Consider the following 57,307-nt stretch of genomic DNA (forward strand, 5'->3'; position numbering starts at 1 on the left):
CGACGGCCGCAGCGACCGAGGCAACTTCCCGGTATTTCGCAAACGGCTGCGGCAATGGATGATGCGGATCACCGCCTACGCCGACAGGCTGCTCGACGACCTCGAGGTGCTGGATTGGCCCGATCGGGTAAAGACCATGCAGCGCAACTGGATTGGTCGCTCCACGGGCGCGCAGGCGCTGTTCTCGGCGGCTATCTCCAATGGCGAACGACGTGGCTCAAAGGTCGATATCGAGGTATTCACCACTCGGCCCGACACGCTGTTTGGTGCGACGTACCTGGTGCTGGCCCCCGAGCACGACCTGGTCGACGAACTGGTCGGCACCGCCTGGCCCGACGGCACCGACCCGCGCTGGACGTACGGTGCCGCCACGCCGGCCGAGGCCGTGGCCGCCTACCGCCGTGCGATCGGCGCGAAGTCAGACCTCGAACGCCAGGAAAGCCGGGAGAAGACGGGCGTCTTCCTCGGCGGCTACGCCACCAACCCGGCCAACGGAAAACCGGTGCCCGTCTTCATCGCCGATTATGTACTGGCCGGCTACGGCACCGGGGCGATCATGGCGGTCCCCGGCCATGACCAGCGTGACTGGGACTTCGCCCGGGAGCTGGGCCTGCCGATCGTGGAAGTCATTGCCGGCGGCGATATTACGCAGGCCGCGCACGCGGGCGACGGTGTGCTGGTCAACTCCGGCTACCTCGACGGAATGGACGTGGCGGCCGCCAAGCAAGCGATCACCCGCCACCTTCACGCCGACGGACGCGGTCGCGCGCGCATCGAATTCAAACTGCGCGACTGGCTTTTCGCGAGACAAAGGTACTGGGGCGAGCCATTTCCGATCGTCTACGACGGCGATGGGCGCCCGCATGCGCTCGACGAGGCCGCGCTGCCCGTCGAACTCCCCGATGTCCGCGACTACTCGCCGGTGCTGTTCGACCCGGACGATGCCGGGAGCGTTCCCGAGCCACCGCTGGCCAAGGCGACCGAGTGGGTACACGTCGAGCTGGATCTGGGTGACGGTCTGAAGCCTTACACCCGCGACACCAACGTGATGCCCCAGTGGGCCGGCAGCTCATGGTACGAACTGCGCTACACCGATCCGCACAATTCAGAGCGGTTCTGCGCCAAGGAAAACGAGGCGTACTGGATGGGCCCGCGGCCGGCCGAGTACGGCCCGCAGGACCCTGGCGGGGTCGACCTGTATGTCGGAGGCGCCGAACACGCGGTGCTGCACCTGCTGTATGCGCGGTTTTGGCACAAGGTGCTCTACGACCTGGGCCACGTCAGTTCGCGCGAGCCGTATCGCCGGCTCATCAACCAGGGCTACATCCAGGCCTTCGCCTACACCGACCCGCGGGGGTCATATGTGCCGGCGGACGAGGTGATCGAACGCGGCGGCAGGTTCTTCTACCCGGGCCCCGACGGCGAGATCGAAGTGTCCCAGGAGTTCGGGAAAATCGGTAAGAGCCTGAAGAACTCGATATCGCCCGACGAGATCTGCGACGAGTACGGCGCGGACACGCTGCGGGTCTACGAGATGTCGATGGGTCCCCTCGAGGCGTCGCGCCCGTGGGCCACCAAGGACGTCGTCGGCGCGCACCGCTTCCTGCAGCGGGTGTGGCGGCTGGTGATCGACGAGCAGACCGGCGAAACGCGGGTGGCCGACGGCGCAAGCCATCAACCGCTGGACACGGGCACGCTGCGCGCGCTGCACCGCACTATCGCCGGGGTCTCCGAAGACTATGCGGCACTGCGTAATAACACCGCCGTGGCCAAGCTGATCGAGTACACGAACCACCTCACCAAAGAGCACCGCGACGCGGCGCCCCGCGCGGCGGTCGAGCCGCTGGTGCTCATGCTGGCACCGCTCGCCCCGCACATGGCCGAGGAACTGTGGTCACGGCTGGGCCATAGCGCCCCGCTGGCGCACGGGCCATTCCCGGAGGCGGACCCCGCTTACCTCGTCGAAGACACCGTGGAATACCCGGTGCAGGTGAACGGGAAGGTGCGTGGCCGAGTGGTGGTGGCCGCCAACGCCGATGACGATGCGCTCAAAGCCGCGGCCTTGGCCGACGACAAGGTTCAGGCTTTCCTGTCCGGCGCCACTCCGCGCAAGGTGATCGTGGTGCCCGGCCGGCTCGTCAACCTGGTCGTTTAGGTCATCGCTTGCCCGGCCGGAGCACCACCTCGTGGACATGGCCGTCGGGCGGCGTGGCGATCGCGTTGGCGACCGCCGCCGCGACCGTCTCCGGGCGCAGGAAGTCGGCCGGGTCGTATCGTCCACCTTCGAACGCGACGAGCTCGCGTTGCATCCCGGTGTCGGTACGGCCGGGGTAGATCGTGGTCACGCGCAAGTCAGGCTCGTCTTCGCGCAACGAGTCGGCGAAGGCCCGCATCGCGAACTTGCTCGCCGAATAGGAGGCCATACTCGGCGAGACCGACTGCCCCGCACCGGAATTGATGAATACTACCTGGCCCTTGGCCCGTCGCAGCGCCGGCAGCAACGCCAGCGTCAGTTCCACAACCCCGAAGACGTTCACCGCGAAGGTGGCGCGCCACTCGTCCACATGGGATTCGGCGACGTGCCCAGGGATGGATACCCCCGCGTTGTGCACCAATACGTCTAGTTCGTCGACGATTTCGCAGCTGGCCTCGATCTCGTCGGTGTTGGTCAAGTCCAGCGGAAAAGTGGTAGCGCCGAGCCGTTCCGCGACGGCGTCGAGCCGATCTGAGGGCCTGCCCGCCAGCAGCAGGGTGTGTGTTTCCGACAGCGCTGTGGCGATAGCGGATCCGATACCGCCGCTCGCGCCCGTAATGAGTGCGGTGGGCATGCCACCTAGCGTACGGGAAGCCTACCGAGCCTTACCAATTGCGTTGCAGACCAGTCGCTTTCACGCCTGCTTGCGCGCAGGTGGCTCTCCGGCCGGGCCCGATTCGCCGGAGGCCAGGCGTTCCAGCGGCGCCAGCGCCTTCGTCAGCGTGTTCAGGTCGGACTCGGGAAGCTGACTGAGCATCGCGGCCAGCGCGGCATGCCGGTTGGCCAGGGATTCGGCGTGCACGGCCCGTCCTCGGGGCGTGATGTCGACCAGCACCGCACGCAGGTCCGACGGGTCGCGCGAGCGTTTTACCAGCCCGATCTTTTCCAGTCGGCGGATCGCCACAGTCGTGGTGGGCGTCCGTACCCGTTCGTGCGCGGCCAGGTCGGTCATCCGGATGGGGCCCTGATCGAGCAGGGTGATCAAGATGGACAGCTGCGCCAGGGTCAGCTCGCCGGCCACGACGCCGCTCGGGTCCCCGCGGCGAAGGATCGAAAACAATTTGGACAGCGCACGGTGCAACCCTTCCGCAAGCTCTTTTACCTCGGGCGCGGTGGATTCGCTGTCCGCCATAAGTCGGCAGTCTAACCCGATATGGGTGGCGGACAAGGTAGCTATACCGGACTAACCCCGACTAGTTGGGAACTGTCATAGCACTTGGGAAAGGAATCGCTGTAGCCGCTCGGTTTTTGCGGCTCCGAATATCTGCTCGGGAGGCCCGGATTCCACGTCCTTGCCGCGATCCATGAATACGACGGTGTCGGATGCCGACCGGGCGAAACCCATTTCGTGCGTCACGACCACCATGGTCATGCCGTCGGCGCCGAGGTCGGCGATCAGTTGCAGAATCCCCTTGACCATTTCGGGATCCAGCGCCGAGGTCGCCTCGTCGAAGAACATCACCTGGGGGGCCATCGCAAGCGCGCGTGCGATGGCGACCCGCTGTTGTTGACCGCCCGACAGGGTGCCGGGGCGGGCATCGGCCTTATGCTTCAGGCCAACTCGGTCCAGCTGGGCCAGCGCCAGCTCGCGGGCCGTATCGGCGGGCAGCCGGTGCAGCTTGGACGGCGCCAACGCAACGTTTTTCAGCACGGACAGATGCGGAAAGAGATTGAATTGCTGGAACACCATGCCGATGCGCTGACGCAGCTTGTTGGGATCGTCGCGTAACACCGACCGGCCGTCCAACAGGATGTCGCCGCTGTCCGGCTCGTGCAGTCGGTTCAGGGTGCGCAGCAGCGTCGATTTGCCCGAGCCGGACGGCCCGATGATGGCGATCGTGCTGCCTGCGGGAGCCTCGACATTCACCCCGCGTAGCACCGGGTTGCCGCCGAGGGTTTGATGAATATCCTTGGCCACCAGCGATACCGACGCGCGCCTCAGGGCCCCGGCGGTCACGTGATCTCGTGGCCGAACTTGGTCGCCAGCATGGCGGCGTGGTCGTCGGGCTCGGCGGCGCCACGGCCGCGGCGAAGCCGGGTGTCGATGTAGTTGACCAAGTGGGTGAGGGGAATGGTCAGAATCAGGTAGAACAGGCCGGCGGCCACCAACGGCGACAGGCTGCCGGTCTGCGCGTTGAGGTCACGACCGACCTGGAACAGCTCGCGCTGTTGGGCAACCAGGCCCAGGAAGTACACCAGCGCGGAGGCCTTCAACAGCCCGATGGCCTGATTGACGAGTGCCGGCAGCACCCGCCGGATTCCCTGCGGCACCACCACCAGACGCATCGCGGCCGGGTAGCTGAAGCCGAGGGCGCGGGAGGCTTCGAGTTGGCCGGGATCGACGCTCTGGATGCCCGAGCGCAGGATCTCGCCGATGTAGGCGGCGGCCATCAATCCCAGCGCGGCGATACCCAATGGATAGGGATTCTTGTTGGTCAGCCCGCCCACCAACGGCCCGACGCCCATGCCGATGAGCAGGATGATCACCACTTCGGGGAGCCCGCGGAAGATGTCGGTGTACATCCGCGCCGGCCAGCGCAGCCAGCGCGACCGCGAAAGCCCGGCCATCGCGAGCACCATCCCCAGTGCCAGGCCGATGACGAGGGCGCTGTTCGTCAGGATCAACGTATTGGGCAACCCGACGGTCAATAGCGCGGGAATGGCTTGTCGATACAGCTCCCAGTCGAAGAAGGACTCGCGCAACTGCGCCAGCGTCGACATCGGCGCGCCCGGGCCGGCCGACTCCCGGTGGTGGCGCGCGGCGATCGCGGCGAAGTCCGGTAGGTGGGGGGCGGGTGCGGCCTTCGAGCCGGGTTTCCAGCCGGGCGGCAGGGGCCGCGGCACCCACTGGCAGTAGAGGTTGGCCCAGGTGCCGTCGGCGATGACGGCGTCGAGCCCGGAATTCAACGCAGCGACCAGCGGCGGGTTGTCTTTGGCGACCGCGAAGGCCACGAAATTGCCTGGGCTGAAAGTGTTCGCGACCACCACCGCCGGATCGCCGGGCCGTATCACGGTCGACGCCAGCGTCCCGGGCGCCACCCACGCGTCGATCTGGCGCGTCTTGACGGCGGCGTACAACGTGGCGAAGCCGGGATACTTCACCGGTTGCAGGTGCAACGTGTCGACGACGTACGACTCCTCCACGGTGCCCTGGACCACGCCGATGCGCTGGCCGGCGGCGAGATCGCTGAACTTGTGGATCGCCGAGCCGGGGGGCACCACCAGCGAGTAGAAGCCGAAGTCGTAGCCGTTGGTAAACGACACCGTGCGGCGACGCGCCTCGGTGGCTTTCACCGACGCGGAGCCGACGTCGAAGCGCCGGGACGCCACCTGGGCGAGCAGCGCGGAGAAGTCCGTGCTGGCGAAGCGGACTTGCAGCCCGAGCTTGCCGGCGATGGCGCGCAACAGCTGGTTGTCGAAGCCGCTGAATTCCCCTGTCGGGTTGATGCAGATGTTCGGCGGGGCGTCGGACAGGGTGCCGACCGTGAGGACGCCCGGCGTCCCGAGGCCCAGCGCGTCGACGTTGATCGAGCCGAGCGGTTCGACGGATGCCGTGGTGTCAACGTCATCGTGACCCGCGCCGGGTGTCTCGGTCAGATCGCTGGGCAAGGTCCGCGCGCTCTCCAGGCCCCCGGGCGCGCATTGGTTCCAGTCGGCCGCGGCGGGGACAGCCGGCGTCAGGCCGCAGACCATCAGCATCGTCGTGGCCAGTGCGAAGAGCTTTCGGCGCTTGGTACGCCGGTCCAGGCGCGAACTCATCACGGCTACCGTATCGGCAGTCCGGCGACGCGGCGCGTCAAAGCGGCTTTAGAAAGCGATCGACGGCTCGCCGAGGGCGGCTTCGGCGCCGGCGAAGACCTGGGGCACAACCTGGCCGATGTCGTCGGGTGCGGCGAACACCCTGCGCCGAAACAGCTCCGCCAGCATGGTTTGGGCCATCAGGTTGGACCGCCCGACGCACGCGGCCCGCGCGGCCTCGGGGTCACGCCGGTGTATCGCGGACGTCTCGTCCTCGTAGAACGGCAACATGTCGTCGCGGCTGCACTGGTATGTCATCCAGAACACCCGGGGGATGAGGTTTTGCGACGCGCGGATTGTGGCGTGCAGCCGCGGTCCCGCGTACTCCTCGTTGATCGTGCGCCGATATTCGCCGGCGATCTCCGAGAAGGCCCGGGATTCCTTCGCGGAGCGCAGCGATCGCATGAGCGCATCGAGTTCTCCCAGAATCCGCGGCGTGGGGTTGGTGGCCGCGCGCGCCGAGGCGATCCCGTTGAGCACGCCATCGAGTTCGTGGTGCTCGAGGACGGTGGCCTCGTCGAAGCGCTCGACGAACGCGCCCCGGTGATAACGGGTGGACACGATGCCGTCGTGTTCGAGTTGGACCAGCGCCTCTTGGATCGGGACGCGGCTGACCCCGAGCCCGACGGCGATCTCGTTACGGTCGACGCGGTCGCCGCTGCGCAGTTTCCCCGTCAGCACCAGGTTGAGGATGTGCGAAACAACCTGATCTTTTTCTTTGACCCCGTATTTCTTTGGCATCCGTTTCTTGAGTGCCTTTCAATACCGTCAAACCGCTTCGGCCATCTAGCGCAGAGAGTTTCTCATGTCTTGGCGCGCAACTACAGATGTTTGGCGGATGAATCGGAGACAAACGCGGCTCGACCCGTTGTCAGCGACAATCGCGCCACTTGCACAACTCCTGCGCGGCGGTCAGGTCATAGTCGGGGCCATCGCAACCGACGGTCAGCAGCGTGACGCCCAGGCCCACCAGCTTTTCGGCGTTGGCGACCAGACCGCCGCCCGCTATTGCCCCGTTGACCGCGGCCGAGCGTTCGATGCCGGCCGGGTCGCGGCCGACGTCGGCGCAGTGCCGTTCCAGAACGGCCGACTTCGCCGGAAACTCGTCGGCGGAGGTGAAGCTGTGCCATAGGTCGGCGTGCTCCGCCACCAGCCGCAGGGTCTTGCGTTCGCCCCCGCCGCCGATGAGGACCGGGATGTCTCGGGTCGGCCCCGGGTTCAGCCTGGCCAGTCGCGCCTTGATCCGTGGCATCGCGGCCGCCAGGTCGTCCAGCCGGCTACCGGCGGTCCCGAATTCGTAGCCGTATTCGTCGTAATCCTTTTGCTTCCAGCCGGAACCGATGCCCAGGACGAGCCGGCCGTCCGAGATGTGCTCGACGGTGCGCGCCATGTCGGCGAGCAGTTCCGGGTTGCGGTAGGAGTTGCACGTCACCAGCGCACCGATCTGGATGCGAGACGTTTGTTCGGCCCAGGCCCCGAGCATGGTCCAGCATTCGAAATGAGGACCGTCGGGATCGCCGTAGAGCGGAAAGAAGTGGTCCCAGTTGAAAACGATGTCGACGCCGATGTCTTCGCAGCGGCGAACGGCGCCGCGTATCTGGGGGTAGTGCGGGGCGTGCTGCGGCTGCAATTGCACGCCGATGCGAATGGGGCGGTCAGGATGCATAGCACCACCGTAGGCTCAGTGCGAGTCGAGCACCCCGCGCAGGAGGTCGATCAGGGCGCGCGGTTGGTCGCTTTGCACGGAATGACCCGAATTCTCGACGACGTGCGCCGTGCGGAAATTGGTTGCGCGCCTGCCGAGTTCGGCCGCGTCGTCGTCGGTGACGAAGCCCGACGAGCCGCCGCGGATCAGGGTGATGGGCGCGGACAGGCTGTCGACGTCGTCCCACAGGCCGTCGAAGTCGGGAAATTTGCGGATGGCGTCGTAGCGCCACGTCCACTTGCCGTTGTCGAGCCGGCGGGAATTGTGGAAGACGCCGCGCCGCAGGGCTTTCACCTCGCGGTGTGGTGCGGCGGCGGTGGTCAGGTCGAGCATGGCCTGGAAGCTGTCAAACTCCCGCTCGCCGTGCATCAACGCCACCGTGCCTTGCTGCTCCTTGGTCATCTCGGAGTGTCGTTGCAGCGCCGACGGGGTGACGTCGATCAGGACGAGGTCATTGACCAGCTCCGGGGCGATCGCCCCCAGCCGAATCGCGGTCAACCCGCCCAGCGACATGCCCACCACGAGATCGGCGCTTGACGCGTGCTCGCGCAGCGCGGGCAGCAGGGCATCGGCGTTGAGCTGCGGCGAGTAGTCGCCGTCCTCGCGCCATGCCGAATGCCCGTGCCCGGGCAGGTCCACGGCCAGTGCCGGCGCCCCGAGGCCGACGATGACGGTGTCCCAGGTGTGCGCGTTTTGCCCGCCGCCATGCAGGAAGACGACGCGCGGGGGAGTGACGCCCCAGCGCAGCGCGCTGATCCTGGTGGCCGCCGGGCCCGACTCGACCCGCTCCACGTCGGGCGGTGGCCCCGCAACACCGGCCTGTTCGGCGTTTTCGGACAGCAGCGAGAACTCGGATAATCCGGCCAGGTCGTGTTCGGGGATCGCACTCACGGATCCACCATAGGACTAGAGCGAATAACGCCGGCGGACGCCGTGGAACCGGTCCCACATCGCGGCGGTGCGCTCGGCCGCGGTGATCATGACGGTGTCCGCGGGAAGCGCGCTCATCAGGTCGTCGAATGTGACCGTTCGGGTCTCCAGCGGGACGGGCTCGCCTTCGAGCATGTGTCGGTAGGTGAGGTTGCCGCGTTCGAACCCCTGGGTGTCCAGCCAGTTGTGCACTTTCGGGTCGCGGTGCGCCATGACCAGTCGAATCCTGCCGTCCCGGTCGACCTTGGTGCGGCTGGGCGTGTAGCTGACCGGGCGGTACAGGTAGTCCATGCTGTTGAAGAACACGCCCATGTTGGTGAGCATCCACAGGCCATCGTGGGCGTCGAATTCGACGATCAGCGCCTCGTCGGGTGCAAGCTCCCAGTACATGTTGGCGGCGGCGCGACCGCGTTTGCGGTCGGCGTCGGTCGCGCCGACGTCGGGGAAGGCGTTCGGGGCGCCGGCGTCGACGCCGCCGTAGGTGAAGGGAAAGTCGGGCCAGTCCGCCATGAGGCCGCTGACGAAGTCACCCGCCCAGCCCATCGCCTCGATCATCTCGTCGGGTGTGGGCAGCGGCTTGGGGGACGCCATGTCGATCCGCTCGATCCGCATTTGCGCCGGCCGTTCATCCCAACGGTCAAATCCCTGGCGGATGAACAGTTTTCGTGAGCCCGGTGTGGTGGGCAGCCAGTTGGGCCGACGCTCGGGCCCGCCGATGTAGAGCTCGAATTGTCCGTCGTCGGTGACGCTGAGTTGATGGCCGAACAGGTTGGCCTCCGGTGTGTCGCCGAAGGGCTCGTGCAGCACGCCCGGCCCGGGTACGCGCGGGCCCTGGACGGTGACGTTGAAGAACCGCGAGGTGCCACGATTGCCGGTCAGCCGGTAGGCGGACCGCCCGTCGATCCAGGCTTGCTGGTAGGTGAAGTCGGCGCAGTCGCCGCCGAGTTTGCGGGTCGGCCCGCAGAAGGTGTGCAGCACCGGGTAGCGGGTGTCGCGCGTCTCGAGGGCCAGATCGAAAGCCTGACCCAGGTTCTGGGTCAGGAAGCGGAATGCGTCGACGCGGTGGGCGCCCGAGGCGGGGTTGGCGTCCTTGAAGACCTGCTCGCCCGCGCGCCGCAGCCGCGCGCAGAATTCGTTCCACGCCGATTGCAGCGCGGCGTCGTCGGGCCCATCGCCGAAAGCCATCCTCACGCACCCAATCCGTCGAGCATCGCGCCGACGACATCGCATGCGCGCCGGGCGGATTCCAGGCGGCCCTCCCGGTCAATGCGGGGGCCGATCAGTTCCAGGTCGAAACCGTGGGCGTAGCCGCCGGCGAGCGCTCGGGCGACGAATCTTGCGAGGGGAATCGCGCCGTCACCCGGAACCGCCCGGCCCGGCAACGCCCGGTCGCCGAGCACGTAGTCGCTCAACTGGATGAGCGCCGTCCGCGGCAGCGCCCGCTGCACCATCGCTTCGAAATCGCCTTCGGCCCAACAGTGAAACACATCGATGCACACGCTCAGGCCGGCCATCTCGGCCAGTGCGACGGTGTCCCGCAGGGTGTGGGCGAGATGGATGTCGGCGTACAGGCTGGAGGCGTTCTCGATGGCCAGCGCCACGCCGGCGGCCTTCGCGTGCGCCGCGCAGGGGGCGACCATGGCGCAAAACCGTTCGGCGGCCTGTCCCCAGGAAAGGTCGCCGCGGCCTCCGGTGAGCAGGTAGACGGTGCGCGCCCGCACGCCGGCCGCGGCGTCGATCACGCGGCACAACCCATCCTGCGCGGCCTGCGGGTCGCTGCAAAGACTGCCCCCCGCGAACAGGTGATACACCGCCTCGACGGCATAGCGCTTGCGCTGCAGCAGCGTTGGAAACCTCGAATCGAACAGCTCGGTATCCAGGACGCTCAGGCGGGACACCCCGAGGGTCGCCCAACACGTCTGCAGGTCGGCCAGCGGCGCGCCGTAGAAGGTGACGTCGTGCACGGACAGACGGGGGTGGGCTGGTGTGACGGGTTCTGCCATGTCACGCCCGATTTTCGATCGCGACGCCGAATCGCTCGCGGAACGGCCGGAATTCGGCGTGCAGCGCGTCGAGGTCTTCGCCGATGTCGACCAGCAGCTGGGTGGAGTAGGTGAATTTGCCGTAGCGGTCGCCGCGGTTGTCGGCCAGATACGCGCGCATCCTCGACGCGGCTTCGGCCGTCAGCTCGCGACCGCAGAACGCGTAGTAGCGCCCCACCGTCGCGACGGGTTCGGCGATGAAGTCCGTGTAGCGGATATGCAGGATGCGGGGATCGTCGATCAGCGGGTTGCTCAACGTGTTGGCGATGCCGGCCCGGGTCATCTGGAGGTGCTTTTTCGCCTCCGCGTGCAGGTCGACCGGGCCGACGATGCCTTCGGCGATGTCGGCCATCATCATGGTGCGCGACGCGGCCACCTGTACGGGATCGCGATGCAGCCAGACCATTCTCGCGTCGGGGTAGGTGTCGAAGAGTTCCTTGAGCCGGAACCCGTGAAACCCCTTGAGCACCCAGTACTTACGCGGTCGGCGGTATTGCAGTTGTTGCAGCATGGCTTTGTGCAGCCGATATTGCGCCGCCGCGTCGGTCGCCAGGCCGCCGACCAACGACTGCATCGGCACCCGCCACCACGCTGTCGGTGTCATCACCCGGAAATCGAACGCCCAGGTGCGTTCGTCCTCGGGCAGGCCGTCACCGAGCATGTCGTTGTAGGGGTGGCTGTGCAGCCACTTGGGCAGCTTGGCGTTGATCTCGCGCCAGTCGGCGTCGGCCCGCTGGCGTCTGGCGTCGTCGGGACCGGCGAGGCCCGGCGGTGGCGAGGGGTACATGACTTCCCAGAAGCGCAGCGCCCGGGCCCCGGGATCGACGGACATCAGCGCGTGCATCAGCGTGGTGCCGGAACGCGGTTCGCCGGTGACGAACATCGGCGCCTTGACCACTTCGTCCCCGATCGGGTAGCGGTTGCGGTCTTCGATGAATTCCAGGCGCGAGGTCAGCAGCCAGCGACACACCTGCGCCGCTTCCCATTTGCCGTCGGCGTTCATGCCGAGGCTGTTCAGATGGTCGACGGCGAGGGCGAAGCGCTCCGGCAACGTGGGGTCACCGTAGTCGTGCAATCCGGTCTCCGCCTCCGCGGAGGCCAGCATCTCGTGGGCACTCAACGTTGCGGTCACGACACGTCCCCGCACAGCCGGAGGAGTTCGTCCTCGGCGGCCCGAACGTTCGACGCCGAATTCGCCGCATACTTCTGGCCGGCCATGGCCCCGTAGTCGAGGATCTTTGGCACGCGCAAACCCGCGTCCACATACGACTTGATGATTTTCGCGACCTCTTTCGGCGTTCCGTGGGGTACCACGGCCAGGACCATCTCGGGCTGCACGCCGTCCAGGAAGTCGATGATCCGTTCGCGGGTGAGCACGCCCGGGTCGATGTCCTGAAATCCGCGCCAGGTTTCTCCCATGGGGTGCTCGAAGCCGAAGCCGCGCAACGTCTTTGCCGACACCTGCAGCAGAAACGCTTTGACCAGGGGCGCCCGCAAGATCTCGGCAAGGGCGTCCTCGTCCCGTCCGATCAGACACACCTGGATGAAGCACGGCGTGATCGCCAGCGGGTCTCGGCCCGCGCGGTCGGCGGAGGCCCTTACCGCGCAGAGCATCTCGGCGTAGTGCTCCGGCGTCCAGGCGCCGGCCGGCCACCACCCGTCGGCGTGCCGGCCCGCGATACCCAGCATCCGCGGGCCGCTGCCGCCGATCCAGATCGGTGGTAGCCGGCCCTCGTAGGGCTCGGTGTCCAGCCGCGCGTGCCGCAGTGAGTAGAACCGTCCGTGAAAATCGATGGGGCCGTCGCTTTCCCAGAGCAGGCGGATCACGGCCAGCGCCTCCTCGAAGCGGCTGACCGGCCGTGCGAAGTCGAAGCCGTAGGGCAACGCGTTCTCGCTCTCGCCGCTGCCCAGACCGAGGACGAAGCGCCCCTTGGCGAGGTGATCGATGGTCAGCGCGGTCTGGGCCAGCAGGGCAGGATGCCGGCGCACGGTATCCACCACGGCGCTGACGAGCGGAACCGTCTCGGTCAGCACCGCGGCAGCGGCGGCCACGGCCAGGCCATCGAGGTGGCGGTGCGGCGATGGCGAGGCGTCGGCCAGGTCGGTGAATTCCGGAGTCCAGATCGAGTCGGGCCAGAAGCTGACCATGTGGTCCGGAAGCCAGATCGAGTGGTACCGCCCGCCGTCCAGCTCGGCGAGGCGCGACAGATCGAGCGGCAGCGTCGTGCGCAGGAACGCGGCGGGTTGAACTCTCATCGAGAACTGATGCTAAGCACCCGCACAGCGTCGTGTCGACGAATTGGGCCCCGAAGACGACCGTGGGGTGAGGTCGCCTGATGCGTCCCTCACCCCACGGTCGATGAAACCGGAGAGTTACCCCTCGATGATGAACTCTTCGAGCTGCGTGCGCGCGACGTCGTCGGGCAGCTGCTGCGGCGGGCTCTTCATCAGATAGGCCGACGCCGGAACCACCGGCCCGCCGATCCCGCGGTCCTTGGCGATCTTGGCCGCCCGCACCGCGTCGATGATGACGCCGGCCGAGTTCGGCGAGTCCCACACCTCGAGCTTGTACTCCAGGTTCAGCGGCACGTCGCCGAACGCGCGGCCCTCCAGCCGCACGTAGGCCCACTTGCGGTCGTCGAGCCAGCCCACGTGGTCGGACGGCCCGATGTGCACGTCCTTGGTCTTGAACTCGCGCTGCAGGTTGCTCGTGACGGCCTGCGTCTTGGAGATCTTCTTGGACTCCAGCCGCTCGCGCTCGAGCATGTTGAGGAAGTCCATGTTGCCGCCCACGTTGAGCTGCATGGTGCGGTCCAGCTGCACGCCGCGGTCCTCGAACAGCTTGGCCATCACGCGGTGGGTGATGGTGGCGCCGACCTGGCTCTTGATGTCGTCACCGACGATCGGGACGCCGGCGTCGGCGAACTTCTTGGCCCACACCGGGTCCGAGGCGATGAACACCGGCAGCGCGTTGACGAACGCCACGCCGGCGTCGATCGCGCACTGGGCGTAGAACTTGTCCGCCTCCTCCGATCCCACCGGCAGGTAGGACACCAGCACGTCGACGTCGTTCTCCCGGAGGACCTTGACCACGTCCACGGGCTCGGCGTCGGACAGCTCGATCGTGTCGGCGTAGTACTTGCCGATGCCGTCCAGCGTCGGGCCGCGCTGCACCGTCACGTTGGTGGGCGGCACGTCGGCGATCTTGATGGTGTTGTTCTCCGACGCGAAGATGGCCTCCGACAGGTCGAACCCGACCTTCTTGGCGTCCACGTCGAACGCGGCGACGAACTTGACGTCACGCACGTGGTACTGACCGAACTTCACGTGCATCAGACCGGGCACGGTGCTGTTCTCGTCCGCGTCGAGGTAGTACTGCACGCCCTGAACCAGCGAAGACGCACAGTTCCCGACGCCGACGATGGCGACTCGTACGTCCGTCTGCGCCTCCGGCGCGCCCAACGGCTTGTGGTCACTCATAGGGCGTTCTCCTCACTCCATAACCTTGTGTCTCAGCTGATCGGATTCGTGCAGGGGGTTTTATGTCTGCTCGGAGAGGCCGGGCATGGCCCGCTCCGCGGCGATGAGCTCGTTTAGCCATTTCACTTCGCGCTCGCTGGACTCGAGGCCCAGTTGGTGAAGCTGGCGGGTGTAGCGGTCGAACGAGCTGCTGGCCNGGTGGAGCGGCCGAACGAGCTGCTGGCCCGCCCCCCCGCGTCGCGCAGGCCTTCCCGCCGCTCTTCAACCTGGCGACGGCGACCTTCCAGTATGCGCATGCGCGCCTCGGCCGGCGTCCGGTTGAAGAACGCCAGGTGCACCCCGAAGCCGTCGTCGGTGTAGTTGTGCGGGCCGGTGTCGGCCACCAACTCTCCGAAGCGCCGGCGGCCCTCCTCGGTGAGCTGGTAGACGCGCCGCGCCCGGCGCACCGGGGTGCCCGCCGGCGCGGCGTTCTCGGCGATCAGCCCTTCGGCCTGCATGCGCCGCAGGGCCGGGTAGAGCGACCCGTACGAGAACGCCCGGAACGCGCCGAGCAGGCCGGTCAGCCGCTTCCGCAGTTCATAGCCGTGCATGGGCGATTCGATCAGGAGGCCCAGGATGGCGAGCTCAAGCATCGATTCACCCCCTTTTGTGATGGCTAGTGACTTGAGGACTTAACGGTCCGACGCCTCGCGTCATCGTATCGCCTCGATATATTCGCCACAACACTACCTGGTGTTAGTGCGCTATTCGGCACAATGCTGCGCCGGGGATACGCCCTTGACCAGGCGCTATGAGGGCGGGGTGACCCGCTTGATGGTGCCGTCACCGCCGAACACGATGTAACCGCCGCCGTAGTCGCTCGAGACATACACCGACAGCGACAGCGCCCCCGGGGGCGTCGGGTCCGTAGCGGGCTCGATCACCAGATACGCCGTTTTGACGTCGGACTGCTTCATGTGTCCCGAACCTTTTGCGTGTTTGCTCGAGCAACCGGTCAGGCCGCCGACGGAATCCAGCTGCGTGGGCGGGGGTCACGACCACCGGGCCGACTGCGTCGGGCTTGGCTCCCGGATCGGTGGTGAAATCCAGCGGCGTCCGGGTGTTGCCGTAGAGCCCCCAGCCGATGAGGACACCGAGCAATACCGACTCGACGAAGGCGGTGACCAGGACGCCCCGACCGCCGAACTTGGCTTCGGGCGCGACCTGGCGGCCAATGCCGGCGGCGCGGTGCCGCCGCCCTGCAGGTCGTCCACCAAGCCCTGCAGGTCGCCGAGGGTGACCGCTTGGGTCGGCGCGCTCACTCGCTTCCGGTGCTCTTGCTCGGAAAGCCCGCCGTCGCCCAGGGCGATGTCGAGAATCGCGCAGGCGTCCTGCCGGTCGCTGTCCTTGGCGCGGGTCGTCGTCGTCGCTCGACCCGCGAGCGCGGTCCCCGGCAATTTCGCCACGCCGATGATCGTAGAAGTGCGGCCCCGGTTCGGCACAGGATGTGACGGCCGATCGTCACGGCTCGGGCCGGCAACAGCCTCGGTTGCGTGTCGGCGGGGCGGGCGGCCACGTACTCTGGTCAGCGTGCGACTGCAGCGACAAGTGGTGGACTACGCACTTCGGCGGCGCTCCCTGCTCGCCGAGGTGTACTCGGGCCGCACCGGTGTGTCCGACGTCTGTGACGCCAACCCATATTTGCTGCGCGCCGCAAAGTTTCACGGCAAACAGAGCCAGGTCGTGTGCCCGATCTGCCGGAAGGAACAGCTGACCCTGGTCTCGTGGGTGTTCGGCGATCACCTGGGTGCGGTGTCGGGCTCGGCTCGCACCGCCGAAGAGTTGGTGATGTTGGCGACCCGCTTCGAGGAGTTCTCCGTGCACGTGGTGGAGGTGTGCCGGACCTGCAGCTGGAACCATCTCGTCAAGTCGTTTGTGATGGGTGCGGTCCGCCCACCCAAGGGCACCGGCACGCGGACGGCGCGCAACGGCGCCCGAACGGCCATTGAGTAACGAAGGGCGCCACGACCAGTCGCCCAGTGACCTGAACGAATCAGCGACTGAGCGCGTGGGCAAGCACGCGAGCACCGACCGACCCGGCGATCCTGAGCGTCCGGAGCCGGCCGGGCGCGACGCGGCACAAGAGCCCGGCCGCCGCCGCCCGGTTCCCCCCGACGACCGGTTGACCACGATCCTGCCGCCCGTCGTCGACGACCGCTCGCCGCGCCGGCCCGACCCCATCCAGGAGGTCAAGGCGGCACTGGACAGTTCCGCGTCGGTGCCGCCGCAGCGAGACCCGCTCGACGAGGTCAAGGCCGCACTCGACGGGCGGGCGACTTCAGCGTCCGCGCGGCGGGACGAGCCGATGCACGGGCGGCGCCCACCCGAGGGGCCGCCACCGCCGCCACCGCGAGGGCCCACCGGGTCCGGGGGTGGCGGTGACCGAGCGCCGTTCGACTGGAGCTGGGTCGACCAGATCAACTGGCTGTGGGTGCGCCGCGCGGCTTACCTCTCCCTGGCGGCGCTGGTGCTGTTGCCGATCGTCACCTTCGCGATGGCGTACTTCATCGTCGACGTCCCGAAGCCGGGCAACATCCGTACCAACCAGGTGTCGACGATCCTGGCCAGCGACGGCTCCCAGATCGCCAAGATCGTTCCGCCCGAAGGCAATCGGGTTGACGTCAACATCAGTCAGGTGCCCGTGCATGTGCGCCAGGCGGTGATCGCCGCGGAGGACCGCAACTTCTATTCGAACCCCGGTATCTCGTTCAGCGGTTTCGCGCGGGCGGTGGACAACGACCTGTTCGGCGGCGGCGAACTGCAGGGCGGGTCGACGATCACCCAGCAGTATGTGAAGAACGCGCTCGTCGGTTCGGCGCAGCACGGGTTCAGCGGACTGATGCGCAAGGCCAAGGAATTGGTCATCGCCACCAAGATGGCGGGGGAGTGGTCCAAAGACGATGTCTTGCAGGCCTATCTGAACATCATCTACTTCGGCCGGGGCGCCTACGGCATCTCGGCCGCCGCCAAGGCCTACTTCGACAAGCCGGTCGAGCAGCTCACCGTCTCCGAGGGGGCGCTGCTCGCGGCGCTGATCCGGCGGCCGTCCTCGCTGGACCCGGCCGTCGATCCGAAGGGGGCCGCGGAGCGGTGGAACTGGGTGCTCGACGGCATGGTGGAAACCAAGGCGCTGTCCCCGAGCGACCGTGCGGCGCAGGTGTTCCCGGCGACCCTGCCACCCGACCAGGCCCGCGCGCAGAACCAGACCACCGGCCCCGACGGGCTGATCGAGCGCCAGGTGACCAAAGAGCTGATGGAGCTCTTCAACATCGATGAGCAGACGCTGAACACCCAGGGCCTACAGGTCACCACGACGATCGACCCGAAGGCCCAGCAGGCCGCCGAGAAGTCGGTAACGAAATACCTCGACGGGCAGGATCCCGACATGCGGTCCGCCGTGGTCTCGATCGATCCGCACAACGGCGCGATACGCGCCTACTACGGCGGCTCCGACGCCAACGGTTTCGACTTCGCTCAGGCCGGGCTGCAGACCGGGTCGTCGTTCAAGGTGTTCGCTTTGGTCGCTGCGCTGCAACAGGGCATCGGCCTGGGCTATCAGGTCGACAGCTCACCGCTCACTGTCGACGGCATCAAGATCACCAATGTCGACGGCGAGAGCTGTGGCACCTGCAATATCGCCGAGGCGCTGAAGCTTTCACTCAACACCGCCTACTACCGGCTGATGCTCAAGCTGAAGGGCGGACCGCAGGCCGTCGCGGATGCCGCGCACCAGGCCGGGGTCGCGAAGAGCTTCCCCGGCGTCGCGCACACGCTGTCCGAGGACGGTAAGGGCGGCCCACCGAACAACGGAATTGTGCTGGGGCAGTATCAAACCCGGCCGATAGACATGGCCTCGGCGTACGCCACGCTGGCCGCGTCCGGCGTCTATCACCGGCCGCATTTGGTGCAAAAGGTCGTCAATGCGGAGGGCCAGGTGCTTTTCGACGCCGGCAACTCCGACAACAGCGGCGAGAACCGCATCGACAAGGGCGTTGCGGACAACGTCACCGCCGCGATGCAGCCGATCGCCGCGTACTCGCGCGGACACAGTTTAGCCGGCGGGCGTCCGTCGGCGGCCAAAACGGGCACCGTGCAGTTGGGCGACACCCAGGCCAACAAGGATGCCTGGATGGTCGGATACACGCCGTCGCTGTCGACCGCGGTGTGGGTGGGCACCGTCCAAGACAACGTGCCACTGGTAACCGCCTCTGGCGCAGAGGTTTACGGTTCCGGGCTGCCATCGGACATTTGGAAGTCGACCATGGATGGCGCCCTGAAGGGCAGCCCCAACGAGAGCTTCCCCAAGCCGAGCGAGATCGGTGGCTACGCGGGGGTGCCGGCGCCGCCGCCCCCGCCGGCCGCGCCGCCGGAGGTGACCGTCATACAGCCCACCATCGAGGTGGCGCCGGGGATCACCATCCCGGTCGGCCCGCCCACGACGATCACCAACGCGCCGCCGCCGCCCGGTGGCAACCAGGCGGGCTCCCCGGGGCCGGGCGGGCCGCAACCCCCCGGCGTCCCGCCGGGCGGCCCGCAAGCGCCCCCGCCGCCACCGTGACCGGCGGGGGGCAGCAGAGCGCCACCATCTCACCGCAGCCGTTGGCGGGCGATCTGCGCAGCGTCGACAACCGCGATTGCCCAAGCCGCACCGACTTTCTGGGCGCCGCGCTGGCGGAGGCGGGCGGCGGCCCGGTGGGCCGGCACGCGCTGATCGGCCGAACCCGGGTAATGACCCCGGTGCGGGTGATGTTCCTGATCGCGTTGGTGTTCCTGGCGCTGGGCTGGTCGACCAAGGCGGCATGCCTGCAGAGCACCGGCACCGGGACGGGCGATCAGCGGGTCGCCAACTGGGAGAACCAACGCGCTTACTACGAGTTGTGCTACTCCGACACCGTGCCACTCTACGGCGCGGAGTTGTTGAGCCAGGGCAAGTTTCCGTACAAGTCGAGTTGGATCGAAACCGACGCCAGCGGCGCTCCCCAGACCCGCTACGACGGTCAGCCCGCGGTGCGATACATGGAATATCCGGTGCTGACCGGTGTCTACCAGTACGCGTCGATGGCGCTGGCCAAGACCTACACCGCGCTGAGCAAGCTCGCCCCGCTGCCGGTGGTCGCCGAGGTGGTGATGTTTTTCAACGTCGCGGCATTCGGGTTGGCCTTGGCCTGGCTGGGCACCGTGTGGGCGACCGCGGGTCTGTCGGGCCGGCGCATCTGGGACGCGGCCCTGGTGGCCGCCTCGCCGCTGGTGATCTTTCAGATCTTCACCAATTTCGATGCCCTGGCAACGGCTTTCGCGATGGGCGGTCTGCTGGCCTGGGCCCGGCGTAAACCGGTGCTCGCCGGTGTGCTGATCGGATTGGGGGCCGCCGCCAAGCTGTATCCGCTGCTGTTTTTGGGGCCGATGTTGGTCCTGGGTGTGCGGACCGGGCGGCTCCGCGCGCTCGCGCGCACCGCGGGGACGGCCGCGGGGACCTGGCTGTTGGTGAATCTTCCCGTTTTGGTGCTCTTTCCGCGCGGTTGGTCCGAGTTCTTCCGGCTCAACACCCGGCGCGGCGACGACATCGACTCGGTGTACAACGTGGTGAAGTCGTTCACCGGCTGGCGTGGTTTCGATCCCAAGCTTGGCTTCTGGCAGCCGCCGACCGTGTTGAACACGGTGGTCGCGGTGACGTTCATCGGGTGCTGCGCGGCGATCGCGTACGTCGCACTCACCGCTCCTCGGCGCCCGCGCCTGATGCAGCTGGCGTTCCTGGTGGTGGCCGCCTTCCTGTTGACGAACAAGGTGTGGAGCCCCCAGTTCTCGCTGTGGCTGGTGCCGCTCGCGGTTCTGGCATTGCCGCACCGCCGAATCCTGCTGGCCTGGATGACGATTGACGCGCTGGTGTGGGTGCCGCGGATGTATTACTTGTACGGCAACCCGAACCGCGGTCTGCCCGAGCAGTTCTTCACCACGACGGTGTTGCTGCGCGACGTCGCGGTCGTGGTGCTGTGTGCGCTGGTGCTCCGGCAGATCTATCGCCCCGAGGAGGACCTGGTGCGGTGGGGCGGCCGCGTGGACGATCCGGTGGGCGGCCCGTTCGACCGCGCCTTTGACGCACCGCCCGGTTGGCTGCCGGGGTGGCTGCGGCCGCCCGCGCTGCTGCGCGCGGACGCGCCGGCGCCCGAAACCGACAGCCAAGCGGCGGCCGTGGGGCAACCATGACGCTCGTCGCGATCCCGCTGTTCGATCGTTTCACCGCGCTTGACGCCGTGGGTCCCTACGAAGTGCTGCAACGGATTCCGTCGATCGATGTCGTGTTCGTGGGGCACCGCCGAGGCGAGATGCGCACCGAGAACGGGATGCTCGGGCTCGCCTGCGACGCCACCTTCGACGAAGTCGGGGCGCCCGACGTGGTGGTGGCCCCCGGCGGCATCGCAACCCGCCGGCTGATCCACGACGCGAGAGGTGAGGCCATCCGCGGGTGGCTGCAATCGGTGCACCCCACCACGACGTTCACCACGTCGGTGTGCACCGGTGCGCTGTTGCTGGCGGCCTCCGGCCTGCTCGACGGGCTCACCGCGACGACCCACTGGCGGGCCGCGGACCTGCTCAACGAATTGGGCGCGCGCTATGTCCCGACGCGCGTCGTCGAGCACTTACCCCTGCGCCTCATCACCGCCGCCGGTGTGTCCAGTGGCATCGACATGGCCCTGCGGCTGGTCGAGCTCCTGGTCGACCGCGAGGCCGCGCGGGCGGCGCAGTTGCTCATCGAATACGACCCGCAGCCGCCGTTCGACTCCGGCGCGCTGGCCAAGGCCGATCGGGCCACCGTGGTCAGGGCGAACGAGTACCTCCAAGCCCGGCAGTAAGCGGATTTCCTGGGCCGGCGCCGCGTCCGGTACCCTGGTGCGGTTGCCGACGCAGGCGACCCTCCTGCCACGGACCGACCGTGGCCGTTTGAGACCAGAGGAGGTGGTGAGGTTTCCATGCGTCCATACGAAATCATGGTCATTCTCGACCCCACGCTCGACGAACGCACCGTTGCCCCGTCCTTGGAGACGTTCCTCAACGTCATCCGCAAGGACGGCGGAAGCGTCGACAAGGTCGACATCTGGGGTAAGCGCCGGTTGGCCTACGAGATCGCCAAACACGCCGAGGGCATCTACGTCGTCGTCGACCTCAAGGCCGAACCGGCGACGGTATCCGAGCTCGACCGGCAGCTGAGCCTCAACGAGTCGGTGCTGCGCACCAAGGTGATGCGCACCGACAAGCACTGAGTGCCGATTGTCGTCGACGCTGCGTAGGCTCGGCGAGACTACGCTCATGACGATCGCGCGTGCTCTGCACCCCGAGAGGGCGGACCGAGGAGGAAATTGTGGCTGGTGACACCACTATCACCGTTGTCGGCAACCTGACTGCGGATCCCGAACTGCGGTTCACTCCCTCGGGTGCTGCCGTGGCGAACTTCACCGTGGCGTCGACGCCGCGGATCTACGACCGGCAGAGCGGGGAATGGAAGGACGGCGAGGCGCTGTTCCTGCGGTGCAACATCTGGCGGGAAGCCGCCGAGAACGTCGCGGAAAGCCTCACTCGCGGCGCTCGGGTGATCGTCACCGGGCGGCTCAAGCAGCGTTCCTTCGAGACGCGTGAGGGCGAGAAGCGCACCGTCGTCGAGGTCGAGGTCGACGAGATCGGCCCGTCGCTTCGGTACGCCACCGCCAAGGTNGGCGGGGGCTCTCGCCCGGCGCCGGCCCCGGCGCAACCGGCCGCGGCACCCGGCGACGACCCGTGGGGCAGCGCCCCGGCATCGGGGTCATTCGGTGGCGGCGACGACGAGCCCCCGTTCTAACAGCAAAACTTCAGAACAGTAGTAACGGAAAGAAAGACAGACATGGCCAAGTCCAACAAGCGGCGACCGGCTCCCGAAAAGCCGGTCAAGGCGCGCAAGTGCATCTTCTGCGCGAAGAAAGAGCAAGCCATCGACTACAAGGACACCGCGCTGCTGCGCACTTACATCAGTGAGCGCGGCAAGATCCGGGCACGTCGCGTCACCGGCAACTGCGTGCAGCACCAGCGCGACATCGCGACCGCGGTGAAGAACGCCCGCGAGGTGGCACTGCTGCCCTTCACCTCTTCGGCGCGTTAGTCGCCGAACGACCAACGGAAAGTACCAACGATGAAGCTGATTCTGACGGCCGACGTCGACCACCTCGGGACCGTCGGCGACGCGGTGGAAGTGAAGGACGGGTACGGCCGCAACTTCCTGTTGCCGCGCGGCCTCGCGATCGTCGCCTCGCGCGGCGCGCAGAAGCAGGCCGACGAGATCCGACGGGCCCGCGAGACCAAGATGGTGCGCGACCTCGAGCACGCCAACGAGATCAAGTCGGCGATCGACGCGCTGGGTCCGGTCGCCCTGCCCGTGAAGGCCGCCGGCGACTCCGGCAAGCTGTTCGGCTCGGTGACCGCCGGCGACATCGTGGCGGCCATCAAGAAGGCCGGGGGGCCCAACCTCGACAAGCGGACGGTCCGGTTGCCCAAGTCTCACATCAAGGCCCTCGGCCAGCATCGGGTGTCGGTGCAGCTGCACCCGGAGGTCGGCGTCGAGGTTTCCGTCGACGTGGTGGCGGACAGCTAACTAGGGAGCTTTTGCTCTCCCCGGGCGGCGGCCGCCGATGGGCCGCCGCCCGGTTTTGCGCGCGTGACGCGCGCTTCCTCCTGACTTCGAAGTCAGTCCGGGCCGGCCGGCTGGCGAACTATTTCCACGCCCTGGCCCAGGGTGGCCATTAACCACCTCGTAACGCGGCGAAAATGTGGCCGAAAGCCAACACGCCCGACGCGGTAACCTGCGCCGACACGCCGTAGAGATTGTTGTCCACACGAAACGGGGCGAGTTGTACGACCCTTATCAGCAGAGATGTCGCAGCTCCTCGAATTAATCCACAGGTTCTCCACACCCCGCTCAACACAGGTGTCGAAGGATATGCACACACGATGCACAGTGTTATGAACAACGGCCCCTTTAAGTACTGGCCAGCAACGTTTACCGTCGTCCGGGCGCGGTCCGATAACGGTGTATGCGGTCGTTGGGTGTCGGCGCCTTGACTTAAGCTCAGAATGTCGGCTATCGAATGTATGTTCGGGTACTCGTGCTAGGGGAGGTGGGAGTCCATGGCGGTCGTCGATGACGTGACGTCTGGCATGGATTCGTCGCCGCCGAGCGAGGAGTTCGGTCGGCAGCCCCCGCAGGATCTCGCCGCGGAGCAGTCGGTACTGGGCGGGATGCTGTTGAGCAAGGATGCCATCGCCGATGTGCTGGAACGGCTGCGGCCGGGCGACTTCTACCGCCCGGCGCACCAGAACATCTACGACGCGATCCTCGACCTCTACGGGCGTGGCGAGCCGGCCGACGCCGTGACGGTAGCCGCCGAACTGGACCGCCGCAGCCTGCTGCGTCGCATCGGCGGGGCGCCGTACCTGCACACCCTGATCTCGACGGTGCCGACGGCCGCGAACGCGGGCTACTACGCGGGCATCGTGGCCGAGAAGGCGCTGCTGCGCCGGCTGGTGGAGGCCGGGACGCGGGTGGTGCAGTACGGCTATGCGGGCGCCGAGGGCGCCGACGTGGCCGAGATCGTCGACCGCGCGCAGGCCGAGATCTACGACGTCGCCGACCGCCGGCTCTCCGAGGACTTCGTCCCGCTCGAGGACCTGCTGCAGCCGACGATGGACGAGATCGACGCGATCGCCTCCAGCGGCGGTGTCTCACGCGGCGTGCCGACCGGCTTCACCGAACTCGACGAGGTGACCAACGGCCTGCATCCGGGGCAGATGATCATCGTGGCGGCCCGACCCGGAGTGGGGAAGTCGACACTGGGACTCGATTTCATGCGCTCGTGTTCGATCAAGAACCGCCTGGCCAGCGTCATCTTCTCGCTCGAGATGAGCAAGTCAGAGATCGTGATGCGGCTGCTGTCTGCCGAGGCGAAGATCAAGCTCTCCGACATGCGCTCGGGCCGGATGAACGACGACGACTGGACCCGGCTGGCGCGGCGAATGAGCGAAATCAGCGAGGCGCCACTGTATATCGACGACTCGCCCAACCTGACCATGATGGAAATCCGCGCCAAGGCGCGTCGGCTGCGGCAGAAGGCCGACCTGCGGCTCATCGTGATCGACTACATGCAGCTGATGACGTCGGGCAAGAAGCACGAGTCGCGCCAGGTGGAAGTATCCGAATTCTCAAGGCACCTCAAGCTTTTGGCGAAAGAGCTCGAGGTTCCGGTGGTCGCGATCAGCCAGCTCAACCGTGGCCCCGAGCAACGCACCGACAAAAAGCCAATGTTAGCTGACCTAAGGGAATCGGGCTCCCTGGAGCAAGATGCCGACGTTGTCATCCTGTTGCACCGGCCGGACGCGTTCGAACGTGACGATCCGCGAGGCGGAGAGGCGGATTTCATTCTCGCCAAACACCGCAACGGCCCGACCAAGACGGTCACCGTGGCGCACCAGCTGCACCTGTCGCGCTTCGCCAACATGGCGAGGTGACTGTAGGTTCTCAAACAAATTGGCCACACAGTGGCCAATTGGCCATTCATGTGAGACAAGGCCAGCGGCTGCATGCTAACAGTCGATGATCGCCAGGTTCGAATCCAGCCAAGGCAGTCCCATCTGTGACTATTAATCTCTTTGCTACGCGTGCTATGAATCTTCGCCAGTGGTGTCAACACGATGTCCCAGGCAAGGGTCCAGCGATCCGCAAGCTGTAAGCTGTGGCGACCATTGTGATTGCAGGCTGACGCTGCGACGCTAAAGCCGCTCGCGGATGTCGCCGAGATTCGGCGACTTTGGGTCACACGGCCATGTAGGAAGTCGAGCTGTGCCGCAACGATGTTCGACACGATTGACGGCAGGCGGGCGTCATGTCCGAGCCCAGTCCTACGTTCGCAGAGATAGCGGCGTTCACTCCGCGAACTTCGCAGGACCTTAGTTGAGTTGAAGGAACTCATTCAAAAGCGGCGCCAAAGAACTCGACTGGCACGAGATCGCCGCGGAGATTCAACATACGCTTGGTATCGAGGTTCGGTACGAGCCGATCGAACTGTCGACGATGGTTGCGGCGCTTACTGTTGCTGGCGGAGACCCGAACCGCGCGCACCATCTCGGCATGGTGACCCAGGACTACCGAGTCGGCTTCTACTCCGGCTTCAACAACCTTGTCGAAGAGATTACCGGGTCCAAGCCGACGACTGTCGAAGACCATGTGAGGGCAACCCGCGCCAGCTTCGAGGCGGATGGTGAGCTTGCGATAACCGACGCAAGGTTGTCCGCGCTATAGCGCGTCGTAGAACGCGACCGCCGCCACGTCGACTGTCAAGCAACAATTGTCGCCGGCAGCACCGGCACCGCGCGCGACTGTTCACTGCGGCGGAAGCAACGACCGGCAACGTAGACCTTCGCGCTTTCAGCATTCGTGAAGGAAGGGCCGTCATCTCCGATCAGCGCACCTTGTGGGTCGGTGATCGATTTCTTGAATGCCGAGGGTGTCTGTCCGAACATCTTCTTGAAAGCCGAGCTGAAGTGGCTGTGGCTATTGAAACCCAGTTCGATAGCGAGCGTGGTCAGATCGTCACAGTTTGTCAGCATGGTAAGAGCAAACGCTAGTCGCAACCGCAGGTGGTAGCGGTAGAACGGGGTGCCCTCGACGCGGCGAAATATGTCGGTGAGGTACTCCGCTGTGACACAGACTTGTTCGGCCATTTCCGCCAGTCTCCATCGACGCCGGGGATCGACGGAGAGGTGCATCTTCACCTGGCCGGCCAGTTCGGCGGGACGCCCCTTGGACGCAGGCCCGACACCGGTGATGCTCTGTTTCAGCGCGCGCCGAACGAGATGCAATGTCGCAATTTCGCCTTCCAGCCTGCCAATCGACCGCCGGATCAGACGCTGACGCAGTTGCGCCGCCATCAACTGAGTGTGCGGATCAGTCCGCAGACCCCATCGACCACCCCCCAGCTGCGCAAGTGAATCCGAGCATTCACTTGGTAGGACGGAAGATAACGCCTCCGGGTTGATCGTGATCGTCAACATTGCGTGTTCGCCGAGGGTCGGGTAGCTCAACCTATACGGCTCGTTTTTCTCGATTATCACCATGTGATTTGGATCAGCAACATATTGTTTCGCGCCGATCTGCTGCACGTGGGCCCCGCGGTAAGGAAACGAGATCTGGGTCGTGCGAGAGCATTTTTCATCTCCACGGCTCCGGGACTCGACCGACCACGACACATCCCAGGCGGTAAACGTTCCTGTGTGGAGCAACAACCGAGCTCCACCGTCGGAGGTCTGCGAAGCGTTGCCGGCCGGACGGTGTCTCTGCGGGAGAATAGCCGGGTTGGCTTGTATCTGATGCTGCGGCGCATTGGTCCTGGTTCGCTCGCCGATGCGAGCCTGTTCCGCGAACCTTCGGGAATGGCGGGCATTCGGCTCGGTCAATGTGGTAGTCGGCATCGCTGTCTCCGGTCCTAAGCCTGGACAAAACACCCGATCTCCGGTGTGCGGCGACGTATTGGCCGATTACTGAAGTGTCATACGGGTATATGGAGTTTCGCGCTGAGTCACTAGTGTTCGCGTCTGTCGACTGCTAGTCAGGCGGCTAGTGATCTGGCTAGCGCAGGTTCCACGCCTGCCAGCATCGGCTTAGCAAGGCTGCGTACTCCGCTGCTGCGTCTTCCCAAACGAAGTGACCGGTGTCGATGCCGAACAACTGACTACTCGGAAGGCACCGGTGCAGGGATTCTGCGTTCGGCCAGGGGATTAGCCGATCCCCTCGGCCGGCGATGATCTGAATCGGCGCTTCGATTGTTGGCAGGATTTGCTGCAACGCCGGTAGCTCATCACGCACGCGTTGCCAATACGTTCGCGATCCGGCAAGTCGATCGCCGTCGTAGCTGCGTAGGTAATCGTCCCGCACTTCGTCATCTAACTCGTGCCGTTCGATGTGGCTGAGCAGTTCGATGACGCGCCTGCGTGGACCGCCACGATCGTCACTGACGACATCGGTTGTTGCGTTTACCCATTGGTGCAGATCAGGCCCAACCACCAGCGGCGTCAACGCGGGACCAGGCCCGACGGTCACCGTGGCAACCCGCTCGGGGTGACGCGCTGCGGTGAACAGGCTTGCCGGCGTCGCGATACTCGGTGCCACGAGGTGTGGCCGATCCATGGTGAAAGCGTCGGCAATAGCGATGATGAATTCGCCCAGTGCGGCCGGCGATAGCAGGTCCTCACGCCGTTCGGAGGCACCAAATCCGGGGAGATCGATCGCAACGAGATGCGCGTGGTCGGCTAGCTGCGACCATGCTTGTTCATAGGCCAGCACGCTCTCAGGCCACGGACTGAACAGTAGTGCCTGCCGTTCATGCGGCTCGCTTTGCGCAAAGCGAACGGTGACTCCGTCGATCGTGCCGAACCGGGGCCGCATAGTCAAAGATGACCATCGGGTCACGGACCATCCTCTTCATTGACGCAGGTGCCGCGCAATGTGTGCGCAAAGGCAGTTTGCATTGCGGCAGAGAACCTTCGCGTCCGCCATTGGCTAGTCCTTCGCTAGTAATGCAAGCCACACAATGTGGCACCTCGCTAAGCGCCTGGCGTCAGTTGAGGACCCGCTGGGTCGAGAACATGGCTGAGCTCACCGCGCGAGTGGATTCCCAGCTTGGCGAAGACTTTTCCGAGGTGATACTGGGCCGTGCGAGGGCTGATGAAAAGTCGTGTGCCGATTTCAATGTTGGACAGCCCGTCGCGTGCGAGCAGCGCAACGTGCAGTTCTTGACTAGTGAGCGCGCCGGCGGCGGTCTCCACCGAGCGCTTACGTGCTTTTTCGCCAGTTGCCAACAGCTCCCGACGCGCACGATCAGCAAAGCCGGCTACTCCCATCGAGCCGAGGATCTCGTGGGCGGTGCGGAGCTGAAGCCGGGCGTCGACCCGGCGCCCGGCTCGTCGCAGCCACTCTCCGTACAACAAATGGGCGCGTCCCGCCTCGATGCGCAACCCGGCGCGAGACAAGTGCTCGATGCTCCGCCGATGCCAGTCGTCGGCATCTTCGCTCAGCAGGGCGTGTAGGCGGGCTTCGATGCCCAGCGCCCAGTTGGTGGGGCAGGACGAGGCACGGTCAGTCATCCAACCCAGAGCGGCGCGCAGCGTCGCTGTGTCGCCGGTGTGTGCGGCCGCCTCTATAAGTTCGGTGACGGCGAAGGCCCCCAAACCGATGTGGTCGGCATCGAAGACCCGGCGGGCGTAGATCAACGCATCCTCATGCTGCCCAAGGCCATTCGACAGCACGGATTTTGCGTAACAAACGAAAGCGGCGACCCTGCCCAGTTTGGCTGTCGTCAGTGATTCGATCTCGCGTTCACAAAGATCACTGATCTCGGTCTCTTGGCCACGCCAGGCGGCTAACAGAAGTGACATGTAGAACAGCGGCGCGTTACCAGTCGCTTCAGCGAGCAGCCGGTCTTCGTTGCAGAGCATCTCGGCGGTGCTGATGTCACCGCGCTGCATGAAGGTCCAGGCTAGATAGGTTGCCGCAAACTGTAGATAGAGCAGGGCGCCGATCTCTCGAGCGGATTGAGCTTGACGCAGCGCTAACGCGTGCCAAGAGTCGAAATCCCACACTTCCGGTGCGAGCATTGCGCTCATCTTCGAACGCATGAGCCAAAGCCAGTCCATGTCGGTTCGTGGGTCGCCGTCTGACTCAAGGACGCGCGCGATCACCGTCCTGAATTTGGGGGCTGAGGTCATGTGACCTTCGATCACCCGCGCCGCGACCGCGTCCAGCAGCATGTCCTCTGTCCGGGGTGAACCTTCCGCCGACGGGGCTTCCAGCGCAGCCGACGCCACGGAACGTAGCCCATTGGGGCCCTCGAGTTCCCCAACCCATACCGCGGCATCCAAGGCCTCCAGTTGGGTCACGCGTGCCATGGGTGCCCTCAGCGAACTAAATTGCCTGGCGGAGGTCTGCAGTAGCTGCACTGCGTCCACAGCGCGTAGTTGGTCCTGCGCGATCTGGCCGCGCAGGCGCGTCAACGATGCCGCTTGCTCCTCGTCATGAGGCAAGGCGACAGCGGCCACGAGAAGGCCCAGCGCTGCGTCAAGGGCTCCAGCGTCACGTTTAGCTCCCGCGGCGGCCATCAATCGCTGTGCCCGCTGCGGTGGCGACGGCGTCAATGCCGCTGCACTCTCCAAAAACGCTGCAGCTGCGGCGAAACCGCCACGCCTATAAGCACGCCAGGCCGAGCGCTCCAGTTCCGCAGCGACGTCTTCGTCGGGTAACGCGCACGCCTGAGCGCGATGCCATGCATGACGGTCGGGATCGCGACTTGAGTCAGTCGCACGCGCCAATGCGTCATGAATGATGTGGCGTTGCGATTGTGGCGCTGACCGATACGCGGCTGATCGCGCCAGTGGATGACGGAACTGGATGCGGGCTCCGAACTCGATCAGCCCGGACTCAGTAGCGATTCGTACTGCGTCGACGCCTAAATCGAGCAACGTTGCAGCCCGCCAGATCAAGGCCGGATCACCGACGGGGTCGGCCGCGGCCAATTGCAATATGCGCCGGCTTGGCTTCGGCAGAGCCTCGAGACGCTGCGCAAAGCTTTCTTCGATGCGCCCCGAAAGGGCGATCGCCCTAGGGAAGCCATATCCACCGGCAAGCTCACTCGGGTCGACGGCGCGCGGCAACTCAAGCAGTGCAAGGGGATTCCCATCGGCCTCATGAACAATCTGAGCCCTGACTTGCGGATCGATCGGGCCGCTGAGCGCCGTGTCAAGCACTGCGTCGGCGTGTGGCGCGGTAAGTCTTTCCACGAGCATTTCCGGGATGCCGCTTAGGTCATCACTTTTCGTGCGACTCGCAAAAATCAGCGCGACCGGGTCCGCCTCGAGGCGGCGGGCCACAAACGAGAGAATTTTGGCCGAGGTTCGATCGAGCCATTGCTCGTCATCGATCAAGCACAGCACGGGTGCGTGGCCGCTGGCCGACGCGAGCATGTTCAGCACGGCGAGGGCGATGAAGAAGCGGTCCGGAGTCGGGCCACCGCTGATCCCGAACGCAACTGATAAGGCTTCGCGTTGTGGAGCGGGCAGATCGTCTAGGGCGTGTCTCCCATATGGGGGTTAGTTTTGACGAGATGCTGTGGGGGTGACGACGGTTTCGCGGTTTCGGTTGTTCAATGACGCTCAGTGGGGACTGATTTCGGGGTTGCTGCCCTCGAACGAGGGACGGCGGGGGCATCCCTTCGGCGATGACCGCCGGGTCGTAGAAGGCATCATCTACCGGTATCGGACCGGTGTTCCGTGGCGGGATCTGCCGCGATCGGAGTTCGGGCCGTGGCAGACGGTGTGGAAACGCCATCGCCGTTACGCCGCGGACGGCACCTGGGACCGGGTACTGGTGAACCTGTTGGCGATGGCTGATGCCGACGGTCAACTCGACTGGACGGTGTCGGTGGACGCCACGATCAACCGGGCTCATCAGCACGCGACGAACACGACACGACCCGATCAGGACACAGGGGGCTGGGTCGAATTACACGAATCTGCCGCTGGCCGGGTGTGAACCCGCAGGTCACGGCATCGGACGGTCTCGAGGCGGGTTGACCACCAAGATCCACACTGCCGTCGACGGCAATGGCCGTCCGCTGGCCGTCGTGGTTACCGGCGGGCAACGCAACGATCAGGCGATGCTGGCCAGCGTGCTTGATGAGATCGTCGTGCCCCGCCTCGACGGGGGCCGCGCGCGCTCACGACCGGATGCGCTCATCGCTGACCGGGCCTACTCCAGCGGTGCAGCCCGACGGATGCTGCGTGGCCGCAAGATCACCGCGGTCATCCCGCAGAAACGCGACGAGATTGCCGCACGGCAGCGACGCGGACAAGCCGGTGGCCGACCACCGGGGTTCGATGAAACCCGCTACAAGCAACGCAATCTCGTCGAACGATCATTCGCGCTGCTCAAACAATGGCGCGCGCTAGCCACCCGCTATGACAAACTCGCCATCGTTTACCGCGCCGCAGTCGTCCTCAGCGCATGCATCACCTGGACCCGCCATATGGGAGACACGTCCTAGCTGGCCCAGGATCGGGGTCAGAAGCTGATGTAGTCCGGCGAACGCGAGTTCCATCTCAGCCTGCACGCCTGCAGCCCGCAAAGTCGTGCAACCGTTCGCGAGCAAGGCAACTTCGTCCAGCAATGCTGTCTTCCCGATACCTGCTTCGCCGCGCAATACCAGCGTCCGACTCTGGCCCGCGCGGAATCCGTCGACGAGCTCGGCCAGCTGTCGTGCTTCGCGGTCCCGCCCGATCAGACCGGCGCTATTCACCGGAATCAGCTCCGCTGAGCATGCCCCGACCGTACACCTCCACCACGCGATCTGCTCGTGGTGGCGCCAAGGCCTAACGTCAACGGACTTGGGCGCCGCTGTTGCAAATATGCAGGTAGGGAGCGACCTAGGGGAGTGTCGGCACTTGGTTCGGGCTCGAGCGCTGCTCTCGTGGTGGCAGGATTTGCTGGATTTATGTCATCGGCGCTGCGGCCGGTGTCTCTGCGCCCAGAACATCGCGGTGGACTCTGGGCGCGTGTTCACCATGTATCGACGTGGATGATTTCGTCGAGCGGAATTCGTTTGGCGAGCTTGAATGTGCTGCCGGTGTAGTAAGCGGTTGGCAGCAGGGCCGCGTGGTAGACGTTGTGGGGATAGCCAACAATGGCTCGGATTTCGTCGTTGACCCTTGTTGTCAGCGACGTCCACGCAACACCTAATCCCCGAGTATGCGCTGCTAGCATGTAGTTCCAAGCCGCGGGCATGATCGAACCCCAGACGTCAGCCTGGCTCTCATTGTCTATTTCTCCGTCGCCTTCGACTGCGATGCAGGGGAGAACGAGCGCCGGTACTTCGGCGAGATGGCGGGCAAGGTAGGCGCCGCTGTCGGAGGTTCTGAGCTGCTGGGCAGAGCGCACCTCGTCGTCGGCGAACTGGCTTGCCACCGAATATGGAGAGGAGGCAAGCCAATCCCATTGCCGCGAATAGATTTCGCCGATCTTGCGACGCTGCTCGGGGTCTTGAACGATGACGAAGCTCCAGTGCTGTCGATTCGCCGACGTAGGCGCCTGCACCGCGATATTGATGCACTCCCGCAGCAGGTTCAGAGGAACCGACCGGCTGAAATCGAGCCGCTTTCGTACGGAGCGGGTGGTGGTCAGCAGTGCGTCATTGTCCATCTCGACGATCGGGAAGTCATCCACGGCGGCCGTCCTTTCGAGTCTTCGGATTCCAGTGCGCCACGCGCATGCCAAGACCGGGGTGCAGGGTGCTGCGCAGCCCCAGTGATCTAGCCGGCGAGAATTGCCGCGTAGCGAGCCGGGTCCGACGTCAAGGTGCTCTTGATGACGCGGCTGATGTCGTCGGCAAGGACTTCGGTCTGGCCGGCCTCGAGCCCATCGAGCGCGGCAGTCACGACCTGGCTTGGATCGACCTTATCGATCGGAAAGTTCTCGCCCATAGGGGTATTGACAGCGCCCGAGTGCAGACCGATCACGAGTGTGCCCTGATCCTGGAGTTCGAGCCTGAGCGCATCAGTCAAATTCCACGCGGCCGCCTTGGTTGCGCTGTATCCGGCCATACCCGGGAACGAGAACCAGGACACAGCGGAGAGTGCGTTCACGATCGCGCCTCCGCCGTTGGCCTTCAGAACCGGAGCGAAGGCTTCGGCTACATAGATGGGGCCGAACACATTAGTTTCGAATTCCTCGTGAATCTTCGCGAGGTCGCCACCCACGAGCGGTTGGCGGAACGAGACCGCAGCGTTGTTGATGACGATTTCGACATCGGTGGCTTGCTCAGCCGCAGCGGAGACCTGGGCCTGGTTTGTTACATCGAGCGCGATTGGCACGACGCCATCAGCGGGCGACACAGAATGCGGGTCGCGGGCGCCAGCGTAGATTTTGGCAGCCCCGCGCTCGAGTAACTGGCGGACCCACTCCGCCCCAATTCCACGATTGGCTCCGCTGACGAGGACGATTGATCCCTGGATTTGCATGAAAGTGCCTCTTCCTATGTGTATTTCGGCGCCCCGGGGAGATCTGTAAGAGTGCAGATGTGTTCGTCCGATTGGTGCCTACGCCACCAGCCGAAGCTAATAGCGCCTGGCCACCGGTCGCTATCACAAAATTAATGTTCGACGCGTGTCCGGCCGGTCGTGCCAAAGATGTTGACAGCGCGGCCGCCCATGCGCCTCCTACCGTATGAAGCAGCTCATAGTCCGATCTGCCAGACGGTCGGTCACCTGACGCGGGAATGGCGGCACCGCAACGTTGTTGGGTAGCCAAGATGTCGAACACCGAGACGATTGTTCAGTTTGAGGAGAAACCATGAGTCAGAAGGCTAAAGCCACCCGCTTTGCCGAGCTTCACACCAAGGGCGCCCCACTGATGCTCTACAACGTGTGGGACGCCGGCAGCGCCGCCGTGCTGGCCAAAGTTGGAGCGCCGGCCGTGGCTACCAGCAGTTGGTCCGTCTCGGAGGCGCAGGGTTATCGGGACGGGGAGGGCATTCCCATCGAGTTCCTGAATCAGATCGTCGAACGGATCGTCGCCTCGGTCGACGTTCCCGTTTCGACAGACTTCGAAGGCGGCTTCACTGAGGACGACGGACAGCTGGCCGAAAACATCTCGCGCCTGCTGGACACCGGTGCGATCGGTGTCAACTTCGAGGATCGTGTCGTCAAGGGGTCGGGCTTGTATCCCATCGACCGACAAGCAGATCGAATTGCCGCGATTCGGAAAGCGGCCGATGACAGGGGAATTCCGCTGTTCATTAACGCCCGCACGGATCTGTTTTTGGGACAAGGCAACGACGCCGCGTCGGTGACCGGTGAAGCCATCGATCGCGCAAAGGCGTACGCCGCGGCTGGCGCCTCGGGATTTTTCATCCCCGGCCTCCCCGATAAGGACCTCATCACTCGCATTTGCGAAGGCGTACCGCTGGCGGTCAACGTGATGGTCTTCGACGGGGTTCCAACGAATGCCGAACTCACCGAAATCGGTGTTGCGCGAATCAGTTACGGTAACGCACCCTACGTCGAGGTCTTGCACTCCTTGGAGAGCGATTTCCTGAAACAGCGATGAGCAATGATCGAACGCGCGCAAAGCGATTCGATATACGCCAGCGTCCGGCCGAGATGCATAGTCATTCGGGCAAGCTGCTGTCGAGATGTAGCGCCGAAAAGTTGATGTCATGCAACACGTTCCAGAACCCCTGGCGGCGATGGGGTCCGATGCCAGCGAAAGCCGTTGGGGCGCTTGACGGCGGATGCCGTTCAATAGCTGTGATCCTTATAAGACGAGTTGGGTGCAGCGAAATAGTGCGATGGGGCGGGCATCGTTGTTGACGGTGACGATCGCGTCCCAGATTTGTGTCCTGCGGCCGACATGCGCAGGCTGGGCCACGCACACAAGCTGGGCGCCGGGGCTCGCGGCTTTGAGGTGGTTGGTCTTGAGTTCAAGGGTGATGAACCCGTCGGCATCGCTGGGAAGCGCAGCCCGACATCCATAACCGCATGCGGTGTCGGCCAAAGCCACGACTGCGGCCGCGTGAACATGACCGGCGTCGGGCACCAGGTGCGATTTCGTCGGCGTCAGAGTGGCCTCTACACGGGTGTCGTCGAGATGGGTGATCTCGATACCGAGTAGGCCGGGTAGTCCTGGAAGTCGGCGGCCTACCGAGGCGTCGCTCGACGCGCTTGACGTCGCCGCTGGATCGGCACTATTCACCAGAGCCTCCTTGGCTTCGTCGGTTCACTAGCGGAGTGGTGCGCGGTCAAAGCGCCAACTGTGTGGTTCACGGCGAATAAGGTGTTCAGGAGGTGCCGGCGGCTGGAATGCGGCTACATTTCCGGTGGCGATCAGTACGACTCGGCCGGTGTTGTTGTGATAGAGGTTCACCTCGGCGCTGGGGTCGACATCGCGAAGCTGCCCAAGCAGCTCGGTCCGCGCCCATTTCTGCAGCTCGGCGGAAGCGTTGTCGCTCAGAGCTTCCCACATCAACGTGGCGTCAGATGATGGCTGTTCGCATTTATGGTTGCCTTCGTCCTCACTGCGCCCATTGTTATGGCTGAGCCCGGCCCAGCGTTTCGGGTAGTCGATGTTTAGACCGAGTTGGTCGAGCACGCGCACGGTGATGTGGTCAACGAGGTCGTCGAGAGTTGTTGGCCTGTTGTAGAAGGCGGGCATTGGCGGACAGATGCCGACGCCGATTTGGGCGAGCGCGAGCATATTGTCAAGATGGATCGCATTGAGCGGAGTTTCGCGGGGCACGAGGCACAGATTGCGTCTTTCTTTGAGCACCACATCGGCCGCCCGTGCAACGAGGTTATCTGCTAGGCCGTGCCGGATTGCCGCCAACGTGCGCATCGAGCACGGAACGACCACCATCGCGTCGACGCGAAACGACCCAGACGATATAGCGGCACCCTGGTCGCCCTCGTTGTAGGTGACATGAGCCAATGACTGCACTTGCGCTGGCGTGTAGTCGGTCTCGGCAGAGATGTTCAGGCGCGCCCAGCGCGACATGATCAGGTGGGTTTCAACATCGGCGATGCCACGAAGCCGCTCGAGCAGGCGGATCCCGAAGATGGCCCCCGTGGCGCCGGTCATGGCGACAACTATTCGCACGGACGCACTCCACTCCGGCTCGATCGTCCACAAGAGCTAGTGCGCCCGTCGGGCACAATCGTGTGGAGTGATGACCAATTGTTCACTGTTTTACGACGTCTCGGGAAAGCCGTAGGTGTTCCACTTGTCGAGGACCTTCTGTTGGAGGTCGGGCGGGAAGTTGTTGGCGAAGTCCGCCTTGATGGGACGATCAACGTCGGTCCACTCATCGCGGTGAAGTCCGATAAGGATTGCTTTGGACGCTGACATCGCGCTCTTTTCGTGCTTGTTGAGATACACGATCAACGGAACCGCGGTCAGCTCGTCCACCAAGATGACATCCTCTCCGGGGTGTACTCGTGTCACGATTGCCCATAGCACCTCGCCTTCAGAGGTGGGGTCGACGTCATCTTCGACGACGAGCACACGCGGTGCGATTTGACCGGCCTTGGTACCCATGACGTGAGTAGCCATCTTGCGGGCGAACTCGTGGCGGGACGTCACTCCGGACAACGATCGCCAGTGGGCTGGGACAGTGATCACTAGGAGATGGTTGGCTGCCATGAATGGCATGTAGACGCCGCTGACGGGGAAGCCGTGATTGCGCAGGTCCGCCAAGACGACAGCCGAATTGCTGATGCCCCAGACGGTGTGGTCTTCCTCGGGCGGGAAGCCGGCCGAGGCGACCGGCAGAATCGCGTGATCTCGATAACTCAGGGCGGTCACGTGGTACACCGGTTTGGCCGAACGGGCGGCCGGCAGCAAGTAGCCCGGATACTCCGACATCGGGCCTTCTTCGTCGACTTCCTCGATGCTGACATACCCCTCGATGACGATCTCCGACGAGGCCGGTACGTACAGATCGACCGTGTGTGCCTTCACGACGTCAAGAGGCTCCTTGAGGTAGCCGCCGATCGCCGAGGCCTCAGAGACATGATCGGGCAACGGTCCCCCTGAAAAGTAGGCCACGACGGGGTCCTGGCCCAACGACAAGGCGAAAGGCATGTTCTCGCCGCGCTCTTTCCACACCCGATAAATCTGGCCGAGGTGTTGCATTGGCTGGAAGAGCCCGACCATTGTGTTTTTGTCGCGCAGCGCAATCCGGGAGATCGACCAGTTGGTCCATTGTCCGTCGGGATGGGGCGCGACGACCGTGCCGTAGGTATTGATGAACCGGCTTCCATCACCATCGTGAATGAGTGGGGTCGGTAGCGCAAAGAGGTCGATGTCGTCGCCGGTGCGCACGTTGGCCTGGAAAGGCGCGCTGTCAACCACGCGCGGCTCGATTGGCTCGACTTCCAAGGCGTGGGAGAGCGCTTCGACGATATCGGCGCCCGACGCATCGGCGGGTAGTCCTACCGATGTGGCTGCCCGGATGAGTTCACGACCGGGTAAGGCGCTGACCCCGGCGGGCGCTCCCAAGACTCGAAAGCCAGGCTCGGAATCGTTGACCTTGGTAAATAACGGGGCCGGGGAGCCAGTCTCGTTGACCCTGCGAATGATGGCGCCGACTTCGAGGTTCCAGTCCACCGGCTCGTCGATTTCGACCAGGTCGCCGTGCTCAGCCAAAATCGCAACATACTCGCGCATGTCTTTGACATGACGAGGCTTGAAGTTGGGATCCGAGTAGCGGCTTGCCGCAGACGTATTAAGCTGGTTCACAGCGCATTCCTTTCGTTACTTCGATCGAGTCATATGGATTTGTGTGCGGTTGCAGCCGACGGCGTGCGCCAAACTGACCGTGGCTCAACGCCGGGAAAGGACGAAAGCCTCGATGTCCCTGCTCCTGGTTCGACCTTTGTAGTCGTCGTACGCCGGGTAGATCGCGACGCCTTTGGCCCAGATCTCATCTCGTTCGCGCGGTGTGGCCGGTCGCGCGACCGCTTCCCAGGTAGCTCCACCGATAGCCACGGTCGCCTCGGGCTTTGCCTTCAGATTGTGGTACCAGCCTGGGTGCCTGGCGCCCCCGAAATTGGATGCGATAAATGCCAATCCGTCGTCGTAGGGAATTCCGATGACTGGCACGGTGCGTGGCGCGTTCGACCTGGCGCCAGTGGTAGTCAACAGGACTACGGGCAAACCGGCAGCCAGACCGACAAAGCTGAGCCTGCCACCGCTGAGACTGTCCACCAGTTTGTCGAGGTGGTGCGACGTCGGGCGAAACACAGCCGCACCAATTTTGGTTGACGCGAACTTTCGCATCGCTCGGTGGAACGCGCCGGCATCCTGAAAAGACTTTAAGCCGTTAAGCTCAAGCGTGGCTGTCACTTTCTTGCTACTCACCGAAATCTCCTCAGATCAAACACCGATGTAACAGCGTTGCCAGAGAGACTGCTAAGCAACGACTTTCGTAGACAGCCGTGGAGTCTGTTTCGCTTTGCGGCAACCGCTGCTGACGCTACGCGACATGTATGCCACCGCACTGTCAAGATCTTTGGGCATCGAGCCACGTTCGGCAGTCACCCGACCGCGGGAGTAGGCGATCGATCGTTTGAACTCCGAGGGTGTGCGTCCGAATGTCTTCTTAAAGGCCGAGCTGAAGTGGCTGTGGCTGTGGAAGCCGAGTTCAATGGCGAGAGTTGTCAGGTCGCCGCACTCCGGTAGCACGGTTAGCGCCAACGCGAGCCGCAGCCTTAGGTGGTAGCGGTACAGCGGGATGCCTTCGACCCGACGGAACGCGTCGGTGAGATAGACCGGTGTAACGCTTACCTCGCGAGCGATTTCGGCGAGCGTCCACCGACGCCACGGATCTGCAGATAGCAGTAATTTCACGTGGTTGACCATCTTTGCGGGCCGACCTCCGTTTGGCTGCCGAGCGCGAGAAGTGTCATCGCCTAGCGCATGGCGAACAAGTCGTAGTGCAAGGGCTTCAGATTCCAATGACCCGACAGATCCACGTGAGAGTTGCTGTCGCAATTGTGCCGCTAGGACTTGGGTGTCTGCGTCGACCTGCAGCACAGGTCGATTGAGTGCGGGTCGGTCGTAGGGCGAGCGGTACTCGGACGGCAAGACCTCCAATAAAGTTGCGGGCTCGACGCCTACGGTCAGGGTCGCATCTCCGCCGGCGATCGGGTGACTGACCCGATACGGCTCGTTCTCATTGAGAATCACCATCTGATTAGGTTCGGCGACGTGCCCTCTTGTGCCTACCCAGTGGACGTAGACACCGTGATAGGGGAAGACGAGCCGGGTTCCCTCGACCAGTTCCTCATCCGCCTTAACCCGGCACAGACCTCGGCACTGCACGTCCCAGGCCGTGACGGTTCCCGTTTGGATTAGCAGCCGCGGGTCGTATTCCGGCATGCACACGCAACGCTGTGCATCAGCCAGTTCAGGCCGAAGGACTGGCACCGCGCGGCGGGGCGCGCGTTCGTCTGCGGGGATCAGTGATGCTCCTAAGTACGGCTGGCGGTCCAAGCTCGGTACTGACCACGGTATGAATAAATGGCGTTGTCTGCTATGACATAAATGCGACAGTTTCTGCCACGTACAGATGCCGGCCGACAGTGGAGAAGAGGGCCATGCCAACGAGACGTGTGATCATCGTCGGCTTCCCCGGTGTGCAATCCCTGGATCTGTCCGGCCCCTACGAGGTATTCGCCGAGGCCGACGCTTACCGGGTTCAGGTTGCAGCGCCGCAGGCAGGGCACTTCAGTGCCGAGTCCGGGGTCGGGCTGTGGGCCGATGTTGCGCTCGCCGACCTACGGGGCCCGATCGACACCTTGATCGTGGCCGGCGGCTACGGCGTCTTCGACATGATCGAAGACGAGGCATTCGTGCGTAATCTGCAGCGCGTGGCCAAGAAGTCACGCAGGGTGGGGTCCATCTGCACCGGTGCATTTGCTCTGGCCGCCGCCGGATTACTAGAAGGCCGTCAGGCAACGACCCACTGGCGTTTCAGTGACCAGTTGCAGAGCTGCTATCCAGCGGTCATGGTCGACTCCGAACCTATATTCGTCCGATCGGACAACATCTACACCTCGGCCGGCGTCACCGCCGGCATGGACCTCTCGCTTGCGCTGGTAGAAGAGGATCTCGGTCACCAAGCCGCAATGACGATCGCGCGCGAGTTCGTGTTGTTCATGCGCCGCCCAGGCGGACAATCCCAATTCAGCACCGCATTAGCGGCTCAGACCGCCGACCGCGAACCACTGCGCGAACTGCAAGCATGGATCGTCGACAACGTCAAAGCCGATCTATCTGTCGAAGCGCTCGCTGAACGCGCGCACATGAGCCCACGCAACTTCGCCCGCGTTTTCACCCGCGAAGTAGGTCAAACTCCCGCTCGTTACGTGGAACAGGTCCGCGTCGAGTCCGCCCAACGTCGACTCGAAGAATCCGCCGGCTCAATCGATGAGATCGCTAACCAATGCGGATTCGGCAGCGCGAATTCGATGCGTCGATCTTTCTTGCGGGTGCGCGGCGTTTCTCCGTCCGACTACCGCCAACGATTCAGCACCCACGCCCTGATGACCGAAATCCGCTAGTGGGCAGCGCCTAACGCATCACGCGGTGATGATATGCGGGTGGTCGCCAAAGTTGGGCGCAGTCCCGGTTGCTTGACGGTGATCCATCGGAGTGCCAAGGATCTTGACAGCGCTCAAGGTTGCGCAACAACTACATTTCGCCATAGCTCTGACTGACTGGCACTCGCCCAGATCACAAGAGCGAATGGAGGGCGGTGTGCGATGGTTGCCATGGTTCTGCGCACAGAGTGCGAACGCTGTCGCCGACCGTTACCAAACGGATCACCTGATGCGCGGATCTGCACGTTCGAATGCACTTTTTGTGCGATCTGTGCTGATGGCGAGCTCGCGGGAGTATGTCCAAACTGCAAGGGCAACTTGGTTCGCCGACCTACCCGGCCGTCACGCCTGTTGAAGCAGTACCCGCCTTCGGCGGGCGACGTTGGACGCGAACGACTAGCCCAGGGCTCCAGTTCAGATACTGCGGAGCGGGCATCGGAGCCGGATGCGGGCGACGAATGAATGGGTTAGGGAACCTCAAATCCTCTGCGCGGCAGAGGGGTACTTCAGTGAATCGGAGAGATGCCGTCGCGCCAGCCGTCTCGACCACACCTGAATGAGCAAGCATGGATCACCACCTCCGATCGTATTACGCGACGGCGAAAACAAAAGAGAGGAAAAACTATGAAGGCCTGGCTGTGGGACGGATCCAAGGGGGTCGATCATCTACGCCTAGCCGATGCGCCCAATCCGGTCCCGAAAGAGGATGAAGTCGTCTTAGAGGTCCACTACACGGCGTTGAACCCCGCTGATCGCTACCTGATAGAGAAGCGATACCCCTATCCCGTGGACCCCCCGCTTCCACACGTGCTGGGGCGCGACGGTGTGGGGACCGTCCTTGAAGTAGGTGACAGTGTCAACGATGTGCGCGTCGGGGACAGGCGCGTCATTTTGCGCGGCGATGTCGGGGTATTCCGGTGGGGCAGCTTCGCCGAGCGGTTGGCGTTGCAGGCCAAAAGCCTGGTTGAGATCCCCGCGGGCTGGACCGAAGAAGAGTCCGCGGGCGCAACACTCGTCTACCTGTCGGCCTACCGCGCGCTGACCATGTGGGAGCCGCTCAAACCCAACTCAGTGGTGCTGGTCACCGGTGCATCAGGAGGGGTTGGCGTCGCCGCCGTGCAACTGGCGGCCGCGATGGGCCACACAGTAGTGGCTCTCTCGCGCAGTGCGGACAAGCAAAGACGACTCAAGGAGCTCGGCGCCACCTTTACGTTCAATCCCGCGGACCCGGGATGGCGGGCGGGAGTGAAGGAAGCCGTGGGTTCGCGCGGAGTGAACCTCGCGGTCGACAGTATCGGCGGTGCACTGTTCCCGGAGGTCGTCGACACGATGGCCGAACTGGGACGACTCAGCCTGGTAGGCGAACTGGGAGGGCCGGTACCCAACTTCGACACCGGCACGCTCTTCTCGCGCCGGCTGCGGATCGGCGCGATGGCTGTCGGTTACTACACACCGGAGGAGAACCGAACTGCGTGGCAAGAGTTGCTGGCTATCATGGCCGGCTCCGGGGCGCATCCAGTCGTTGACCGTGTATTTCCCTTCGAAGATCTGCCGCAAGCCTTCGAACGTCTAGCCGAGGGTCCGATGGGAAAGGTTGTGGTCGAAGTAAAGCCCTGAGCTTGAATCGCCTCGGCTTCCATCGGGCTAGGCCTTCAGTCGGCAGGAGAACCGTTAGTCGCGATTTGAAGCAGTCAGCATTCGCATCACCACCGAAGGAATTTCACAATGATCACCTTTACGCATCGCAACCCCGAGATGGAACTGGAAAGGAAGCGAACGGCTCTGGTGCTGGCGGACATTCAAAACGAGTTTCTGTCGGGACATGGTTCCTACTACCCACTGATCGAAGACGCGCTCAAAGAGCGCAACGTCATCGACCATTTGGAAGAGCTTCTGCAGTGCGCCGAAGAGCACGACTACTACGTCATTCACTCACCGCACTACTACTACCCGACGGACGCCCAATGGGTTGCGCCTGGCGGCGCGATCGCGAACTACCTCGGCGGTGTTCCCGGTGGTTTTGTGCTCCGCGCGGACCCAGTCGATCTGGAAGGCTTAGACGGTTCCGGGGCTGACTATTTCGAGCCCTTCAAGAAGTACCTCATGAACGGCAAGACCAGTAACACGTCCCCCCACAAGGGTTTCTCGACGTGGCACAACGACGTGATCAAACAGTTGCGCTTCCGGCGTATTGAGCAAGTCATCATGGCGGGGCCAGTTGGAAATCTCTGCCTGGAAAGCCACATGAGGGACATCATCGAGCACGGCTTCGAAGTCGCGATGGTGCGAGACGCAATCGCGGCCGGCCGTAATGAAGAAGGAGACGCCTATACCGCCGCCATGGTCAACTACCGCTTCATGGCCAATGCGGTGTGGACGACCCAGGAAGCCGTAGCGCGCATGAAAGCAGCCGCCGCCTAAGACGAGCCGGTGTCGACCCGCTTCCATGAGCGTGACTGCACCCTCACTGTCGATGCGCAACCGAAGTTGTTGTAGCGCAAACCGACAACAAGTTGGATCATCGCAGACCCGTTTCTCACGGGCCGACCGTACTGACGACGTGTTGCTGTAGTACAGGCTCGGAATCCGACGCGAGCGATTGACCCGAGCGGAATACGTTGTCGCAGTGAGTTATAACGCTAAGGAATCTGATCGCAGTTGCGGACTATTGGGATAGTCCCCAAGGTGACGTCACAGTGACAAATCGTCAACCCTGCTGCCGGGCGTCGCGTACCTACCCTTGGCTTGCGCGAAGGCACGCAAGGGCAGCGCGCGAAAAAGTGGACACGCCAACGGAACATATCCCCGGTGGAATCACCTTGAACCGTCCCAGGTGCCAATGCCGCAGTGTGCGAAAGATTTTGATAGTGCTGGGCGTGACGGACGTTGTAGCTTTGTGCCGTTCAGGTGTTCGACCGGTGCCGCTCGGGGTTGGTCTATGGGATGGCGGGTGGGTGCAGCATTATCAAGCTTCTGTTCGTTCAGGGATCACCACGCAAGAACGACTCGGGGTCGATTCGTGTCGCTCAGGCATATCTTGATGCCTTGGCGACGGTAAATCCGACCCTGGAGGTGGACGTCCTCGACTTGTGGGACGCCGATCTGCCGGCATTCGATGGCGACAAGGCTGCGGCGAAGATGAACGTCATCGCCGGCGAGGGACTTGATGGCGTGCAGCGCAGCGCGTGGGATCAGATCGAAGAGATCGCAGGCCGTTTCATTTCCGCCGACCGCTATCTCATTGCGTCACCGATGTGGAATGCGGGCATTCCTTACCGGCTCAAGCAGTACATCGACTTGATCCATCAGCCAGGATTGTTGTGGACGTTGGATCCCGATACCGGCTACAACGGCCTGCTCAAGAACAAGCATGCAACGTTAGCGCTGACAGCAGGTGTGTATTTTCCGGGAGTCCAGACGCCGCAGTTCGGCGTTGATCATCAATCGACGTATCTGCGTGTCTGGCTCAATCAAGCAGGTGTTACAGATATCGACGAGCTGAGGCTGCAGCCGTCGTTGCTGACGCCCGACCCTGCTCAAAGTCTCGAGGAGGCACTCAAGCGGGCTGTCGAGTTAGCTCAGGTCCACGGTCGGCTTTAATTGTGCGGAGTGCCGCAGCTCGGCGTAGGCCGCGACAAGTGCGTCGAGGCTGAAACTTCGGTTGAGGCCGCTCGGGTTGGGCAACAACCAGATTGGCGTATCTGCAATGCGGAACGGTTGCCGGCCCCACCGTAGATCAACGCCGGGCAGCAACACTCGGACGGCTCGATTTCCGAGAAAGGCCAACGTCTTGGGTGCGTAGCGCCGGATCTTGGCCTCGAAAAGTGGTGCTGCGGCATGTATCTCGGCTGCAGTGACATCGCTGGCTCGCGTCGTCGGCCGGGACACGACGGCAGTGATCCCGCATGCATACGTCAGCAGTCGGCGCTCTTGGTCGGGTCGAAGTCGATCGTCGGTGAACCCAGCGAGATGCAGTACCGACCAAAAACGGTTGCTCGGGTGGGAAAAGTTGTGGCCGCTCTGTGCGGCGGTCGCTGCCGGATTGATCCCGCAGAACACCACGTTCAAACCATCGGTCAAAATGTCAGGCGAGTACCCCGTCAACGTTTCCTCCGCTCTGACCATCGGCCGGGCGTCGCCTAGGGTTGCCTGACCGCTAGCCACTCGATCATCTCCGCCTTGAGCCCATCCAGAAATTCCGCGGCCTTCGGCCTCGACGCAGTCTCAAGCCTAAGACGGCGCTGGGAATAAGTGGTCGGAGGGGGACGATGACAGCGGTGTGACGGTAGCGGGTACTGGGCCGGTTGAGCAGATCAATGATCTTCGCTAACTGCGCGTGCGTGAGTGCGGACGACTGGCCAGGTCGGCACGCACATCGTCGACAGATGTCGCCAGCTTTGCACCGTGACGCTTCACCTCACGCACGCCCCAGCCGCGCATCGGTGAGCGCCAGCGGGCCGTCGGTGTCGTAGAACGGACGGTTGGCTTGAACGGATTGCTCGATCGTCGCCGGCGCGGCGCCGCCGATAGTCGCGACGAGATCGTTCATCCCCGAGAAAACGCCGTCTCGTATGTCTTGGGCGACATCGGCGTGGTGGCGGACCAACCAGTCGGGGATTCCGCCGGCGGTGAGAGCAGCACCCATCTCCGTAATTTCCACGGACTCGTAGCGTACGGGAAAGCCCAACGTGGATTGCACTTTCGCGGCGATCTGATGCCAGTCGAGTTCTTCGGCGCCGAAGAGGTCGTATTTTTGGCGATCACGTGCGTCGGGGTCCTGTAAGACCGCGACGGCAACGCGGGCGGCATCCAGTGTGTTGATGGGTGCGAAGCTGGCGTCGCCGATCGGTAGGCGGAGCAGACCTTCATCGGCGGCAGCGCGGATCCAGAAGTTTTCCAGCCAGTGCATGAAGATGGTGGCGCGCAAGTGGGTGGTCACCATCGGTGTGCGGTCGAACAGGCGCTCGACGATCCAGTGCTGCAGACCGACACCGCTCATCGCCGGTCTGATGCCGCGTTGGGACATCTCCACCACGGCGTGCACACCGTTGCTGGTCGCTGCGTCGGCGAACTTGGCGGCGGCTTCGACGTATCCGGGGGTTGGCGGGAAGTTGAAGTAGGCGGCGTAGACGCCTTCGGTTGCGTCTCGGATCTGGGCGTAGTTGAACATGTCCACTTCCACGACTTCGGCGCCCAGTTCACTCAGTCGCTGCGCACGCTCATCCCTGCCTCGTGCCAATGCGCGGACGCGCAAGCCTCGTTCCCGCAGTAGCGCGACGGCTTGGCTGCCGGACTGTCCGGTCGCTCCGGTGACGAGGAACAGGGGATCGCCTGATGAGATCTCGTTGGGCATGAGAGCCTTTCGTTAGGTGGGGGAGCGTTGTCGAGTAACAAGTGCAGAAGCGGTGTGGCCGCGGGTCACCAGGTGTTGAGGTGCAGTACGTCGTCGAGAGGTTGGCGCCGGCCGGGTTTGAAGGTCTCTCCGGTGTAGTAGGCCGTGGGTATCAGCGCTGCGTGGTACACGTTGTCGGGATATCCGACGACAGCACGGATGTCGGGTTCAGCCGAGGTTGACAGTATTTCCAGGCGGTGCCGAGGCCGCGCGTGCGGGCCGCCAGCATGTAGCTCCAGGCCGCCGGCATGATCGATCCCCAGGTGTCGGCCTGGTTCGACGGCGTGATCTGTCCGTCGCCTTCGACCTCGATGCACGGCAGCACCAGTACGGGCACCTCGGCGAGATGGTCGGCGAGGTACGCGCAGCTGTCGGCTGCGCGTGCCTGCTGAGGTGCTCGGGTAGGGTCGTCGGCGAACCGTCCCCCAACTGAGTACGGCGTGGATGCGAACCAATCCCATTGGCGCTTATAGATTGTGGCGACATTCCGACGCTGCTCGGCGTCGGCGATGACGATGAAGCTCCAGTGCTGGCGGTTCGCTGACGTCGGGGCTTGTAGGGCGATCTCCAGACATTCGCGCACCAGTCCCAAGGGGACGTCTCGGGATAGGTCGAGACGTTTGCGCACCGACCGCGTCGTGGACAGCATTGTGTCCGTTGTCATCTCGATGACTGGGTAGGTGCTCATTGATCGCGACCCGTCGACAGCGCCGCGTCCGTGACGATGGCGTCGGCGTGGCCGATGGTGATCTTCGGCAAAGGTGTATCCGATCTGTGCGTGAAACGGAAAACCGAGGGTGGCGCGCTGGTAAGAGCATCGGTGACGCTATGAGCTATAGGCGGGCCTGCGCTGTCAAGATCTTTAGACGTTCATCCCGACGGGCGCGCTAAAAATTTCGATAGTGCCTGATCTGGAGTTGCATTAACTTGGCTAGGACGACGCGCATCGACGGCACCCATCCGCTCCGCGACGAATGGATCGAACTACCAGTGCATCTCGCGGATCGTGGAAGCTGCGGTGCCGGCGATCGACGATCATTCGGCCGGCTGGCCCCACCGGCGCCGAGCAGCAGCGGCGTCGACTGCCCTGCACGATCATCGAACGCCCATCATCGACACGAAGGGAACTCTCATCATGCTGTTCGAGCACACGGTTGACATCGAGATCGACCCCAAGCGCACCGCGCTGGTCCTCGCCGACATCCAGAACGACTTCCTCACCGAGGGCGGCAAATATTACGTCCTCATCGAGGAATTGCTCAAGCGCAACAACGTCAACGACAATCTGGAGACGTTGTTGAAAACCGCCAAGGACAACAACTTTCCGGTCTTCATGTCTCCGCATTACTTCTTCCCCCATGACCATCACGGATACACCCATCTGGGCGCGATGGAGGATTTGGCCCTCAACGTCGGACTCGTCGAGCGACAAAGCCCGCTCAATTTCGAAGGTGTTCCGGGTTCGGGCGCCGATGTGCCGGACCGCTTCAGGAAGTACATGGAGGACAGCGCAACGACCATCACCTCGCGCCACGTCAGCTACGCCCCAACCAACGACCTGGTGTTGTTGTTGCGCCGGCGTGGTATCGAGAAGGTCATCATGGCCGGGCCCGCGGCGAACCTGTGCCTGGAAGATCACATGCGCAACCTGATCCAGAATGGCTTCGAAATCATCATGGTGCGCGACGCCGTGGCGGGCGCGGCGAACGAAGAAGGGTCCGGCTATCACGCCGCGATGATCAACTGGCGGTTCATGGCCAACGCCGTATGGACCACCGAGGAAGTTGTCCGCCGCGTCACCGCAGCAGCAGCGGTCCGCCCTGCCACTGCGGCAGCAACGACCTAACACCGTAGGCCCTCCACCGTGCTGGCAGCGACATCGAGGCCGTTGGGGGTCTATGGCGTTCGCTCAGCACCGGATGCACGTCATCGCTTCATCACCATCCCGTGGAAGTTCAACGCGGCTTCCTCGATCACTTCGGGAGTTCTCATGAGTAAAGGCACCATCCTCGTCGTCGGCTCCAACGCGACCCAACTGGAGGCCAAAACCGGTGGCACGATCACAATCGGTCAAATGCTCAACGAAACCGCCGTGCCGCTGATGGTCTTGGTGGCCGCCGGATACGAGTTTCTACTTGCCACTCCTAGCGGTGAAAAGCCGCACATGGACAAAGATTCTGACGCGCTGCTGTATTTCGCCAACGACGACGCCGCCCGTACCCGGGCCCGCGACTTCTTCAACGATTACCCCGCGATGAACGAGGTCCGCACACTGCGCTCCGTGATCGACGACGGCCTAGATCGCTTCGTAGGCCTATTCGTCCCCGGCGGTCACGCTCCGGTCGTCGATATCATGCAAGATCCGGACACCCGCGAGGTCCTCCGATACTTTCACGCCCACGCCAAGCCCACCGCTGCCATCTGTCATGGGCCGATGGGCCTTCTCGCTGAGATGGACAACGCTCGCGAGTTTCGTGCTGCGCTGATCGACGGTGACCAAGTCAAGGCACGCGAGCTGGCCAAGGGATGGCAGTACGCGGGGTATCAGATGACCGTGTTCTCACGCAGCGAAGAAGAGTTCGCCGAAGACAACGTCTTCAAGGCCAAGCTCTACTTCAACATGCCCGACGCGCTAGAGGCGGCCGGCGGCACCGTCGTGACGACCGAGGAGAATTTCACTTCCTACGTGGTGACCGACCGCGAGCTGATTACCGGCCAAAACCCCATGTCAGATTATGAACTCGCCGATGTCTTCATCGCAGCGCTGGACAAGTATTCCGTGACATCGTGACCAGCCACGAACGCAGTCGGACCGAAGCCAACAAGCAGGTCGTCACCGCCTTCTACGAAGAGGCGCATTTCGGCGGTGACGTCGACGGTGCGATCGCCCGCTACGTCGGCGACACCTACACCCAACACACCCCTGCTGCCGAAGATGGCGTCGAGGGCTTGCGCGACTACATCAACGCTTTCCTGACAACGTTCCTCACGCTAAGGGTGAGATATGTCGCGTCATCGCTGACGGTGACATCGTTGCCGTGCACGCTCATTGGGCCGGTGTGACCGGTCCGCACGGTGATGTCAGCGTCGACATCTTTCGAGTGAGTGATGGCAAGCTCGTCGAGCACTGGGGACGTCAGCGCCCCGATACCCGCGACGTCGAAGAACGACAACACCCTGTTCTAACACCGCAGGCACGACACTGGCGTCTAAAGATTTCGACAGCGCAAGTCGATCGCGCCTTCCTATCGTCGGACAGGCCCCATGCGGGCAAGCAGCTTCGCCTCCGTCGGCCGCCCGTAAGAACCGGCCGGTGACCATTTTTCGAAAGGAATGACAACGTGGCCTCTGAACAAGATCCGACGTCTCCCGCCGCCGGGGGTTTCAGTGTGTTTCCGCCAGGCGTCGAATCCTCGTCGTATCCCGCCGAGGACATGAGGTTTTACGATATCGGTCAGCGCGGCGTGGACGGTGTCACCAAGATCGAAGCGGCCGACGCCTACGGTCAGATGGTTGGCGGCAGACACGGCACCTTCCTCAAGTTCTCTCCGGGCTTCGTTAGCCCGCTGCACAGCCACAGCGCTGATTACGCCGCCGTGGTCATCAAAGGGCAGATGGCCAACTACATGCCTGGCGAGACGCCGATTCCCTTGGGGCCGGGTGGGTTCTGGTATCAGAAGGGTAGGCAAGCCCACACCACCGCGTGCGTGTCCGAGACCGAAGGTTTGATCTTCCTCATTCAGGGCGAGGGCTTCGACGCACAAATACCCCCGGTCACCGACTGACGTCCGTCGTCAATTCGACGGCGCCGTCTTCACGCGGGTGACCGTTGCCGGGGGTGCGGTTACCCGTGCGCAATCGGATGCGCGATGCCTAGCCGTCACCACAGCGTCGGTGTCTGCGGCAGCGCTCCTTCCAGGGTGAGCAGGCGCTGTTTGCGTTCGATGCCGCCGGCGTAGCCGACGAGCTTGCCGTCGGCACCAATCACTCGGTGGCATGGCACCACGATCGACACCGGGTTGTGAGCGTTGAGAGCACCGACTTCGCGTGCGGTGATGCCCATGGAGCGCGCCAATTCGCCGTAGCTGGCGGTGGTGCCGTAGGGCAATGCGCATAGAGCTGCGCGCATGCGTTCGGCGCGCTGCGACGGTGCCGGCGCAAGCCGCATATCGAATGCCCGTCGCTGACCCGTGAAGTACTCGTGCAACTGCTCGGCGATCTGTGCGAACTCATGCTCGCTGGTGCGCCGCCCAAACACGGCCGGCTTCGGTTTTGTCCAGTGACCGGGAAAGTAGATGCCGGCGAGACCGGCGTCGTCGTGAACGACTGTGAGAGTGCCGATTTCGGTGTCGATGAATGCGTGACGAGTGGAATTGGTGGCAGTGGAAGACATCGCATCTCCTGAGCGGAACGTTGTGAGAGCAGAACGAGCGTGTTGATGGTGCAGCCGTCTAGTCGGGCAGGATGCTTCCTGAGGCACTGCCGGTGTGCGGCATACCTGGACGGTGCGGGTTACCGGTGGTGCCGCGTGGCGTCCGGCGTTGCGTCGGGTCATCTTCTACGGACTCCTGATGAGCGGCGAAAATCCGAAGGTGTCTGGCCGTAGGTCTGCTTGAAGGCGGCGGTGAAGTGGCTGTGACTGGAGAATCCGAGGTCGAAGGCGAGATCGGTGACATCGTCGTATTCACCGAGCCGCTGCAACGCCTGGGCGAGGCGCAGCTGCAGTTGATAGCGATACATCGGGATTGCCTCGACGCGTTGGAAGACCTGGGTGAGATACACCGGTGAGACGCCGAGTTCTGCGGCGATCTCAGACAGCGTCCACCGGCGGCCCAGGTCGGCGCCCACGACCAGCTTGGCGGCGTCGGCGAGCTTGCGGCTTCGCGCGGTGATGCGGCGCTCATCGGGTGCGTAGCCCTGCAAGGCGGCACTGATCAGCCCCATGGTCACTGTTTCGGCCTCCAAGACCCCGCCGATCGCTCCGCGATCGAGTCGATGCCGCACAGATGCGGCCAGTGCCTGGGTTCGGGCATCCAGGCGCAGAGCGCAGCGATTGAGGGCAGCGGTGTCGCCGGATGCGAGCAGCTCGCCGGGGACCAGTTCGACGAGGACCTCGGGGTTCAGCCCGATCGATAGCGAGGAATCGCCACCAGCGACCGGGTGGCTCATGCGCCATACCTGGTCCGTGTTGAGGAAGAGGACTCGACTGGAGTCGGCGATCGCTTGGTCGTGTCCCACGTGATGTACGTAGAGCCCGTCGTAGGGAAACACGATGTGCGTCTTGTCGGTGGTCTCGTCAGCGCTTTGCGGTGCATGGGTTCCTGGGCAGATCACGTCCCACACCGCCATCGCGTCGGACAGCAATAGTGCGTTCGACTTGAAGTCCACCATGTTCATGTCGAACCGGGAAGCTGCCACGTTTATGCCCGCGAATCCGTACATTCATATGATGAACATCAGATTATCAGTAGGATAAGCATCATGCGAACTGCATCACGAAAGCGTGCCGAAAACAAGCAGCAGTCCCGTGAACGCGTCCTGGATGCCGCCGCGCGGCGGATCCGGCAGGAAGGACTGGCGGGGACTGCGATCGCCTCGGTGATGGCTGATGCCGGCCTGACGCATGGTGCGTTCTACGCCCACTTCGACTCCAAGGACGATCTCGATGTGGCGGCCTTCAGCCACGCCGTTGACGAGTGGCGCGAGAAATGGGTTCCCATCCGGCGTAGCGGCCGCTGGGACCGCAGACTGACCTCGATCGCCAAGCGTTACCTGACCAGTGATCACCGTGACGACGTGGCCAACGGCTGCGGTTATCCCGCGCTGGTGTCCGAAGCCACCCACGCCGGCCCAGCGTTTCGCGTCGCGTTCGAACAGGAGCTGCTGCGGTCGGTCGAGGTGATCTGCGGAGACGACGCCAACGATGCCAGCCACCGTGCTGACGCCTTGGCCCTCATGGTGATTTGCGTCGGCGGGTTGGCGCTCTCGCGCGCCGTGGACGACGACGACCTGTCGACGCAGATCCTGCGGGCAGCACGGCGGGCAGCCTCACAGCTCGCGGAGGCCACGATCACAACGGCGGCCGCGAGCCGTTGACCGTCGCACACCGCCCCGTCGACGGCGCGGTGTCGCTGCGTCGAGCGGTGATGATGTCACGCGCGATACTGCTTAGAGTGGTTGCAGCACAACGTAGTTCGGGTGCAAATGCGCGGACTGGCGGCCCGCCTCGCCCGCATGTTATATGCGGACGAGTACACACTTCTCGGCGTCACGCAGGCGCACGTCAGTCACCGATCGAATATTGCAGATATGCGACCGATAGTGCTGTTGCCGTGCACATTTGAGGTACGCCCGGTCCGCACGGAGAGCTAAAGATTCTGACAGTGCCGATGTACGGGTGTGCCGTAGCGTTTCGCCTCAGACGCGAGGAAGAGAGCCGATGAACAACGACACGGTGAACGGGTCTGGACCAACCCACAGAAGCATTGACACCCCCTCGGGCCACATCAGCTACACCGACGTCGGCTCGGGACCGGTGCTGCTGTTCGTCCACGGAGTGCTGATGAACAAGCATCTGTGGCGCCACCAGATACAACGTCTGTCGGACATCCGCAGATGCATCGCTATCGATCTGCTCGCCCACGGTGACACCGAGATCGACGCCGACCAAGATGTCTCGGTCACCGCGAACGCCGCGATGATCGCTGAGTTTCTCGACGCGCTCGACATTGATCGTGTTGACATCGTCGGCAATGACAGCGGCGGAGGGATCTGTCAGATCTTCGCCGCACTCAATCCCGACCGTGTCCGCACGCTGACCCTCACCGACTGCGATGCCAGCGACAACTGGCCCCCAGCGGCGTTCGAACCGTTCGTCGACATGGCGGTGGGGGGAGGGCTGCGCGGCGCCCTGACGGCGATGCTGACCAACACATCCCGCTATCGGGCCCCCGAGGCACTGGGGCCGGCATATCAGGACGCGGCCAGCGTGAGCGACGCCGACATCGAGATCTACCTGACCCCGTTTCTGCGCACCGAACAGCGCACCCGCGATCTGCAACGCTTCCTCGCAGCCTTCGACAACCGGCACACACTGGCCATCGAAAGCCAGCTGCGGGCGTTAGGGGCACCCACGCTGATCGTGTGGGGCACCGATGACGTGTACTTCCCGATCCGGTGGGCGCACTGGCTCGCCGAAACCATTCCCGGCGCCGGCTCACCGGTGGAAGTGCCCGGCGCACGGCTGTTCTTCGTCGAAGAACACCCCCAAGCGCTCGCCGCACCGCTGCGTGAACACCTGCTCGCCCACGGCGCCGTGTCTGCCACTGGTTCGTCGTCCACTGCAGGAGGTCGCGGTGCTCCTGTGTGACGCGGTCGTTCGTCTGACCGTCCCCGACACATTCCGTCACGATTCTCAGCGCTCGTTTGCGGTCGCCGAGGAGAAGGAGAACTACCATGCCCTCATCCGCTGAGAAAGCGGCCCGCTTCGCCGAGCTCCACGTCGCCGGTGACCCGGTGCTGCTGTACAACGCTTGGGACGCCGGCAGCGCGAAGGCCATCGTGGAGGCCGGCGCGTCGGCGATCGCGTCCAGCAGCTGGTCGGTGGCCGAAGCTCAAGGCTTCCGCGACGGTGAACAGCTACCGCTCGATGTCGCCGAACAGATCATCGGCCGCATCGCCGCCACGGTGGACGTGCCGGTCAGCGCGGACTTCGAAGGCGGCTATAGCGAGGACCACGCCGAACTCGCCGACAACGCCGGCCGCCTCTTCGAGCGTGGCGTGATCGGCATCAACTTCGAGGACCGCGTGGTCAAAGGCGAAGGGCTCTACGAGGTGGGCCGCCAGGCCGACCGGATTGCCGCCATTCGCAGCGCCGCCGACCAAATCGGTCTCAACGTGTTCATCAACGCCCGCACCGATCTGTTCCTCGGTCAGGGTCGCGATCCCCAGGCCACCGTCGACGAAGCCATTCAACGAGCCAAAGCCTATGCCGCAGCCGGTGCCTCGGGCTTCTTCATCCCCGGCCTGGAAGAGGAAGCGTTGATCGGCCGGATCTGCCAAGCGCAGTCCTTACCGGTCAACGTCATGGTGATGGACGGCACGCCCACCCCCAGCCGACTGGCCGAACTTGGTGTTGCGCGGATCAGTTGGGGACCGCTGTCCTACCTCAACGCCATGGCCGGGCTGCAACGCGAAGCCCGCGAAGCGCTCTGCGCGCGCTCGGTGAACGCATGACACCGCATCCCGCCCAGGGCCCTCGTCGCCTGCGCACGTGGTTCATCCCCGAAGCCGACACCGGCTTCGCGCTGGCATTGAGCACGGCGGCCGCAGGCCGCGGAGACAACGTGGTGGCGTTGGCCCGCGACATCGAACCTCTGCAGCATTTGGTCGATGCGCACGACCGACGTGTGCGCATCATCGCCGCCGACATTCGTGATCAGAGCCAGGTGCAGGACGCGGTCACCGAGGCGGTCTCCTCGTTCGGTCGCATCGACGTCGTGGCCAACACCACCTTCCACGACGTCCTCGGAGCCGTGGAAGAGATCGACGCCCAGCAGGCCGCGACGGTGATCGAGTTGAACGTTCTCGGACTACTCAACGTACTGCGCGCTGTGCTGCCGATACTGCGTGCGCAACGCTCAGGACACGTCCTGCAGGCCTCGCCGTCCTACGACGATATCGGCAGACCGGGCGCTGGATTGCTCAGCGCCAGCGTATTCGCCGTCGACGGGCTGACCGACTCCCTAGCGGGGGAACTGCGACCGCTGGGCATTCAAGTCACGACGGTCGACACCCCGCCCACGGCGGCCCGCGTCTCGTCAGACCTGACAGCCGGGCGCATCGCCGCATACGATCCGGTGCTACGCGAGGGTCGCGAGGCGTCGCTGGAATGGCACGTGTCAGCGCTGTCCAACACCGATATCGGCGTGGCCGCGATCCTGACTGTCGCTGACACCGAAGACTCCCCACTGCGATTGGTCCACCAGCAGCCCGACGCAACACCGCGCGACGGTGAGAAGGCTCGGACCTTGGTGCCGTGCCCGGCGCTGTTGGCCGCTCAGCGTTGCGACAACTAGCGACGGCCATACCTGTTCACCATTCACTGAGAGAACATCAAAGAAAGGATGCCGTCGATGGCGGTCATGGAGCTGCGGGCAGAGTGTGAGCGCTGTGGACGCTCGTTGCCCAACGGCTCACCGGATGCCCGGATCTGCACCTTCGAATGCACGTTCTGCGCTGCGTGCACCGATGAGGAACTCGCCGGAGTGTGCTCAAACTGCAACGGTAACTTGGTACTTCGCCCAACCCGGCCCACCGAGCTGCTCGAGAAATATCCCGCCGCACTGCCGGCGAAAAGCTAATGCACTGGTTTTATTGCGAGCCTTGATGTTCAGGCGCTGGCGGATTCGATGTCGCTGTAGGGCGGGTAATCGATGTAGCCGTGCGCTTGCAGTGGCGTGTAGAAGGTGTCGCGGTCATGAGGGCTCAACGGCAAGCCGGCAGCGATGCGCTCGGGCAAGTCGGGATTGGATACGAAGTGTCGCGCGAACGCGATCAAGTCAGCACCGTCACCAGCAGTGAGCGCTGCTTCGGCGGTGTCGGGCTCGAACCCGCCGGCGGCGATCATGGTGCCCTTGAACGACTTCCGCAACTCCTGTGACGCAACGGGACCGGCGTGCGCATCAATCAGTGTGAAACCACTGACCCGCGGCTCGATGACATGCAGGTAGGCCAGCCCGACGTCGTCGAGCGCGGCGGCCACTTGCCCGAACAGTGCGTGTGGATCACCATCGCGAATGTCATTGAACGTGCTGCTAGGTGAGATCCGCACCGCGACTCGATCAGCCCCGCGCACCGCCGACACGGCCTCGACGACCTCCATCAATAGTCGGATGCGGTTGGCCACAGATCCCCCGTAGCGGTCTGTGCGCCGATTACTTCCGTCTTGAAGGAACTGGTCGAGCAAGAAGCCGTAGGCCGCGTGCAGTTCCACACCGTCGAAACCGGCAGCCGCAGCATTGCGGGTCGCCAGAGCGAATTCCTCCACAACAGGAGGTATTTCGTCGATTTCCAAAGCCCGATGCGGTGAGACCGGCACATAGCCCTGCTCCGTGGAGACCGTGTTGGCTGGGTTGGCCCAGAAGCTCGGATCCAGCGATGGGCTCACCGGGGTCTGAAAGCTCGTTGTCACGTGGGAGCGCCGACCCGTGTGCCACAACTGAGCGAAGATGAAGCCGCCTCCGTCGTGCACGGCGTCGGTGATCCGCCTCCACCCCGCCACCTGGTCGTCATTCCACAGTCCCGGTGACCCATATCCGCCATGACCGAGTCGCGACACCGCGATGGCCTCACTGATGATCAGGCCACCCTCAGAGACACGCTGACCGTAATACTCCAGCGGTAAATCTCCGGGGATTCCGCTCGGCTGATCGGCCCGCTGGCGTGTCATCGGGGCCATCACCACGCGATGGCTCAGCGTCAACGGCCCCACCTTGACTGGGGTGAACAATGTGGAGTTGCCCTCTGATGTCACCACTACGAATAACCTCACCATCGTCAATTGTGCGGGCCACCCTCGCCAGGGCATTATTGGGATCGCGGGCTCGCTGGGTCGTTCCCTGATCTCAGACGAGGCTACGGAAGCCGTTATCCCGCGCACTATCAAGATCTTTAGCCAGTAGATCGAGACATACTGGAACATCGGGGCGTACGTGCGGCTCACCGCACGCCAGCGTCTCCCTGCGCACTCACCATCGGCTTCACTGCCCGGCGACGCTAAAGATTTCGACAGCACTGCTGCGTGCCGCTGCCGTAGCGTCCGATTCGATCGATGTGCGCAGCAACATGTTCTCGACGTGGCGTCGATCGCGGTGATCAGCAGGTGACGGTGGACGAAGGCATGCGAGGTGATATGAGCACTGAAACACTCTCTTTGGGAGTGGCTTTCGCGAATCCGCGACGTTTATCCAACGTTTCGTCCAGCGTTGTTGTGGTGTCGATCTGACGCCGATGTCCCGTCGGTCGGACTGTCGCGACGGCGGTGACGTGACCGAGCCAAAAAACGGCAGCGCCGCCCAGGAAGGGTGGCTTCCCACGCCTGCGACCGCGGTGGGCGGCCCGATCAGGAGACTGGCCGCCTCAGTGTTGCTGGGGTACTTGGGTTTCGGCGCCACGCTGCAACTTTTGCCAGCGTGGATCGCGCAGCGTTTGCATGGCGGGCCGTTGGTTGTCGGCCTGGCCGTCGGGATCGCGTTCGGGGCAGCCGCGATCTGTCGGCCACTGGCCGGACGTGCCGGCGACGCCGGCCACGCTCGCGGCGTCGTCGTGGCCGCAGGAGTGCTTATCACCGTCGGTGCTCTCGGACAATGGTTGGCACCCACCCTCGGCGTCGTCTTGGCGGCGCGGCTCATCATGGGTGCCGGCGAGGCCGCCCTGTTCAACGGCGCGTTGCC

General features: G+C 64.1%; 55 protein-coding genes and 6 pseudogenes (2 of these 61 running past the window's edge). 29 read left to right on the forward strand and 32 right to left on the reverse strand.

Translation table 11 applies throughout. The features are described 5' to 3' along the window. Positions 1–2,155, forward strand: partial view of a leucine--tRNA ligase gene (leuS, locus tag BN4348_RS54970; protein ID WP_066917087.1) — the 3' portion only. 758 nt of this gene lie to the left of the window's left edge; only the last 2,155 of its 2,913 coding nucleotides appear in the window; the start codon falls outside the window, past its left edge; its stop codon occupies positions 2,153–2,155. Between the two features lies 1 nt (position 2,156). Here the strand turns inward: leuS and BN4348_RS54975 are convergent, their stop codons facing one another. The 14 genes and pseudogenes from BN4348_RS54975 to BN4348_RS55040 all read right to left on the reverse strand — a co-directional run bounded on the left by BN4348_RS54975 (position 2,157) and on the right by BN4348_RS55040 (position 15,654). Continuing rightward, complete coding sequence (locus BN4348_RS54975) at positions 2,157–2,828, reverse strand: SDR family oxidoreductase (RefSeq protein ID WP_066917088.1); 672 nt, start codon at positions 2,826–2,828, stop codon at positions 2,157–2,159. A gap of 60 nt (positions 2,829–2,888) precedes the next feature. Next, a complete protein-coding gene (locus BN4348_RS54980) occupies positions 2,889–3,386 on the reverse strand; it encodes a MarR family winged helix-turn-helix transcriptional regulator (RefSeq protein ID WP_066917089.1) in 498 nt (165 codons plus the stop codon). Between the two features lie 75 nt (positions 3,387–3,461). Further along, the gene (locus BN4348_RS54985) at positions 3,462–4,211 is read right to left on the reverse strand and encodes an amino acid ABC transporter ATP-binding protein (protein WP_066917090.1); all 750 of its coding nucleotides are present in this window, start codon (positions 4,209–4,211) and stop codon (positions 3,462–3,464) included. After that, a complete protein-coding gene (locus BN4348_RS54990; protein ID WP_066917145.1) occupies positions 4,208–6,013 on the reverse strand; it encodes an ABC transporter substrate-binding protein/permease in 1,806 nt (601 codons plus the stop codon). Before BN4348_RS54990 ends, BN4348_RS54985 begins: the two co-directional genes overlap by 4 nt. 48 nt (positions 6,014–6,061) lie before the next feature. Further along, positions 6,062–6,793 carry a GntR family transcriptional regulator gene (locus BN4348_RS54995; RefSeq protein WP_066917091.1) on the reverse strand — a complete coding sequence of 244 codons (732 nt, stop codon included), beginning with the start codon at positions 6,791–6,793 and terminating at the stop codon, positions 6,062–6,064. Positions 6,794–6,923: 130 nt separating this feature from the next. Continuing rightward, the gene (locus BN4348_RS55000; protein ID WP_066917092.1) at positions 6,924–7,718 is read right to left on the reverse strand and encodes an LLM class F420-dependent oxidoreductase; all 795 of its coding nucleotides are present in this window, start codon (positions 7,716–7,718) and stop codon (positions 6,924–6,926) included. Positions 7,719–7,733: 15 nt separating this feature from the next. After that, complete coding sequence (locus BN4348_RS55005) at positions 7,734–8,639, reverse strand: alpha/beta fold hydrolase (protein WP_372513917.1); 906 nt, start codon at positions 8,637–8,639, stop codon at positions 7,734–7,736. A gap of 24 nt (positions 8,640–8,663) precedes the next feature. Next, the gene (locus BN4348_RS55010; RefSeq protein WP_066917094.1) at positions 8,664–9,872 is read right to left on the reverse strand and encodes a DUF1214 domain-containing protein; all 1,209 of its coding nucleotides are present in this window, start codon (positions 9,870–9,872) and stop codon (positions 8,664–8,666) included. A 2-nt stretch (positions 9,873–9,874) separates the two neighbouring features. Further along, a complete protein-coding gene (locus tag BN4348_RS55015; RefSeq protein ID WP_066917095.1) occupies positions 9,875–10,690 on the reverse strand; it encodes a sugar phosphate isomerase/epimerase family protein in 816 nt (271 codons plus the stop codon). A 1-nt stretch (position 10,691) separates the two neighbouring features. Next, positions 10,692–11,861 (reverse strand): sulfotransferase family protein, encoded by a 1,170-nt coding sequence (locus BN4348_RS55020; protein WP_066917146.1) that lies wholly within the window; start codon positions 11,859–11,861, stop codon positions 10,692–10,694. Continuing rightward, positions 11,858–12,985 (reverse strand): LLM class flavin-dependent oxidoreductase, encoded by a 1,128-nt coding sequence (locus tag BN4348_RS55025; RefSeq protein ID WP_066917096.1) that lies wholly within the window; start codon positions 12,983–12,985, stop codon positions 11,858–11,860. The genes BN4348_RS55020 and BN4348_RS55025 overlap by 4 nt, the downstream gene beginning before the upstream one ends. Positions 12,986–13,102: 117 nt before the next feature. Further along, positions 13,103–14,209 (reverse strand): inositol-3-phosphate synthase, encoded by a 1,107-nt coding sequence (locus BN4348_RS55030; protein ID WP_066917097.1) that lies wholly within the window; start codon positions 14,207–14,209, stop codon positions 13,103–13,105. A gap of 60 nt (positions 14,210–14,269) precedes the next feature. Then, positions 14,270–14,841 (reverse strand): annotated as a pseudogene (locus BN4348_RS55035) (PadR family transcriptional regulator). 156 nt (positions 14,842–14,997) lie between these two features. Further along, positions 14,998–15,654: pseudogene (locus tag BN4348_RS55040) on the reverse strand (DUF1707 SHOCT-like domain-containing protein). A gap of 124 nt (positions 15,655–15,778) precedes the next feature. Between BN4348_RS55040 and BN4348_RS55045 the strand changes: the two are divergent. The 9 genes and pseudogenes from BN4348_RS55045 (at position 15,779) to dnaB (ending at position 24,775) form a co-directional block, all read left to right on the forward strand. Then, the gene (locus BN4348_RS55045; protein WP_066917098.1) at positions 15,779–16,201 is read left to right on the forward strand and encodes a DUF5318 family protein; all 423 of its coding nucleotides are present in this window, start codon (positions 15,779–15,781) and stop codon (positions 16,199–16,201) included. Beyond that, on the forward strand, positions 16,194–18,806 hold the full coding sequence (locus tag BN4348_RS55050) for a transglycosylase domain-containing protein (RefSeq protein ID WP_407937912.1): 2,613 nt from the start codon (positions 16,194–16,196) through the stop codon (positions 18,804–18,806). The genes BN4348_RS55045 and BN4348_RS55050 overlap by 8 nt, the downstream gene beginning before the upstream one ends. Beyond that, positions 18,803–20,454: pseudogene (locus BN4348_RS55055) on the forward strand (glycosyltransferase family 87 protein); the annotation flags it as partial. The gene BN4348_RS55050 and the pseudogene BN4348_RS55055, both read left to right, overlap by 4 nt. Next, positions 20,449–21,099: a DJ-1/PfpI family protein gene (locus BN4348_RS55060; RefSeq protein ID WP_066917101.1), complete on the forward strand. Its 651-nt coding sequence runs from the start codon at positions 20,449–20,451 to the stop codon at positions 21,097–21,099. The pseudogene BN4348_RS55055 and the gene BN4348_RS55060, both read left to right, overlap by 6 nt. A gap of 117 nt (positions 21,100–21,216) precedes the next feature. Continuing rightward, entirely contained in the window at positions 21,217–21,507 is a 291-nt protein-coding gene (rpsF, locus tag BN4348_RS55065) for a 30S ribosomal protein S6 (RefSeq protein ID WP_066917102.1), read from the forward strand. A gap of 98 nt (positions 21,508–21,605) precedes the next feature. Further along, positions 21,606–22,079, forward strand: coding sequence for a single-stranded DNA-binding protein (locus tag BN4348_RS55070; protein WP_066917103.1), 474 nt, complete (start codon positions 21,606–21,608; stop codon positions 22,077–22,079). A gap of 42 nt (positions 22,080–22,121) precedes the next feature. Further along, entirely contained in the window at positions 22,122–22,376 is a 255-nt protein-coding gene (gene rpsR, locus BN4348_RS55075; RefSeq protein ID WP_066917104.1) for a 30S ribosomal protein S18, read from the forward strand. Positions 22,377–22,406: 30 nt separating this feature from the next. After that, entirely contained in the window at positions 22,407–22,865 is a 459-nt protein-coding gene (gene rplI / locus BN4348_RS55080; RefSeq protein WP_066917105.1) for a 50S ribosomal protein L9, read from the forward strand. Positions 22,866–23,398: 533 nt separating this feature from the next. Beyond that, entirely contained in the window at positions 23,399–24,775 is a 1,377-nt protein-coding gene (gene dnaB, locus BN4348_RS55090; protein ID WP_066917106.1) for a replicative DNA helicase, read from the forward strand. 457 nt (positions 24,776–25,232) lie between these two features. Here the strand turns inward: dnaB and BN4348_RS60185 are convergent, their stop codons facing one another. After that, positions 25,233–25,388, reverse strand: a complete 156-nt coding sequence (locus BN4348_RS60185) for a hypothetical protein (protein WP_160040593.1) — start codon at positions 25,386–25,388, stop codon at positions 25,233–25,235. 6 nt (positions 25,389–25,394) lie between these two features. Between BN4348_RS60185 and BN4348_RS60190 the strand changes: the two genes are divergently transcribed. After that, complete coding sequence (locus tag BN4348_RS60190; protein WP_160040596.1) at positions 25,395–25,565, forward strand: hypothetical protein; 171 nt, start codon at positions 25,395–25,397, stop codon at positions 25,563–25,565. A 35-nt stretch (positions 25,566–25,600) separates the two neighbouring features. Here the strand turns inward: BN4348_RS60190 and BN4348_RS55100 are convergent, their stop codons facing one another. The 3 genes from BN4348_RS55100 to BN4348_RS55110 all read right to left on the reverse strand — a co-directional run bounded on the left by BN4348_RS55100 (position 25,601) and on the right by BN4348_RS55110 (position 30,277). Beyond that, positions 25,601–26,425: a helix-turn-helix transcriptional regulator gene (locus BN4348_RS55100; protein ID WP_160040599.1), complete on the reverse strand. Its 825-nt coding sequence runs from the start codon at positions 26,423–26,425 to the stop codon at positions 25,601–25,603. A 466-nt stretch (positions 26,426–26,891) separates the two neighbouring features. Next, a complete protein-coding gene (locus tag BN4348_RS55105; RefSeq protein WP_142308767.1) occupies positions 26,892–27,731 on the reverse strand; it encodes an alpha/beta fold hydrolase in 840 nt (279 codons plus the stop codon). 134 nt (positions 27,732–27,865) lie between these two features. Beyond that, on the reverse strand, positions 27,866–30,277 hold the full coding sequence (locus BN4348_RS55110; RefSeq protein ID WP_235852938.1) for a helix-turn-helix transcriptional regulator: 2,412 nt from the start codon (positions 30,275–30,277) through the stop codon (positions 27,866–27,868). A gap of 175 nt (positions 30,278–30,452) precedes the next feature. Between BN4348_RS55110 and BN4348_RS62990 the strand changes: the two are divergent. Further along, positions 30,453–31,356, forward strand: a pseudogene (locus BN4348_RS62990) (IS5 family transposase). Here the strand turns inward: BN4348_RS62990 and BN4348_RS55120 are convergent. The 3 genes from BN4348_RS55120 to BN4348_RS55130 form a co-directional block, all read right to left on the reverse strand. Beyond that, positions 31,258–31,608: an AAA family ATPase gene (locus BN4348_RS55120; protein WP_235852819.1), complete on the reverse strand. Its 351-nt coding sequence runs from the start codon at positions 31,606–31,608 to the stop codon at positions 31,258–31,260. The pseudogene BN4348_RS62990 and the gene BN4348_RS55120 overlap by 99 nt on opposite strands. A gap of 260 nt (positions 31,609–31,868) precedes the next feature. Beyond that, the gene (locus BN4348_RS55125) at positions 31,869–32,531 is read right to left on the reverse strand and encodes a nitroreductase family protein (protein ID WP_235852820.1); all 663 of its coding nucleotides are present in this window, start codon (positions 32,529–32,531) and stop codon (positions 31,869–31,871) included. A gap of 86 nt (positions 32,532–32,617) precedes the next feature. Beyond that, on the reverse strand, positions 32,618–33,325 hold the full coding sequence (locus BN4348_RS55130; RefSeq protein ID WP_066917112.1) for an SDR family oxidoreductase: 708 nt from the start codon (positions 33,323–33,325) through the stop codon (positions 32,618–32,620). A 331-nt stretch (positions 33,326–33,656) separates the two neighbouring features. Between BN4348_RS55130 and BN4348_RS55135 the strand changes: the two genes are divergently transcribed. Beyond that, the gene (locus tag BN4348_RS55135) at positions 33,657–34,412 is read left to right on the forward strand and encodes an isocitrate lyase/PEP mutase family protein (RefSeq protein ID WP_066917113.1); all 756 of its coding nucleotides are present in this window, start codon (positions 33,657–33,659) and stop codon (positions 34,410–34,412) included. Positions 34,413–34,619: 207 nt separating this feature from the next. On the opposite strand, the gene BN4348_RS55140 is transcribed toward BN4348_RS55135, so the two are convergent. The 5 genes and pseudogenes from BN4348_RS55140 to BN4348_RS55160 all read right to left on the reverse strand — a co-directional run bounded on the left by BN4348_RS55140 (position 34,620) and on the right by BN4348_RS55160 (position 39,239). Further along, positions 34,620–35,057, reverse strand: coding sequence for a PaaI family thioesterase (locus BN4348_RS55140; RefSeq protein WP_084454586.1), 438 nt, complete (start codon positions 35,055–35,057; stop codon positions 34,620–34,622). A gap of 342 nt (positions 35,058–35,399) precedes the next feature. Further along, positions 35,400–35,957: pseudogene (locus tag BN4348_RS61910) on the reverse strand (UbiX family flavin prenyltransferase); the annotation flags it as partial. Between the two features lie 90 nt (positions 35,958–36,047). Continuing rightward, complete coding sequence (locus tag BN4348_RS55150; protein ID WP_142308768.1) at positions 36,048–37,598, reverse strand: UbiD family decarboxylase; 1,551 nt, start codon at positions 37,596–37,598, stop codon at positions 36,048–36,050. Positions 37,599–37,682: 84 nt separating this feature from the next. Further along, the gene (locus BN4348_RS55155; protein ID WP_066917148.1) at positions 37,683–38,138 is read right to left on the reverse strand and encodes a nitroreductase family deazaflavin-dependent oxidoreductase; all 456 of its coding nucleotides are present in this window, start codon (positions 38,136–38,138) and stop codon (positions 37,683–37,685) included. 132 nt (positions 38,139–38,270) lie between these two features. Continuing rightward, positions 38,271–39,239, reverse strand: a complete 969-nt coding sequence (locus BN4348_RS55160; protein ID WP_084454590.1) for an AraC family transcriptional regulator — start codon at positions 39,237–39,239, stop codon at positions 38,271–38,273. 233 nt (positions 39,240–39,472) lie between these two features. Between BN4348_RS55160 and BN4348_RS55165 the strand changes: the two genes are divergently transcribed. From BN4348_RS55165 to BN4348_RS55185, 5 genes are all read left to right on the forward strand, one after another. Beyond that, positions 39,473–40,423 (forward strand): GlxA family transcriptional regulator, encoded by a 951-nt coding sequence (locus BN4348_RS55165; protein WP_235852821.1) that lies wholly within the window; start codon positions 39,473–39,475, stop codon positions 40,421–40,423. Positions 40,424–40,633: 210 nt separating this feature from the next. Continuing rightward, complete coding sequence (locus BN4348_RS62995; protein ID WP_084454613.1) at positions 40,634–40,924, forward strand: DUF1272 domain-containing protein; 291 nt, start codon at positions 40,634–40,636, stop codon at positions 40,922–40,924. A 162-nt stretch (positions 40,925–41,086) separates the two neighbouring features. Then, the gene (locus BN4348_RS55175; protein WP_066917117.1) at positions 41,087–42,079 is read left to right on the forward strand and encodes a quinone oxidoreductase family protein; all 993 of its coding nucleotides are present in this window, start codon (positions 41,087–41,089) and stop codon (positions 42,077–42,079) included. Between the two features lie 108 nt (positions 42,080–42,187). Next, complete coding sequence (locus BN4348_RS55180; protein WP_066917118.1) at positions 42,188–42,883, forward strand: isochorismatase family cysteine hydrolase; 696 nt, start codon at positions 42,188–42,190, stop codon at positions 42,881–42,883. Between the two features lie 522 nt (positions 42,884–43,405). Continuing rightward, entirely contained in the window at positions 43,406–44,062 is a 657-nt protein-coding gene (locus BN4348_RS55185; RefSeq protein ID WP_235852939.1) for an FMN-dependent NADH-azoreductase, read from the forward strand. Here the strand turns inward: BN4348_RS55185 and mug are convergent. The 3 genes from mug to BN4348_RS55200 all read right to left on the reverse strand — a co-directional run bounded on the left by mug (position 44,036) and on the right by BN4348_RS55200 (position 46,503). Next, entirely contained in the window at positions 44,036–44,542 is a 507-nt protein-coding gene (gene mug / locus BN4348_RS55190) for a G/U mismatch-specific DNA glycosylase (protein WP_211145775.1), read from the reverse strand. The two genes, BN4348_RS55185 and mug, sit on opposite strands and share 27 nt — an antisense overlap. 337 nt (positions 44,543–44,879) lie before the next feature. After that, positions 44,880–45,815 (reverse strand): NmrA family NAD(P)-binding protein, encoded by a 936-nt coding sequence (locus BN4348_RS55195; RefSeq protein ID WP_066917119.1) that lies wholly within the window; start codon positions 45,813–45,815, stop codon positions 44,880–44,882. A gap of 151 nt (positions 45,816–45,966) precedes the next feature. Further along, on the reverse strand, positions 45,967–46,503 hold the full coding sequence (locus tag BN4348_RS55200) for a nitroreductase family protein (protein ID WP_235852822.1): 537 nt from the start codon (positions 46,501–46,503) through the stop codon (positions 45,967–45,969). A 357-nt stretch (positions 46,504–46,860) separates the two neighbouring features. On the opposite strand from BN4348_RS55200, the gene BN4348_RS55205 reads away from it, so the two are divergent. The 5 genes and pseudogenes from BN4348_RS55205 (at position 46,861) to BN4348_RS55225 (ending at position 49,639) form a co-directional block, all read left to right on the forward strand. After that, positions 46,861–47,700: an isochorismatase family protein gene (locus BN4348_RS55205; protein WP_211145776.1), complete on the forward strand. Its 840-nt coding sequence runs from the start codon at positions 46,861–46,863 to the stop codon at positions 47,698–47,700. An 18-nt stretch (positions 47,701–47,718) separates the two neighbouring features. Next, positions 47,719–48,645, forward strand: coding sequence for a type 1 glutamine amidotransferase domain-containing protein (locus tag BN4348_RS55210; RefSeq protein ID WP_211145777.1), 927 nt, complete (start codon positions 47,719–47,721; stop codon positions 48,643–48,645). Beyond that, positions 48,642–48,917 carry a nuclear transport factor 2 family protein gene (locus BN4348_RS61915; protein ID WP_066917121.1) on the forward strand — a complete coding sequence of 92 codons (276 nt, stop codon included), beginning with the start codon at positions 48,642–48,644 and terminating at the stop codon, positions 48,915–48,917. Before BN4348_RS55210 ends, BN4348_RS61915 begins: the two co-directional genes overlap by 4 nt. Then, positions 48,824–49,171 (forward strand): annotated as a pseudogene (locus BN4348_RS63000) (nuclear transport factor 2 family protein); the annotation flags it as partial. The gene BN4348_RS61915 and the pseudogene BN4348_RS63000, both read left to right, overlap by 94 nt. Positions 49,172–49,195: 24 nt before the next feature. After that, positions 49,196–49,639, forward strand: coding sequence for a DUF4437 domain-containing protein (locus BN4348_RS55225; RefSeq protein WP_142308769.1), 444 nt, complete (start codon positions 49,196–49,198; stop codon positions 49,637–49,639). A 95-nt stretch (positions 49,640–49,734) separates the two neighbouring features. On the opposite strand, the gene BN4348_RS55230 is transcribed toward BN4348_RS55225, so the two are convergent. Both BN4348_RS55230 and BN4348_RS55235 read right to left on the reverse strand, forming a co-directional pair. Further along, positions 49,735–50,247, reverse strand: coding sequence for a methylated-DNA--[protein]-cysteine S-methyltransferase (locus BN4348_RS55230; protein WP_066917123.1), 513 nt, complete (start codon positions 50,245–50,247; stop codon positions 49,735–49,737). A 158-nt stretch (positions 50,248–50,405) separates the two neighbouring features. Then, entirely contained in the window at positions 50,406–51,218 is an 813-nt protein-coding gene (locus BN4348_RS55235; protein ID WP_211145778.1) for a helix-turn-helix transcriptional regulator, read from the reverse strand. Positions 51,219–51,335: 117 nt separating this feature from the next. On the opposite strand from BN4348_RS55235, the gene BN4348_RS55240 reads away from it, so the two are divergent. From BN4348_RS55240 to BN4348_RS63005, 5 genes are all read left to right on the forward strand, one after another. After that, on the forward strand, positions 51,336–51,950 hold the full coding sequence (locus BN4348_RS55240; RefSeq protein ID WP_084454598.1) for a TetR/AcrR family transcriptional regulator: 615 nt from the start codon (positions 51,336–51,338) through the stop codon (positions 51,948–51,950). A gap of 343 nt (positions 51,951–52,293) precedes the next feature. Continuing rightward, positions 52,294–53,223, forward strand: a complete 930-nt coding sequence (locus BN4348_RS55245) for an alpha/beta fold hydrolase (protein ID WP_084454600.1) — start codon at positions 52,294–52,296, stop codon at positions 53,221–53,223. 86 nt (positions 53,224–53,309) lie between these two features. Then, positions 53,310–54,089, forward strand: a complete 780-nt coding sequence (locus tag BN4348_RS55250; protein ID WP_066917125.1) for an isocitrate lyase/PEP mutase family protein — start codon at positions 53,310–53,312, stop codon at positions 54,087–54,089. Further along, entirely contained in the window at positions 54,086–54,931 is an 846-nt protein-coding gene (locus BN4348_RS55255) for an SDR family NAD(P)-dependent oxidoreductase (protein ID WP_066917126.1), read from the forward strand. Before BN4348_RS55250 ends, BN4348_RS55255 begins: the two co-directional genes overlap by 4 nt. A 66-nt stretch (positions 54,932–54,997) precedes the next feature. Further along, the gene (locus BN4348_RS63005) at positions 54,998–55,216 is read left to right on the forward strand and encodes a DUF1272 domain-containing protein (protein WP_372513992.1); all 219 of its coding nucleotides are present in this window, start codon (positions 54,998–55,000) and stop codon (positions 55,214–55,216) included. A gap of 29 nt (positions 55,217–55,245) precedes the next feature. Here BN4348_RS63005 and BN4348_RS55265 read toward each other — a convergent pair whose 3' ends face one another. Beyond that, positions 55,246–56,577, reverse strand: coding sequence for an alkene reductase (locus BN4348_RS55265; protein WP_211145780.1), 1,332 nt, complete (start codon positions 56,575–56,577; stop codon positions 55,246–55,248). A 323-nt stretch (positions 56,578–56,900) separates the two neighbouring features. On the opposite strand from BN4348_RS55265, the gene BN4348_RS55270 reads away from it, so the two are divergent. After that, positions 56,901–57,307: the start of an MFS transporter gene (locus BN4348_RS55270; protein ID WP_160040602.1), read on the forward strand. Its footprint extends 817 nt past the window's final position; only the first 407 of its 1,224 coding nucleotides appear in the window; the start codon lies at positions 56,901–56,903; its stop codon lies off the right edge, out of view.

It is taken from the genome of Mycobacterium interjectum (genome assembly GCF_900078675.2).
Taxonomy (GTDB): domain Bacteria; phylum Actinomycetota; class Actinomycetes; order Mycobacteriales; family Mycobacteriaceae; genus Mycobacterium; species Mycobacterium interjectum.

Bases quoted from the DNA above. Each gene is read 5' to 3' on its own strand.
- BN4348_RS55245 (WP_084454600.1), top strand. From the start codon at position 52,294: ATGAACAACGACACGGTGAACGGGTCTGGACCAACCCACAGAAGCATT.
- dnaB (WP_066917106.1), top strand. From the start codon at position 23,399: ATGGCGGTCGTCGATGACGTGACGTCTGGCATGGATTCGTCGCCGCCG.
- BN4348_RS55250 (WP_066917125.1), top strand. From the start codon at position 53,310: ATGCCCTCATCCGCTGAGAAAGCGGCCCGCTTCGCCGAGCTCCACGTC.
- BN4348_RS55175 (WP_066917117.1), top strand. From the start codon at position 41,087: ATGAAGGCCTGGCTGTGGGACGGATCCAAGGGGGTCGATCATCTACGC.
- BN4348_RS55025 (WP_066917096.1), bottom strand. From the start codon at position 12,985: ATGAGAGTTCAACCCGCCGCGTTCCTGCGCACGACGCTGCCGCTCGAT.
- BN4348_RS55155 (WP_066917148.1), bottom strand. From the start codon at position 38,138: ATGCGAAAGTTCGCGTCAACCAAAATTGGTGCGGCTGTGTTTCGCCCG.
- BN4348_RS55060 (WP_066917101.1), top strand. From the start codon at position 20,449: ATGACGCTCGTCGCGATCCCGCTGTTCGATCGTTTCACCGCGCTTGAC.
- BN4348_RS55010 (WP_066917094.1), bottom strand. From the start codon at position 9,872: ATGGCTTTCGGCGATGGGCCCGACGACGCCGCGCTGCAATCGGCGTGG.
- BN4348_RS55195 (WP_066917119.1), bottom strand. From the start codon at position 45,815: ATGCCCAACGAGATCTCATCAGGCGATCCCCTGTTCCTCGTCACCGGA.
- BN4348_RS54995 (WP_066917091.1), bottom strand. From the start codon at position 6,793: ATGCCAAAGAAATACGGGGTCAAAGAAAAAGATCAGGTTGTTTCGCAC.
- BN4348_RS55230 (WP_066917123.1), bottom strand. From the start codon at position 50,247: ATGTCTTCCACTGCCACCAATTCCACTCGTCACGCATTCATCGACACC.
- BN4348_RS55160 (WP_084454590.1), bottom strand. From the start codon at position 39,239: ATGCCGGAATACGACCCGCGGCTGCTAATCCAAACGGGAACCGTCACG.
- BN4348_RS60190 (WP_160040596.1), top strand. From the start codon at position 25,395: ATGGTGACCCAGGACTACCGAGTCGGCTTCTACTCCGGCTTCAACAAC.
- rplI (WP_066917105.1), top strand. From the start codon at position 22,407: ATGAAGCTGATTCTGACGGCCGACGTCGACCACCTCGGGACCGTCGGC.
- BN4348_RS60185 (WP_160040593.1), bottom strand. From the start codon at position 25,388: ATGGTGCGCGCGGTTCGGGTCTCCGCCAGCAACAGTAAGCGCCGCAAC.
- BN4348_RS55030 (WP_066917097.1), bottom strand. From the start codon at position 14,209: ATGAGTGACCACAAGCCGTTGGGCGCGCCGGAGGCGCAGACGGACGTA.
- BN4348_RS54975 (WP_066917088.1), bottom strand. From the start codon at position 2,828: ATGCCCACCGCACTCATTACGGGCGCGAGCGGCGGTATCGGATCCGCT.
- rpsR (WP_066917104.1), top strand. From the start codon at position 22,122: ATGGCCAAGTCCAACAAGCGGCGACCGGCTCCCGAAAAGCCGGTCAAG.
- BN4348_RS63005 (WP_372513992.1), top strand. From the start codon at position 54,998: ATGGAGCTGCGGGCAGAGTGTGAGCGCTGTGGACGCTCGTTGCCCAAC.
- rpsF (WP_066917102.1), top strand. From the start codon at position 21,217: ATGCGTCCATACGAAATCATGGTCATTCTCGACCCCACGCTCGACGAA.
- BN4348_RS55130 (WP_066917112.1), bottom strand. From the start codon at position 33,325: ATGCAAATCCAGGGATCAATCGTCCTCGTCAGCGGAGCCAATCGTGGA.
- BN4348_RS55135 (WP_066917113.1), top strand. From the start codon at position 33,657: ATGAGTCAGAAGGCTAAAGCCACCCGCTTTGCCGAGCTTCACACCAAG.
- BN4348_RS54990 (WP_066917145.1), bottom strand. From the start codon at position 6,013: ATGAGTTCGCGCCTGGACCGGCGTACCAAGCGCCGAAAGCTCTTCGCA.
- BN4348_RS54980 (WP_066917089.1), bottom strand. From the start codon at position 3,386: ATGGCGGACAGCGAATCCACCGCGCCCGAGGTAAAAGAGCTTGCGGAA.
- BN4348_RS62995 (WP_084454613.1), top strand. From the start codon at position 40,634: ATGGTTCTGCGCACAGAGTGCGAACGCTGTCGCCGACCGTTACCAAAC.
- BN4348_RS55015 (WP_066917095.1), bottom strand. From the start codon at position 10,690: ATGGCAGAACCCGTCACACCAGCCCACCCCCGTCTGTCCGTGCACGAC.
- BN4348_RS55255 (WP_066917126.1), top strand. From the start codon at position 54,086: ATGACACCGCATCCCGCCCAGGGCCCTCGTCGCCTGCGCACGTGGTTC.
- BN4348_RS55110 (WP_235852938.1), bottom strand. From the start codon at position 30,277: ATGCTCGCGTCGGCCAGCGGCCACGCACCCGTGCTGTGCTTGATCGAT.
- BN4348_RS55000 (WP_066917092.1), bottom strand. From the start codon at position 7,718: ATGCATCCTGACCGCCCCATTCGCATCGGCGTGCAATTGCAGCCGCAG.
- BN4348_RS55185 (WP_235852939.1), top strand. From the start codon at position 43,406: ATGGCGGGTGGGTGCAGCATTATCAAGCTTCTGTTCGTTCAGGGATCA.
- BN4348_RS55200 (WP_235852822.1), bottom strand. From the start codon at position 46,503: ATGCTGTCCACGACGCGGTCGGTGCGCAAACGTCTCGACCTATCCCGA.
- BN4348_RS55240 (WP_084454598.1), top strand. From the start codon at position 51,336: ATGCGAACTGCATCACGAAAGCGTGCCGAAAACAAGCAGCAGTCCCGT.
- BN4348_RS55180 (WP_066917118.1), top strand. From the start codon at position 42,188: ATGATCACCTTTACGCATCGCAACCCCGAGATGGAACTGGAAAGGAAG.